Origin of the sequence: Kitasatospora sp. NPDC001547, assembly GCF_042894165.1 — a bacterium.
Taxonomy (GTDB): Bacteria; Actinomycetota; Actinomycetes; order Streptomycetales; family Streptomycetaceae; genus Kitasatospora.
The window spans coordinates 57,672-112,035 of record NZ_JBIAVL010000012.1; the positions used below are offsets into that span (position 1 = coordinate 57,672).

Here is a 54,364-nt window from a genome sequence, read left to right on the forward strand (position 1 = left end):
GCGCTTCGCGGCCACCGCCGACCCCTCGCCGGAGGCCTTCGGCAAGGCCGCCCGGGCCGAGCTGGAGCGGCTGCTGGCCGAGGTGGACGGCACCGTGGCGATCGTGGTGCCGATGGACCGCCGGGACGAGGCGGCCGGCTGGGCCGAGGGCCTGGGCGAGCGCGTGGTGGCGCTGGGCAGCCTGGAGGCCAAGGGCCTGGAGTACGACGCGACCGTGGTCGCCGACCCGACCGGCATCGCCGGCGAGTCGGAGGCGGGCCTGCGGGTGCTGTACGTGGCGCTGACCCGCGCGACCCAGCGGCTGACGGTGCTCTCCGGCCCGGACGACCTGCCGGACGCGGACGGCGTGCCCGCGCTGCTGCACGGCTGACGGTCCGTACGGAAGAAGGCCCCCCACCGGATGGTGAGGGGCCTTCAGACGTTGACGACACCGACCCGCCATGCTCGCCTCGCGGCAAGTGGTCCCTCGAAGGGACGAAGGTTGGGCCCGGGGGCTTGGATCGAGCCGGTGTCCCGTCCAATGTAACGCATCGGCCGGGAGAGGCAAGGAGTGAGCGTCGGGGACCGGTGCCGTCGGGCGGGTTTGTCGGGTCCGCACACTCAATGAACGTTATTTCTGGCTTGCCCTTGGAAGGTGCGACGATCGAGGTCTAGCATGCGCAGGCGATGCCTTCAACAAAATGTTGAGCCTGCGGGACAGACGGAAGAAGGAAGCGTCGATGGCGACGGTGCCCAGTGTCTCCAACTCGATCACGGTGCGGCTGGAGGTCCCGGCCCAAAGCAACGCCGTCAGTGCGATCACCACGGCCGTGGAGTCCTCCGGCGGGTCGGTGACCGGCCTCGACGTCACCGCCTCCGGCCTGGAGGCCCTGCGGATCGACGTCACGGTGGCGGCCTCCTCGGTCGCGCACGGCGAGGAGATCGTCGAGAAGCTGCGCGCGATCGACGGCGTGTCGATCGGCAAGGTCTCGGACCGCACCTTCCTGATGCACCTCGGCGGCAAGATCGAGATGTCGTCCAAGCTGCCGATCCGCAACCGTGACGACCTCAGCATGATCTACACCCCGGGTGTCGCCCGGGTCTGCATGGCGATCGCGGAGAACCCCGAGGACGCCCGCCGCCTGACCATCAAGCGCAACAGCGTCGCCGTGGTCACCGACGGCTCGGCGGTGCTGGGCCTGGGCAACATCGGCCCGGAGGCCGCGCTGCCGGTCATGGAGGGCAAGGCCGCCCTGTTCAAGCGCTTCGCGGGGATCGACGCCTGGCCGATCTGCCTGGACACCCAGGACACCGACGAGATCGTCGCCATCGTCAAGGCGATCGCCCCGGGCTTCGCCGGGATCAACCTGGAGGACATCTCCGCGCCGCGCTGCTTCGAGATCGAGGCCCGGCTGCGCGAGGCCCTGGACATCCCGGTCTTCCACGACGACCAGCACGGCACCGCGATCGTGGTTCTGGCCGCCCTCACCAACGCGCTGAAGGTGGTCGGCAAGCGGATCGGCGACATCCGCGTGGTGATGTCGGGCGCCGGCGCCGCCGGCACCGCGATCCTCAAGCTGCTGATGGCGGCCGGTGTCGAGCACGCCACCGTGGCGGACGTCCGCGGCGTGGTCCACCTGGGCCGCGAGGACCTCAACGACAGCCTGCGCTGGATCGCCGAGCACACCAACCGCTCGGGCCGCACCGGCACCCTCAAGGAGGCCGTGGCGGGCGCCGACGTCTTCATCGGCGTCTCGGCCCCGAACGTCCTGGACGGCGACGACCTGGCCACCATGGCCGAGGACTCGATCGTCTTCGCGCTGGCCAACCCGGACCCGGAGGTCGACCCGGCCATCGCCCGGCAGACCGCCGCCGTGGTCGCCACCGGCCGCAGCGACTTCCCAAACCAGATCAACAACGTGCTGGTCTTCCCGGGCGTCTTCCGCGGTCTGCTGGACGCCCAGAGCCGCACCGTCAACACCGAGATGATGATCGCCGCCGCCCGGGCGCTGGCCACCACCGTGGCCGACGACGAGCTGAACGCGAACTACATCATCCCGAGCGTGTTCCACAAGGACGTCGCCAAGACCGTCGCCTCCGCGGTGCGCGAGGCGGCCCTGGCGGGCGCCCAGGACGACCGCGCGCCGTCCCGTCCGACCCCGGGCATCGTCGGCACCCTCGACACCGCCGCGTTCCCCACCGTCAAGCTCTGACGGCCGGATCGGGCGACGTGTCGCAGATCGCTCAAACGTACGAATAGTGGTCATACCCTCCAAGCCCGCCCCGAACCCTTGCGACACAAGGGCGAGGGGCGTGTTTGGGCTTGTCAGTCCTAGGGCGTACCGTAGCTCTGCACGGGGCAGGCGTGTCCGACAAGTACGGAACGTCCCCCTGGTCTTCCGGCGTGTCGTCCCGACCGCCGCCCGCTCCCGGTCCGCCGGAGCCGACGGGGCGTCACACCTCCGACGGGCGGGCGATGTTCGGGTGGCTCAGCCGGGGCCCGATTGGCTTTCTCGGGGCCGGTCGGGGCAGGATTCGTATCCAGGCGGGCGGGTGGGCCTTCGACGGCCCGGGCGCGCGGCATCGGGTACGGACCCGGCCCGCGACCACGCATTGCCTGCATGAGCACAGTGTGCGGACCTGCGGCCTATCCGGGTGCCCCCCGGTGGGAGCACCGATGGGCCCCCGCGCACCGCAAGCGAACAGACCACAGGAGTACACATGAACCGCAGTGAGCTGGTGGCCGCGCTGTCCGAGCGCGCCGAGGTGACCCGCAAGGACGCCGACGCCGTTCTGGCCGCCTTCGCCGAGATCGTCGGCGAGGTCGTCGCCAAGGGCGACGAGAAGGTCACCATCCCCGGTTTCCTGACCTTCGAGCGCACCCACCGCGCTGCCCGCACCGCCCGCAACCCGCAGACCGGCGAGCCGATCCAGATCGCCGCGGGCTACAGCGCCAAGGTGAGCGCCGGCTCCAAGCTGAAGGAAGCCGCCAAGGGCGCTGCCTGAGCCACCCCTTGAACGCCCGAGAGGCCGGGCTCCCCGCTGGGGAGCCCGGCCTCTCGCCGTCGTGCCGGACCGTCAGGCGTCGACGAGCTGCTCCTCCGGCAGCTCGACGTGGGCGCCGAGGTCGCGCAGCTTCTCCATGAAGTTCTCGTAGCCGCGGTTGATCAGGTCGATGCCGTGCACGGTCGAGGTGCCCTCGGCCGCCAGCGCCGCGATCAGGTACGAGAAGCCGCCGCGCAGGTCCGGGATGACCAGCTCGGAGCCGATCAGCTTGGACGGGCCGGAGACGACCGCGGAGTGCAGGAAGTTGCGGGCGCCGAAGCGGCACGGGGTGCCGCCCAGGCACTCGCGGTAGAGCTGGATGTGCGCACCCATCTGGTTCAGCGCGCCGGTGAAGCCGAGCCGCGACTCGTACACCGTCTCGTGGACGATGGACAGGCCGGTGGCCTGGGTCAGCGCGACCACCAGCGGCTGCTGCCAGTCGGTCTGGAAGCCCGGGTGCACGTCGGTCTCCAGGGCGATCGCCTTGAGCTCGCCGCCCGGGTGCCAGAAGCGGATGCCCTCGTCGTCCACCTCGAAGGCGCCGCCGACCTTCCGGAAGGTGTTCAGGAAGGTCATCATCTCCAGCTGGCGGGCGCCGCGGACGTAGATGTCGCCCTTGGTGGCCAGCGCCGCGCAGGCCCAGGAGGCGGCCTCCAGCCGGTCCGGGATCGCGCGGTGGTTGTAGCCGTTCAGCTCGTCCACGCCGGTGATCAGGATCGTCCGGTCGGTGCCCAGGGTGATGATCGCGCCCATCTTCTGCAGCACGCAGATCAGGTCGACGATCTCCGGCTCGATGGCCGCGTTGCGCAGCTCGGTGACGCCCTCGGCGAGGACGGCGGTGAGCAGCACCTGCTCGGTCGCGCCGACCGAGGGGTACGGCAGCTCGATCTTGGTGCCGCGCAGCCGCTGCGGGGCGACCAGGTAGGTGCCCTGCGGGTGCTTCTCGATGGTGGCGCCGAACTGGCGCAGCACCTCGAAGTGGAAGTCGACCGGGCGGCCGCCGATGTCGCAGCCGCCGAGGCCGGGGATGAAGGCGTGGCCGAGGCGGTGCAGCAGCGGGCCGCAGAACAGGATCGGGATCCGCGAGGAGCCGGCGTGCGCGTCGATGTCGGCGACGTTGGCGCTCTCGACGTGCGAGGGGTCGAGGATCAGCTCGCCGTCCTCGTCACCGGTGCGCACGGTCACGCCGTGCAGCTGCAGCAGGCCGCGGACCACCTTGACGTCGCGGATGTCCGGGACGTTGCGCAGTCTGCTGGGGCCCTGCCCGAGGAGGGCGGCGACCATGGCCTTGGGCACCAGGTTCTTCGCTCCGCGGACGCGGATCTCGCCTTCGAGCGGGTTTCCGCCGTGGACCAGCAGGACGTCGTCGGTCATCGTTCTCGCAATCCGGGGTGCCAGAGGAGTCGGGGGGAAGGGGGCTCCGGGAGAGAGCCGGTGGTGGACCGGTCGTCTACGGGCGCGTTCGGGCCCCCGGCGAAACCGAGCCGGCACCGTACGAAGGCGTCCACCAGACGTAGATGGTAGTGGGCGTGCCGATGGTTCCCGTGAGCCTCTCCCGTGATGGTGCTCTCTCCGGGCCCGCGCCCGCCCTCCGGTGCGGCCGTACGGGTGTTCGTCCGGCGTGGCGGGTTTCGGCATGTTGCGGTGTCCGAGCGGGGCCGTTCTGCGGGATCATGTGGGCATGACGGCGGCCCATTCGCACGGAGGCCGGTCCCAGACCGGCCGTCTGCTCGTCGCGACGCCCCTGCTCACCGACCCGAACTTCGCGCGGGCGGTGGTGCTGCTCCTCGACCACGACGCCGAGGGGGCGCTCGGCGTGGTCCTCAACCGGCCGACGCCGGTCGAGGTGGGCAGTGTGCTGGACGGCTGGAACAGACTCGTCGGACAGCCGGCCGTGGTGTTCCAGGGCGGCCCGGTGGCGCTGGACTCGGCGCTCGGCCTCGCGGTGGCGCCGGGGGAGCCGGGCACCGGGGAGCCGCTCGGCTGGCGGCGGGTGCACGGCGCGATCGGCCTGGTGGACCTGGAGGCGCCGCCCGAGGTGATGGCCGGCGAGCTGGGCAGCCTGCGGATCTTCGCCGGGTACGCCGGCTGGTCGCCGGGGCAGCTGGAGGCGGAGCTGGAGACCGGCGCCTGGTACCTGGTGGACTGCGAGCCCGGGGACGTCTCCAGCCCCGAGCCGGAGCGGCTGTGGCGCGCGGTGCTGCGCCGCCAGCGCGGGCCGGTCGCCCTGCTGGCGACCTACCCGGACGACCCGACGATGAACTGAGCCGACCGGCCGGGCGCCGCGACACTGGCCCGGTTTCCGCAGGCCCCCATAGACTTGGCACCCATGAGCACTCTTGAGCCCGAGCGCGGCCTCGGCACCGGCACCCTGGTCGAGCCCGTCCCGCAGGTGTCCAACGGGGACGGCGACCACGAGCGCTTCGCGCACTACGTCCAGAAGGACAAGATCATGGAGAGCGCGCTCTCCGGGTCCCCCGTGGTGGCGCTCTGCGGCAAGGTGTGGGTGCCCGGGCGCGACCCGAAGAAGTACCCGGTCTGCCCGATGTGCAAGGAGATCTACGACGGCATCGGCAAGCCGCAGGGCGGCGACGGCGACAACAAGTAGTCCGGGGCGTCCGCCGGGAGTCCGTGGCGTTCCGCACAACGCCGTTTTGCATAGCACCCGGTTTCCCGGGTGGTCTATGCCAATCGTCCGGGGCGTGGGCAGGATGTCGGAATGGACCTCATTCCCGCACCTTCGAGTGCCGCCCGCCGCCCGGACGAGGACTATCCGCTCGACGCCGCCACCACGCTGACCGCACCCCCCGCGCTGGCCGACGCCGAGCGCTGGCTGCGGGCCACCCTGTCCGCCGCCACCGGGCTGCCGCTCGGCCCTGGCCGGCCGGGTGCGGGCATCGAACTGGTCCAGGACGGAACGCTCGCCGCCGAGGCGTACCGGATCACGGTGCGCCCCGGCCACGCGCTGGTCGCCGCGGGCGGCCCGGCCGGCGCGCTGTGGGGCGCGCAGACCCTGCGGCAGCTGCTCGGACCGGACGCCTACCGCCGCTCGCCGCTGCGCCGCGAGGGCTGGGTGCTGCCCGGCGCCGACATCGCGGACGCCCCCCGGTTCGGCTGGCGCGGCGCGCTGCTCGACGTCGCCCGGCACTTCCTGCCCAAGTCGGACGTGCTGCGCTTCGTCGACCTGCTGGCCGCGCACAAGCTGAACGTGCTGCACCTGCACCTGACCGACGACCAGGGCTGGCGGGTCGAGATCAAGCGCTACCCGAGGCTGACCGAGCGCGGCGCCTGGCGGGAGCGCTCGATGGTCGGCTACCGGACCGGTCAGCGCCGCGACGACCGCCCGCACGGCGGCTACTACACCCAGGACGACCTGCGCGAGATCGTCGCCTACGCGGCCGCCCGCGGGGTCACCGTCGTCCCGGAGGTCGACCTGCCCGGCCACACCCAGGCCGCCGTCGCCGCCTACCCCGAGCTGGGCAACACCGACGTGGTGGACACCGGTGCGCTCGGGGTCTGGACCGACTGGGGGGTGAGCCACAACGTGCTCAACGCCTCCGAGGAGACCCTGCGCTTCTTCGAGGGCGTGCTGGAGGAGGTCCTGGAGCTCTTCCCGTCCGAGTTCATCCACCTCGGCGGCGACGAGTGCCCCAAGGAGCAGTGGAAGGACAGCGCCGCCGCCCAGGCCCGGATCCGCGAACTGGGCCTGGCCAACGAGGACGAGCTGCAGAGCCACCTCATCCGGCACTTCGACCGCTGGCTGGCCGAGCGCGGGCGCCGGCTGATCGGCTGGGACGAGATCCTGGAGGGCGGGCTCGCCCCGGGCGCCGCGGTCTCCTCCTGGCGCGGCTTCGGCGGCGGGATCGCCGCCGCGAAGGCCGGGCACGACGTGGTGATGTGCCCCGAGCAGCACGTCTACTTCGACCACCGGCAGGCGGACGGGCCGGACGAGCCGATCCCGGTCGGCTTCGTGCGCACGCTGGAGGACGTCTACCGGTTCGAGCCGGTCCCGAAGCAGCTGGACGAGGCCGCCGCCCGGCGCGTGATCGGCACCCAGGCCAACCTGTGGAGCGAGTTCATGGACAGCGCCCGGGACCTCGACTACCGGGCCTTCCCCCGATTGGTCGCCTTCGCCGAGGTCGCCTGGTCCGAACTGCCCGCCGAGCCGGCCGAGCGGGACTTCGCCGGCTTCGAGCGGCGGCTCACGACGCACCTGCGGGCGCTGGACGCGCTCGGCGTCGAGTACCGCCCGGCCGACGGGCCGCACCCGTGGCAGCGCCGGCCCGGGGTGGCCGGCCGGCCGATCGAGGGCCCGCCGCCGGTGCGCTAGACACGCCCCGGTGCTCCTCACCGGGAACTTCTGAACGGTCGTCCGACGTCAAGAACTGATGAACATCTGCCCTGACCCGGAGCGGGTCGGGGCAGATACCGCCCGGTATCAGTCCCAATCGGGCAGCCCCGTTCACCGGCCCAGAAGTGATCATCGAGCATTGTGTGCCAGAGTTGCCCAACCCGGCCCGATCGCCCGTACCCTACGGGCCAGGCCGGGCTGCTGACGCAGGACAGCACGGCCGAAGGCCGGCGGGCGGCAGGCGATCGATGAGCAAGTGGAGCACGGTGGGACCCAGGTGAACCGGACGATCATGCTGCCGGCCTCCCTCGACGAGGCCGTCGACGCGCTGGCCGCCGCCCCGGCCGCGGTACCGGTGGCCGGAGCCACCGACCTGATGGAGGCCGTCAACGCCGGCCGACTGCGCCCCGCCGCCCTGGTCGGCCTCGGCCGGATCACCGAACTGCGCGGCTGGCGCTACGAGGACGGCGGCACCGCCGTGCTCGGCGCCGGACTCACCCACGCCCGGATGGACCGCCCCGACTTCGCCGCGCTCATCCCCGCGCTCGCCGACGCGGCCCGCACCGCCGGCCCGCCGCAGGTCCGCAACGTCGGCACCCTCGGCGGGAACATCGTCACCGCCGCCCCGGCCGGCGACACCCTCCCGGTGCTCACCGCGCTGGAGGCCAGCGTCACCCTGGCCCGGGCGGGGGGCACCCGCGAGGTGCCGGTCAGTCACCTGCTCACCGGGCTCGACCCGGTGCGCCCCGGCGAACTGCTCACCTGGGTGCGCGTCCCGCTGCTGCACGCCCCGCAGGTCTTCCTCAAGGCCACCGGCCGCAGCGGCCCGGCCCGCGCCACCGCCTCCGTCGCCCTCGTCCTCGACCCGGCCCGGCGCTCGGTGCGCTGCGCCGTCGGAGCCGTCGCGCCGGTCCCGCTGCGCCCGCTGGAGGCCGAGGCCTGGGTGGCCGGCTGCATCGACTGGGACGGCAGCCGGGAGATCGACCCGGCCGCGACCGCCGCCTTCGGCGAGTACGTGGCCTCCGCCTGCGTCCCCGACGACTACGGCGCCGAGGGCGCCTGGGAGGCCGTGACCGAGGGGCCGACCGCGGCCGCCGTCCGGTTGCGGCGTACCGTATCGGTGCTGGCCCGACGGGCACTGGGAAGGGCGCTGAAGTGACCACAGACCCCATCGAGACCCTGGACGCCGACCTGCTCGGCCTCTCCCCGCAGGTCAGCCGCGAGCTGCGCCCGTGCGCCTCGTACACGTTGCGGGTCAACGGTTTCGAACGGCCCGTCACCGACGCCTGGATCGGCGAGAGCCTGCTCTACGTGCTGCGCGAGCGGCTCGGCCTGGCCGGCGCCAAGGACGGCTGCGAGCAGGGCGAGTGCGGAGCCTGCTCGGTGCAGGTGGACGGCCAGCTGGTGGCCGGCTGCCTGGTCCCGGCCGCGCTGGCCGCCGACAGCGAGATCAACACCGTCGAGGGCCTGTCGGCCGCCGGCGGCGCGAGCGACGTCCAGCAGGCGCTGGCCGCCTCCGGCGCCGTCCAGTGCGGCTACTGCACCCCCGGCATGGCGATGGCCGTGCACGACCTGCTCCAGCGCAACCACCGGCCCACCGAGGTGGAGGCCCGTCAGGCCCTGTGCGGCAACCTCTGCCGCTGCACCGGCTACCGGGGCGTGCTGGCCGCCGTCCAGACCGTCGCGGACGCCCGCGCGCTGGAGGCCGAGGAGGCGGAGGAGGCGGCGGTGCCCGCCGGGGCCGCCGCCGAGCCTCCGGCGGAGGCGCCCGCGGAGCCCGGGCGGGCGGCCGAGGCGCCCGGGGAGCCGCCCGTGGAGCCCGGGCAGGCCGTCGAGCCGCCGGTCTACACCGACGCCGAGGCCTGGATCGAGCACGTCCCGCAGCAGCCCGTCCAGCCCCACCCGGCGGCCCACCCGCTCGACAACCCCGCGGAGCAGCGGCACGCCGCCGGGCCGTCGGGCGTCGAGCAGGCCCCGGCCGGGCTGCCGTACGGCGACCCCCACGGCTACGACAGCGGCGTGTACGACACCACCGTGCTGGCCCCGATCCGGGACGCCGTCCCCGCGCAGGCCGCCGACGACCAGGTGTACTACCCGCCCCAGGGCTACCCCGAGCAGCCGTACCAGGCCACGCCCGAGCAGCCGTACCAGGCCACCCCCGCGCACGGCACCTACGTGCCCTACCCGGACGGCCACCCGCAGCAGAACGGCTATGACACCGGGTACGACGTCCCGGTCTACGAACCGACCCCCGCGCACGGAACCCCGCTGCCCGGCGCCGCCTACGACGGCACGCCGCCGCACGGCACCCCGTACGCCGCCCCGCACCCGCACGGTGCCCCGGCCGAGGGCGGCGCCCCGGCCGGTGTCCCGTACGGCGCCACCCCCGCCCACGGCATCCGGCTCCCCGAGGACGACCACGCATCATGACGTCGCCTACCGACATCGGCGCAGCACTCCAGCAGGACGGCGGCGAGGGCGGCGCACCGGAGCCGATCGGCCTGGGCAGCTCCCCGCTGCGCAGCGACGCGCTGCCCAAGGCGCTCGGCATCTACCCGTACGCGGCCGACCTGTGGGCCGAGGGCCTGCTGTGGGGCGCCGTGCTGCGCTCGCCGCACCCGCACGCCCGGATCCTCGGCATCGACACCTCGGCCGCGCTGGCGCTGCCCGGGGTGCACGCCGTGGTCACCGCCGCGGACCTGCCGCCCGGCCCGGACGGCACCGCCGACGGCGCCCCGGCCGGGCCGATCGTCGCCGACCGGCCGGTGCTGGCCTCCGGCGTGGTGCGCCACCACGGCGAGCCGATCGCCGCGGTCGCCGCCGACCACCCGGACACCGCCCGGCTGGCGGTCGGTCTGATCACGGTCGACTACGAGCCGCTGGAGGCCGTCACCGACCCCGAGCAGGCCTTCACCGCGCCGCCGCTGCACCCGGACGGCAACCTGTTCCGCCACCTGCCGCTGCGCACCGGGGACCCGGACGCGGTCGGCGAGGTCGTCGTCGAGGGCCTCTACCAGGTCGGCCGGCAGGACCCGGCCCCGCTCGGCGCCGAGGCCGGGCTGGCCGTGCCGCGCCCGGACGGCGGCGTCGAGCTGCACCTGTCCTCCACCGACCCGCACGGGGACCGCGACCGCACCGCCGCCTGCCTCGGCCTGGAGCCGGACCGGGTCCGGCTGGTGGTCACCGGCGTGCCCGGCGCGACCACCGACCGCGAGGACATCTCGTTCCAGGTCACCCTGGCCCTGCTGGCGCTGCGCACCGGCCGTCCGGTGAAGATGACACTCACCCGCGAGGAGTCCTTCCACACCCACACCTCGCGCCACCCCGCGCTCCTGCGCTACCGCCACCACGCGGACGCCGAGGGCACCCTGGTGAAGGTCGAGGCACAGATCCTGCTGGACGGCGGCGCCTACGCGGACGTCTCCGCCGAGGCGCTGGCCGCCGCGACGGCCTTCTCGGCCGGCCCGTACGTCTGCCCGAACGTCTTCGTGGACGCCTGGGCGGTGCGCACCAACAACCCGCCGGCCGGCCGGATGCGCGGCGAGGGCGCCCTGCAGGCCTGCTTCGCCTACGAGTCGCAGCTGGACCAGCTGGCCGCCCGGATCGGCGTGGACCCGGTGGAGATCCGGCGCCGCAACGCGATGTCCACCGGCGACCCGCTGCCCACCGGACAGGCCGTCACCTGCCCGGCGCCGGTGCGCGCCCTGCTGGACGCGGTCGCCGCGGAGCCGCTGCCGGCCCTGCCGGTGGACGACCCGGACGCCGAGTGGCTGCTGCCCGGCGGGCCCGGCGGCGCGGGCGACCCGGCGGCGGTGCGGCGCGGCATCGGCTACGCCGTCGGCATGGTGCACATGCTGGGCGCCGAGGGCGAGGACGAGGTCTCCACCGCGACCGTGCGGGTCAGCGGCGACCACGCCACGGTGATCTGCGCGGCGGTCGACGCCGGGCAGGGCTTCGCGACGCTGGCCCGGCAGATCGTGCAGACCGTGCTGGGGGTCAGCGAGGTCTACATCGCGCCGGCCGACAGCGACCAGTCGATCGCCGGGCCGTCCGCCCGCGGCCGGCACACCTGGGTCTCCGGCGGCGCCGTCGAGCGGGCCGCGCTGATGGTCCGCCACCAGCTGCTGCAGCCGATCGCGGCGAACTTCGGGATGTCGGCGGAGCTGCTCCAGATCTCCGACGGCAAGATCACCTCGTACGACGGGGTGCTCGGCATGCCGGTCGCCGAGGCGCTGGAGGGCAAGGAGCTGTGGGCCACCGCGCAGTGCCGCCCGCACCCCACCGAGCCGCTGGACGACGCCGGTCAGGGCGACGCCTTCGTCTCCATCTCGTTCTGCGCCATGCGCGCGGTGGTGGACGTGGACATCGAGCTGGGCTCGGTGCGGGTGGTCGAGATGACGGTCGCCCAGGACGTCGGCCGGGCGCTGAACCCGCGCCAGATCGAGGACCGGATCGAGGCGGGGGTGGCCCAGGGCGTGGGCCTGGCGCTGCTGGAGGACCTGCGGACGGAGGGCGGGGTGCTGCAGAACCCGTCGCTCACCGGCTACCGGCTGCCCACCGCGCTGGACACCCCGGAGGTGCGGATCGCCGCGCTGCTGGAGGAGCGCGACGTGGTGGCCCCGTTCGGTGCCAAGGCGGTCGGCGCCGTCCCCGCGGTGGTCGCCCCGGCGGCCGTCGCCGCGGCGGTGCGCGCCGCCACCGGCCTGCCGGTCGGTCGGCTGCCCATCCGGGCGGAGGACGCCGTCACGGCCTGACCGGATGATCTCCCGGGAGAATCCGGAAAAGCGAAAGGGAATTGCCGGCCGACTTCTCGGAGTCGACCGGCAATTCCCTTTCCGGGGAGGCCATGGCGGGAATCGAACCCGCGTGTACCGCTTTGCAGACGGTTCCCTAAGCCACTCGGGCACACGGCCAGTGAATTCATAGTGGCCGGTCCGGGGGAGCGGGGTCAATGCTCCTTTGTAAATTCTGCGTGGCAGTGTGCTACCGTCGGAGACAGGTGGCGTGCTTTTCCGCCACCCCGGACGAGCGCGTCGTACCCGGTGACGACAAGACGGCGCAGTTCAGCGGCAATCCGGCCGCTGCGGACTGCGGAGGTAGCACCGTCATGGCCTGGCTCGTTCTGATCGTCTCGGGTTTCCTGGAGACCGTGTGGGCGGTCGCCCTGGAATCGTCCAAGGGCTTCACCCGGCTCGTTCCCAGCCTCGTCTTCGGCGTCGCACTGCTGTTCAGCATGGGCGGTCTGGCGTACGCGATGCGCACCATTCCGATCGGCACCGGCTACGCCGTCTGGGTGGGTATCGGCGCGGTCGGCACCGCGGTCTACGGGATGGCCGTCCTGGGGGACGCGGTGACCGCGGCCCGGGTCGCCTGCCTGCTGCTGATCGTCTCCGGAGTGGTGGGTCTCAAGGTGCTGCACTGAGCCCCGAGGGGCGTCCGGGACCCCTGGTCCTACGTCCACGGACCCAGTCGATCAGCGACCGGGGTCAGGGGTCACCGAGGCGGACGGCTCTTACGATGTTACGTATGACCACAGCCTCCTCCACCACGGTCGACTCCGTACCGATACCCCTCGACGACGACCCCGGTGGCGGGGTGCTCGGCGGCCGCTACCGCGCCCTGACGCTGGGGATCGTCTCGGTGGTCCTGGTGATCGCCTTCGAGGCGACGGCCGTCAACACCGCGATGCCGACCGCGGCCCGCCAGCTGGACGGCCTCGGGCTGTACGCCTTCGCCTTCTCCGGCTACTTCACCAGCACGCTGTTCGCCCTGGTCGTCTCCGGCCAGTGGTGCGACCGGCGCGGCCCGCTGCAGCCGCTGTTCACCGGCATCGCGGTGTTCGGCGTCGGCCTGGTGGTGGCCGGGACGGCGCCCGGGATGTGGGTGTTCGTGGCCGGGCGGTCGATCCAGGGCCTCGGCGGCGGGCTGGTGATCGTCGCGCTGTACGTGGTGGTCGGACGGGCCTATCCGGAGCGGCTGCGGCCGTCGGTGTTCGCGGCCTTCTCCTCGGCCTGGGTGCTGCCCTCGATCGTCGGCCCGCTGGTCGCCGGGGCCGTCACCCAGCACCTGGGCTGGCGCTGGGTGTTCCTGGCGGTACCGGCGCTGATCCTGCTGCCGCTGGCCGTGATGGGCCCGGCGCTGGCCCGCTCCGAGCGCGAGCACCCGCTGCCCAAGGGCGCCGCCTTCGACCGCCGGCGCACCCTGCTGGCCGCGATGGCGGCGCTCGGCGCCGGCCTGCTGCAGTACGCGGGCCAGCGCCTCGACCTGCCCGGCCTGCTCCCCGGGATCGCCGGGGCGGCGCTGCTGGTGCCGGCCGTCCTCGGGCTGCTGCCGAAGCGGACCCTGCGGGCCGGGCGCGGGCTGCCGACGGTGATCCTGCTGCGCGGCGTCGCGGCCGGGGCGTTCTTCGCGGCCGAGGCCTTCATCCCGCTGATGATGACCACCCAGCGCGGCCTGTCGCCGACGCTGGCCGGGCTCACCCTGACCAGCGGCGGGCTCTCGTGGGCCCTGGGTTCCTGGCTGCAGGGCCGGCCGGGGGCGGAGCGCTACCGCGCGGCCATGATCCGGGGCGGCTTCCTGCTGACCGCGCTGGCGATCGCGGGCGCCGCGCTGGTGCTGGTTCCGGCGGTGCCGGCCTGGGCGGCCTCGGTGGCCTGGGGGTTCGGCGGCGTCGGGATGGGGCTGTCCATCGCGAGCGTCAGCGTGCTGATGATGAAGCTCTCCGCGCCGGAGGACGCCGGGGCCAACTCGGCCGCGCTGCAGATGAGCGACGCGCTGGGCAACGTGCTGCTCACGGGACTGGCCGGGGTGCTGTTCGCGGCCCTGGGCGGCGGCTCCCCGGCAGCGGCCGGCCACGGAGCGGCCGAAGGCGCCGGTTCGCCCGGCGCCTTCGCGGTGATCCTGCTGGTGATGGCCGGGGTGTCGCTGCTGGGAGCGCTGCTCGCCGGCCGGGTGCGCCCCCGGACCTGACGGTCAGCCGACGGCCCCGGCGGGGGCCGCCGCCCCCGCCGGGGCGCCGAGGAAGGCCTCCCAGCCGCCGGCCGGGGACTGGCCCGGGGCGAGGGTCTGGAGCTTGCGCAGCACCGCCGGGTCCTGGGCGTCCAGCCAGTCGACCAGCTGCCGGAAGGAGACCAGCCGGACCTCCGGCCTGCCCGCGATGGCCTTGAGGGCGTCCTCGACGGCGTTCATGTAGATGCCGCCGTTCCACTCCTCGAAGTGGTTGCCGATCACGTACGGCGCCCGGTTGCCGTTGTAGGCGCGGTCGAAGCCCATCAGGTAGGCGTCGCGGGCCTGGGCCTGGAAGCCGGGGTGGAGCGCCGGGTCGGCCTTGGTGTTGGGGCCGCACTGGTTGTACATGATGTTGTAGTCCATCGAGAGCACCTGGAAGGTGTGCCCGGGGAACGGGATGGACTGCAGCGGGAGGTCCCACAGCGCGCCGCCCTGGATCTTCTGCGGCCACACCTGGGTGCCGTTGCCGCTGCTGTCGTAGCGCCAGCCGCGCTTCACCGCGGTGGGCAGCAGGTTGCGCTGGCCCTCCAGGCAGGGGGTGCGGCTGCCGATCAGCTCCTTGCGGTAGTCGAAGGGCAGTGCCGGCAGGTCGGTGAAGCCGGTGTTGGTGCGCCAGTTCGTGACGAAGTCCATCGCCTGCTGGATCTCGCTGTCCCACTCCTCCGGGGACCACTTGCCGACGCCGGTGGAGCCGCAGAAGTGGCCGTTGAAGTGGGTCCCGATCTCGTGGCCCTCCAGCCAGGCCGCGTGCACGTTCTCCAGGGTGTCGCGGATGTGCTGGTCGCTGAGGTAGCCGATGTCGGAGGCGCCGACCTTGTGCTGCGGCGGGCGGTAGAGGTCCTTCCTGGACTCGGGCAGCAGGTAGAGGCCGCTGAGGAAGAAGGTCATCTTCGCGTCGTGCTCCTGGGCCAGCCGGCGGAAGCGCGCGAACAGGCCGTTGTCGAGCTCCCCGGCGCCGTCCCAGGAGAAGACCACGAACTGCGGCGGGCGCCGACCGGGCTCCAGCCTCTCGGGGACGGGCTGGTGCGGCTGGGCGCCGGTGTCCGAGGTGGAGCCGTCGCCGATCAGCACGGCCTGCGGCTTGGGCGCCGGGGCCGGGGTGGGGGTGGCGAGCTGCTCGTCGACCGTGCCCGTGGCCGGGACGGCGGTGCCCGTCGCCCGCTCCCCGCCGGTGGCGTGGTTGCTGCCGCAGCCGGCCGCCAGGGCGGCGGCGGTGGCGGCGCCGGCCGTCAGCAGGGTTCGGCGGGAGAGGGCTTCCATGGTCACTCCGTTCGTGGGGCGGTGGCGGCGTGCGGGAGTGCGGAGTCCGGTCGGGCGCGGGGATGACGGAACCCGTAACCGGGTCAGCATGGCACGGAGGCGGAGCCGGTCGGAGAGGCACAGCGCGCGGTCGGGAGTGATCGCTCGAACGACGCAACCGATCGGGTCCGTTGAACCGTCGGTAGGTCGTGTCGGGTGTGCACCCGCGGCGATCGTATGCGGGAGGCCGCCGTCGCGCTCAGCGACCGGACGCCCACGGCGTGCAGGGAAGAGGCCATCAGCCCTGCCGATCGGCGGGTGCCGGTACGACCGTCGTGTGGACGTGCCCTACAGTCCGTTCCGGTTGAATTGTTCCCAGGAAACTCCCAGGAAGCGGGATTCCGTCGGCAGAGGGGAGCGCCCGTGGGCGTCCAGCAGGGCAGGGGTCCGTGGCCGGGCACCCTGGCGGCCGGAGCCGCGCTGGTGCTCGGCGCCTGGCTGCTGCACGACGGGGGCCGGTCGCTGCCGCCCGCCCCGCAGGCCGGCCAGGCCCAGGCCGGGATCGCGCCGGTCTCGGTGGTCCCGCCGCTGGGTCCGTCCGCGCCGACCCGGATCCGCATCCCGGCGGTGCGGCTGGACGCCCCGGTGACCGCGCTGGGGCTCGACGCCGACGGCCGTCTCCAGACCCCGCCGGAGGCGGACCGCAACCTCGCGGGCTGGTACCGCGGCGGGGCGAGCCCCGGTCAGCGCGGCACCGCGATCCTCGCGGGGCACGTCGACAACAAGGCCGGCCCCGCGGTCTTCTATCATCTGGGCGCGCTCCGTCGGGGGGATCGGATCGAGATCGCCCGGGCGGACGGCGCCACCGCCGTCTACCAGCTCTACGCCATCGAAGTGCACGACCGAAAGGACTTCCCGGACGACCGGGTCTACCGCCAGGCCGCTGACGCACAGCTGCGGGTGATCACCTGCGGCGGTTCGTACAGCGCGGAACACGGCTACGACGGCAACGTCGTCGCCTACGGCTTCCTGGCCGACACCACCCCGCCGGGCAAAGCCGCATGAGCACGCTGACCCTTGCCACCCGCTGGAACCCGATCGACTGGCCGCTCACCGAGGGCCTGATCCCGCACGCCGTGCTCGCGGCCGGCTGGGCGGCGCTGTTCGCCCTCGCCGTCGGCCGCGGCCGGAGCTGGTGGCGGGTCCGCCTGCCCGCCGCCCTGCTGACGGCGGCGGCGCTCAGCTGGCTGCTGGACGCCGTGGTCGACGGGTGGTGGCACCCCTTCCCGGAGGGCACGCCCCGGTACGTCACCCGGTGGATAACCATCGCCCTGCTGGGCTTCTGCCTGGCGGGCTACCGGATGCGCCGGCTCACCTGGCGGCGGCGGGGGATCGCACTGGGCCTGACCGGCCTGGTGGTGCTGATGGCCTCCTCCGAGGTCAACATCGGCTTCGGCCAGTTCCCCAGCGGGCGGGTGATGCTGGCGCCGTGGCTGACCAAGACCGACGGGCTGGTCGCCACCAAGGCCGGCCAGGTCGTGGCCGCCCCGCCGGGCAAGTCGCTGGAGGAGGTCTGGAAGCCCCCGGCGGACCTGCCCGAGAAGGGCACCGTCTCGGTGGTGCCGATACCCGGCACCAAGTCGGGCTTCAAGGCCCGCGACGCGTACGTCTACCTGCCGCCCGCCTACCAGGCCACCCCGCGGCCGCTGCTGCCGGTGGTGGTGATGATCACCGGTCAGCCCGGCATCCCGGGGGACTGGGTGCTCTCCGCGCAGATCAACGAGGCCCTCGACGCCTACGCCGCGGAGCACAACGGCCTCGCGCCGATCGTGGTGATGCCCGATCAGCTCGGCTCCACCTGGGCCAACACGCTCTGCCTCGACTCCCGGATCGCCAAGACCCAGACCTACCTGGCCGCGGACGTCCCCGACTGGGTCCACCAGAACCTCCAGGCCGCGACCGGCCGGAACGCCTGGGCGATCGGCGGCGCCTCGATGGGTGGAACCTGCGCGCTCCAGCTCGGCGTCAACGCTCCCGAGGTGTACGGCACCGTCCTCGACATGTCCGGGCAGGAGGAACCGACCCTGGGCAGCCGGGAACAGACCGTCAAGGCCGCGTTCGGCGGCGACGAGAAGAAGTTCGACGCGGTCGATCCGCTGCAGGTGATGGCCCGCAAGAAGTTCCCGGACACCAACGTCGCGTTGGTCGTCGGCGAGACCGACGAGGAGTTCAGACCGCAGATGGAGAAGGTCTACCAGGCCGCGCAGGCGGCCGGAATGAAGGCCAAGTTCGACCTGATGCCGGGCGGCCACGGCTGGGTCGTCTTCCGCCCCGGCATAGCCGAGCAGCTCCCGTGGCTCGCCCAGCAGACCGGGCTGACCCGGTGACCGGCGCGGGGACCGCGCTGGCCACCGTCGGGGAGCGGCGCGGGCCCGGGCCGGACGCGGAGCGCGCGGCCGAGCGCGGCGCCGACCGGGCCCCGGTCACCCGCACCGCGGAGCCGCGCCCGCAGCGGGTCCGGCGGGCGGCCCGGGTGCTCGGCTCCCGGCTGCGCTCGGCGCCGCTGACGCTGGCCCTGCTGGCCGGGCTCTGGCTGCTCGGCGCGGCCACCGGCAGCCTGGGCCACGGCCCGTCCGACCGGCTGCTGGAACGGGCCGGGGTCGGCCCGTCCACGCTGGCCGAGGGCCACTGGTGGACGCCGGTCACCTCGATGTTCTGGTGCTCGGGCAGCGGCTCGTACGTGTTCACCAGCCTGCTGCTGCTCCTGGTCGGCCCGGCCGCCGAGCACCGGCTCGGGCGGCCGCGCACCCTCGCGGTGCTGGTCGGCGGGCAGGTGGTCGGCACCCTGCTGGGCACCGCGCTGGTCGCGTTCGGCTCCAGGGTGGGGGAGCCGTGGACCGTCTCGGTGGCCGATCAGATCGCGGTCGGACCCGGCGTCGGCGTGTTCGCGCTGGCCGGGGTGCTCGGGTACCGGCTCACCGTGCTCTGGCGCCGCCGGCTGCACCTGCTGGTGCTGCTCGTCCCGCTGGTGATGACGCTGTACGTGGGCCACCTGCAGAGCGTCCAGCGCTGCGCCGCCGCGCTGGCCGGGCTCGGCCTGGGCGCGCTGCTCAGCGGGGGCCGCCCGCACCTGCGCACGCACCGCTCCTCGCACTCCGAGACCCGGGTGCTGGTCGCGCTCTGCCTGGTCGCCGCCGCCTTCGGGCCGCTGCTCGCCTCGCTGTACGACAACGCCAGCGGGCCGTTCAACACCTTCTCCGAGCTGTACCTCTCGCACCGGCTCAGCCCGGAGGAGGTGGCCGACTTCTGCGCGGTGTCGGCGCACGACTGCGCCCGGGCGCACGCCGTCGTCCGGATCTTCGACACCCCGGGCCGGCTGATGGCCGCGCTGTTCCCGGCGCTGCTGCTGGTGCTGGCCGAGGGGCTGCGCCGGGGGCTGCGGTTCGCCTGGCTGGTCACCGTGGCCACCGAGCTGCTCTGGGCGGCGCTGCTGTGCTGGCTGTACCTGGAGGCCGGGCCGGTCGGCCGGGACGTGGTGCAGTACTTCGTCGAGGCGCTGCTGCTGCCGCTGCTGACCACCGTCCTGCTGCTGGCCACCCGCAAGCGGTTCCCGCTGCGGCTGTCCGGCCGCTCGATGCGCCGGCTGGCCCTGGTGCTCGGCGGTGCGGCGCTGGCCTCCGCGGCCGTCTACGTGGGGGTCGGGCGGCTGGTGGCCGGGGAGTTCGAGCCGGGGGCGACCGCCCGCCGACTGGTGGCCGGGCTGCCGGCGCAGTTCCTGCCGCCCGCGTACAACGACCTGCTGCCGGACTACCCGGTCGCGGTCGGGCCGGTGGCGCGCCTGCTGGAGACGTACTGCGGGCTGGTGTTCTGGGTGGTCGCGCTGGCCGTGCTGCTGTCCGTCTTCCGCCGCCCGGTGCTGCACACCGACGCGGCGGCGGCCGCCCGGGCGCGGGCGCTGCTGACCGAGCACGGCGGCGGGACGCTCTCGTTCATCGCCACCTGGGACGGCAACCACTACTGGTTCGACGAGGGCGGCCGGGCGGCCGTCGCCTACCGGGTGGTGGGCACCGTCGCGCTGACCACCGGCGACCCGTTCGGCGCGCCGGAGGACCGGGCCCGGGCGGTGGCCGGCTTCGCCCGGTACTGCGACGCGCGCGGCTGGACGCCGTGCTTCTACAGCGTCTGCGGCGAGACCAGGGCCGCCGCCGCGCGGCTCGGCTGGCGCTCGGTGCAGGTCGCCGAGGACACCGTGGTTCCGCTGCCCGAACTGGCCTTCACCGGCCGCAAGTGGCAGGACATCCGCACCGCCCTCAACAAGGCCGGCAAGCAGGGCATCTCCGCGGAGTGGTGGGCGTACCACGAGGCGCCGCTCGCGCTGCGCGAGCAGATCCGGGCGATCTCCGAGGAGTGGGTCTCCGAGAAGGGCCTGCCGGAGATGGGCTTCACGCTCGGCGGGCTGGAGGAACTGGACGACCCGGACGTGCGGGTGCTGATCGCGGTGGACGAGCAGCGGGTGGTGCACGGGCTGACCAGCTGGATGCCGGTCTACGAGGACGGCGTGCCGGTCGGCTGGACGCTGGACTTCATGCGCCGGCGCTCGGACGGCTTCCGCGGCGTCAGCGAGTTCCTGATCGCCTCGGCCGCGCTCGGCTTCAAGGAGGAGGGCGCGCGCTTCCTGTCGCTGTCGGGCGCGCCGCTGGCCCGCACCGGGCAGGACGAGGAGCCCACCGGGCTGCAGCGGATGCTGGACTGGATGGGCAAGGTGCTGGAGCCGGTGTACGGCTTCCGCTCGCTGCTGGCGTTCAAGGCGAAGTTCCAGCCGGAGTACCGGCCGATGTACATGGCGTACCCCGACCCGGCCGCGCTGCCCGGCATCACCAGGGCGATCGGCAAGGCGTACCTGCCGCACCTGACGGCGGCCCAGGGCGTCCGGCTGATGCGCAGGCTGTCGGGCTGATCCGCCCGGGGGCGGACGGCCGTACGGGCTTCCCGGGCCCCGGACCCGGGTTGCCGGCGGCGGACGTCGCGTTCCCCGGCGCCGGGGCCCGTCAGCCGAACAGCTGGGCGAGCGCGCGGTCGGCGTCCAGGTGCAGGTGCTCCTCGCCCTCGGGGACGACCAGCCGGCTGCGCCACAGGAAGCGGCGCAGGTCGGCGGTGTCGAACCGGAGCAGCGCGGTGCCCTCGGGGGCCCGCAGCTCGACCATGGTGCGCCGGCCGGCCGCGGGCCGGACGTGCACGTCGCCGACGCCGGCGGGCACCTCGACGCCGGCCGAGAGCAGCTGGCGGGCGAAGATCCAGACGATGTCGGCGCTGTCCCGGCGCTCGGCGGGGTCGTCCAGGGAGAACTCGGAGGGGAAGGCCATCCGCACGGCCAGCGGGTCCTCCGGCCGGTAGGCGAGCACCACCCGCAGCCGGACGGACCGGTGGGTGGACAGGATCAGGCGGGCCTGGACGGTCTCTTCGACGGTGCACACGGACGGGTCCCTTCGGTCGGGTGCGGGGCCGCGCTAGGGCAGTGGGGTTGGTGCGGCCTCACCATGGTGAGAGTCCCGGGACCCGTGGTGCTTACCCGGTTCCACGAGGTATTCGACGTGATCCGGGTCACATCGATTTCCGGCCGCCCGGGCCCGGCGCGGAGCCTCGCCTGGAGGCCCGAACGGCGCCGGGCCGGTACGCTGGGCGGGTTGTCCGATTGCCTCCCGACCGCGGGGCGAGGCCGCAAAACCGCCTCTGACCTGCGATGATCCCCCCTCGGAGACCGTGAGTACTGCCGCCGCCTCCTCGATGCCGCTGTTCTCCGACGTACCGGAGGCGCAGGCGCCCCCCCGGCCCGTCGGCCATGCCGCGCCCGCCGGTTCGCACCACCTCTCGCCGGCCTTCCCCGGCCGCGCCCCCTGGGGCACCGCGGGCAAGCTGCGGGCCTGGCAGCAGGGTGCGCTGGACAAGTACATCGAGACGCAGCCGCGCGACTTCCTCGCGGTCGCGACCCCGGGCGCGGGCAAGACCACCTTCGCGCTCACCCTGGCCTCGTACCTGCTGCACAACCACCTGGTGCAGCAGGTGACCGTGGTCGCGCCGACCGAGCACCTGAAGAAGCAGTGGGCCGAGGCCGCCGCGCGGATAGGCATCAAGCTCGACCCGGCGTACTCCTCCGGGCCGCTGTCCCGGGAGTACCACGGCATCGTGGTCACCTACGCGGGCGTCGGCGTGAACCCGATGCTGCACCGCAACCGGACCGAGGCCCGCAAGACCCTCGTGATCATGGACGAGATCCACCACGCCGGTGACTCCAAGTCCTGGGGCGAGGCCTGCTTCGAGGCCTTCGAGCCGGCCACCCGCCGGCTGGCGCTGACCGGTACGCCGTTCCGCTCCGACACCAACCCGATCCCCTTCGTGGCGTACGAGGCCGGCGGCGACGGCATCCGCAAGTCCGTCGCCGACTACACCTACGGCTACGGGCACGCCCTGGCCGACCACGTCGTCCGCCCGGTGATCTTCCTCAGCTACAGCGGCAACATGCGCTGGCGCACCAAGTCCGGCGACGAGCTGGAGGCGCGGCTCGGCGAGCCGATGACCAAGGACCTGATCGCCCAGGCCTGGCGCACCGCGCTGTCCCCGCAGGGCGAGTGGATCCCGGCCGTCCTCCAGGCCGCCGACCGGCGCCTCACCGAGGTCCGCAAGGCCATCCCGGACGCCGGGGGCCTGGTCATCGCCACCGACCAGAACGTGGCCCGCGCCTACGCCAAGATGCTGCGCGAGATCAGCGGCGAGAAGGTCACCCTGGTGCTCTCGGACGAGGCCGAGGCGTCCAAGCGGATCTCCGACTACGCGGAGGGCACCTCGCGCTGGATGGTCGCGGTCCGCATGGTGTCCGAGGGCGTCGACGTCCCCCGGCTCTGCGTCGGCGTGTACGCGACCTCGATCTCCACCCCGCTGTTCTTCGCCCAGGCCGTCGGCCGCTTCGTGCGCGCCCGCAAGCGCGGCGAGACCGCCTCGGTGTTCCTGCCGACCATCCCGCTGCTGCTGGGCTTCGCCAACGAGATGGAGCTCCAGCGCGACCACGTGCTGGACCGCCCGAAGAAGGAGGGCGAGGGCCTCTTCGACGAGGAGGACCGGCTGCTCGCCGAGGCCGAGCGGGCCAACGACGGGCCGGACGGCGCGGGCGGCGAGGAGTTCTCCTACGAGGCGCTGGGCTCCGACGCGGTCTTCGACCGGGTGCTGTACAACGCCATGGAGTTCGGCATGCAGGCCCACCCGGGGAGCGAGGAGGAGGAGGACTACCTCGGCATCCCGGGCCTGCTGGAGCCGGACCAGGTGCAGATGCTGCTGCAGAAGCGCCAGCACCGGCAGATCCAGCGCAGCAGGACCAAGCCCGCCGAGGAGGCCGACCTGCTGGAGCTGCCGGCCGAGCAGCGGCCGGTGGTCACCCACCAGGAGCTGCGGGAGCTGCGCAAGGAGCTGAACGCGCTGGTGGCCGCCTGGCACCACCGCACCAGCCAGCCGCACGGCACCATCCACAACGAGCTGCGCCGGCAGTGCGGCGGACCGCTCACCGCGCAGGCCACCGCGAACCAGCTCAGGGCGCGGATCGCGAAGATCCGGGAGTGGGCCAAGTAGCGGAGCCGGAAGCGGGCGGAGGAACGGTCCGGCGGGCGGACCGAAGACTCCGCCGGCCGGCGCGCCCCGGCCGGGGCCGGGCGCCCCGGCCGCCCCGGCGCGTCCGGACATCGGACCGGGGGCGCGTCCGCACCCCGACGCACCCGGCGAATCGCGGGGGTTCGTCCTGATTTCGACGCGGTGTTGAAGTTGATCACGCCCGAATTTTGGACAACCACTTCCGCCGCGTCATTTCCTTCACTACCTTTCCCCCACGCTCTTCCGCCGGGCAACCCGCGCGGGACGGCGCCGCGGGGCCGTGCGCGTCAAGGACGACGCCGTGCGGTCCGAGCGCGGCCACCCCCACCTGCGCGCGACACCGGTCTTGGAACGGCGCCGCCGCCCCGCGAGCGCCGCGGAAAGGATTGCCCGCCGTGACTGCCGAGACCTCCCAGACCCTGGACCGCGGCGTCCGGGTCCTCAAGCTCCTCGCCGACTCCGAACGAGGGCTGACCGTGACCGAGCTGGCCGCCCGGCTGGCCGTCAACCGGACCGTGGTCTACCGGCTGCTGGCCACCCTGGAACAGCACGGCCTGGTCCGCCGGGACATCGGCGGACGCGCCCGGGTGGGCCTCGGCGTGCTGCGCCTCGCGCACCGGGTCCACCCGCTGCTGCGCGAGGCCGCCCTCCCGGCCCTGCGCAGCCTCGCCGAGGACCTCGGCGCCACCGCCCACCTCACCCTGGTGGACGGCAACGAGGCGCTGGCCGTCGCCGTGGTCGAACCCAGCTGGACCGACTTCCACGTCGCCTACCGGACCGGCCTGCGCCACCCGCTCACCGAGAGCGCGGCCGGCCGGGCGATCCTGGAGGCGCGCACCTTCCCCAGCCAGCGCCGGCCCGAACAGGGCTTCGTCATCACCCGCGCGGAGGAGCAGTCCGGCGCGAGCGGGGCGGCCGCCGCGCTGGTCGGCCTGAGCGGCATCGAGGGCAGCGTCGGCGTGGTGATGCTGAACGGCCTGGTGCCCGAGCGGGTCGGCCCCCGGGTGGTGGAGGCGGCGACCGAGGTGGCCGACGCCCTGAGGTAGCGCCCGCGCACCGGGTCGGGTGTGTTTGGATTCCCCTTGTGTCCGACACCAAGCTCTCCAAGGCCCTCACCTCCCCGCGGACCCGCGCGCTCACGCTGTGCGGGGTGCTGGTCGCCGCGCTGTTCGGCGTGGCCGCCTTCGTCCCGCTGCCGTACACCATCACCTGGCCGGGCCTGACCGCGGACACCCTGGGCTCGTACCAGGACAGGCCGGTACTCACCATCACCGGGGCGCCGCTGCGCACCACCGAGGGCGAGCTGCGGATGGTCACCATCACCGCGACCAACGCCGGGCAGCGCAACACCTTCTGGCGCTCGATGCAGGCCTGGTTCGACCCGCGGGAGGCGGTCCGCCCGACCGAGACGGTCTACCCGGAGACCGACCCGGTGAAGGCCGACGAGGCGACCGCCCAGCAGATGGCCGAGTCGCAGGACGCGGCCACCGCGGCCGCGCTGAACCACCTCCACCTGTCGCCGGACCAGGTGAAGGTCAAGATCGACCTGGGCGCGGTCGGCGGCCCGAGCGCCGGCCAGATGCTGGCGCTGGGCATCGTCGACAAGCTGGCCGGCGACGGCAGGGGCGGCGACCTCACCGGCGGGCTCACCATCGCCGGCACCGGCACCATCGACAAGGACGGCACCGTCGGCCCGGTCGGCGGCGTCCCCCTGAAGACGCAGGCGGCCGCCCGGGACGGCGCGACGGTGTTCCTGCTGCCCAAGGACGAGTGCGCGGACGCCAGGGTGAACACCCCGAAGTCGCTGCGCCTGGTGCCGGTCGGCACCCTCGACGAGGCGGTCTCCGCGCTCCAGGCGCTGAGGAGCGGCGGCGCCGTCCCCTCCTGCTGACCGGGCGTCGCCCCGCCCGCACGTGGGTCGGCCCGGTCCCGGAGGGCTCGGGCCCCGTCCGGGAGGGCTCGGGCTCCGTCCGGGAGGGCTCGGGCTCAGATCCCGAAGGCCACCGCGGCGAAGTCGTCGCCCAGCCGGGTGTGCAGCCGGGCGGCGATCCCGGCCAGCCGGTGGGCCTGGGCCATCGGCAGGGAGACCGAGATCGCGCCGATGCCGTTGCCCGCGACGATCGGTACGGCCGCACCCGCCACGTCGATCGCGTACTCCTGGAACTGGGTGATCGGGACGACCCGCCGCGGGCCCTGGCGCGGCAGCAGCGGCAGGCAGGCCGGGTCCCGCAGGGTGTACGGGGTGAACGCCACCATCGGGTGGCGGGCCAGGTGGTCCCGGCGCTCGTCGGCGGTCATCAGGGCCAGCACCGTCTTGCCGGCCGCGGTGGCGTGCGCGCCCGTCCGGAAGCAGGCCCGGTCGACCAGCGGCGCGCCGGGGGCCTCGGCGGCTTCGACCAGCTCCACCTCGCCGTGCCGGTACCAGGTGAAGTAGACGGCGGCGGAGAGCTCGTCGGCGAGCATGCCCAGCAGCGCCCTGAGCCGGGCCCGCCCGGTGGCCGGACCGTCGTACCGGATCAGCCCGGCGACCGCGGGGCCGGTCAGGTAGACGCCGCTGCGGCGTTCCAGGTAGTGGTCGTGCACCAGGGTGCGGAGCAGGTGGTAGGCGGTGCCCAGGGCGAGGTCGGTGTCCCGGGCGAGCTGCTTGGCGGTGGCGCCCTTGGGGTAGCGGGCGACCGCCTCCAGCAGGCGCAGGGCGCGCTGGGCGGAGGCGATGAGGGTGGGGGCGGTACCGTCGGCCGCGACGGCGTTCGTCATGCCGGGGCCGGCCCGGGCAGGGACCCGGCTGCCGCGGGTGTCAGCGGGCCGCGGGGCGACACGAGGGACAGTAGAACGTTCATATGTGAATCTTGAGGCCATCGGTGCCGCCTGCCTATGCCGGATCGGCGCGTCGCATCGCCCGGACCCTCCTACTCGGCGGCGGCCTGGTCCACCAGCGGCAGGATCCGGTACGGCACCGGGTTCTCCAGCACGATCGCGGTGGACGAGCGGACGATCCCGTCGAAGCCCAGCACCCGGTCGATCACCCGCTGCAGATCGGCGTTGGACCGGGCCACGATCCGCACCAGCATGTCCCCGATCCCGGTGATGGTGTGCAGCTCCAGCACCTCCGGAACGCTCGCCAGGTGCGCCCGCACGTCCGCGCCCTGGCCCTGGGAGATCTCCAGGGTGGCGAAGGCCGTCACCGGGTAGCCGATCGCCGCCGGGTCCACCTCCGGGCCGAAGCCGCCGATCACGCCCTTGGCCTGGAGCCGGTCCAGCCGGGCCTGCACGGTGCCCCGGGCGACCTGCAGCCGGCGCGAGCACTCCAGCACCCCGATCCGGGGCTCCTCGGCGAGCAGCCGGATCAGCCGGCCGTCCAGGGTGTCGATGGTGTCGTTCGTGCTGGCCGCCGGTGCGGCGGAAACGCCGTGCGGGGAGGCGGAGTTGGGCGAGCCGGGCGAGCTCGGGGCGTGGGCGGGGGGCATCGCGGCACCGTCCTGTGGTGGGCATTCTGTACAGCGGCGCGGTCGATTCTCCCGCTCCGGGGCACAGCTTGACCAGGAGGAAACGGAACAGTTGCGCGCAGGTCGCCCCGGCGCCACCCTCCAGCCACACCCCCGTGCGCAGGGCCCCACCCCCGGTGCCGGGGGGCGGCCAGGATGGTCCGTACGCCTACCGGGAGGGCAGTCATGACCGACACCACCGCCGAACCCGCCCTGTTCGGGGCGGGCCTCGTACCGGACCCGGCGGAGGCGGGGCCGCTGCCGGCGGGCCGCGCCGACGCGGTGGTCTTCGCGGTCGCCGACGCCGAGCGGGCGGCCCGCCGCTACTGCGCCGCGCTCGGGCTGCGCTGCACCGCGTACGCCGGGCCGGAGACCGGCGAGCCGGAGACGCTCTCGTACGTGCTGACCGCGCCGGGCACGCGGATCGTGCTCTCCTCGCCGGTGCGGACCACCGGCCCGCGCGGCCGGGAGCTGGCCGCGTACCTGGACCGGTACGGGGACGGGGTGCTGGACCTCGCGGTGAGCGTGCCGGACGTCCCCTACGCCTACGACTACGCGGTGGACCGCGGCGCGCTGTCGCTGGCCGAGCCGTACGAGGCGCGGGACGACTACGGCGCGGTGGTGCTGGCCACCATCGGGGTGCCGGGCGGGACCAGGCACACGCTGGTCGACCGGGCGGGCTACGTGGGGCCGTACCTGCCGGGGTACGTGCCGTGCGACGGCTTCTGACGGAGCGCCCGGCGGCAATCGTCGGACACGTCCTAGCGGATCGCGGTCTCCACGATCGGCGGGTGGCCGTTCCAGGAGGCGAAGACCGAGTTGGCCTCGTCGCCCCGGGTGAAGTCGACCCGCAGCCACTGGCCGTTGGTCCACACCTGCATCTGCCAGCCCGGGTCCGGGGTGGCGGAGACCAGGGTGGCCCGGTCCGGCTTCAGGTCCAGCGCGACCTTGCCGCCCGGGATCGGGTAGCTCCTCACCGTGGACGTCGCGGTGGCGGCGGGGGCGGGCCTGCGGGTGGGCGGCGCGGCGGCGGTGGCGGTCGCGGCGGGGGCCGGGCCGTGCGGCGCGGTGGTGGCGGCGGTGGTGGCGGTCCGGGAGGCCGCCGGGGAAGGGGCCGTGGACTGGGCGGCGGAGCGCGGCTGGTCCGGGCTGGCGGGCGCGGAGTGCGGCGTGCCGCCGGCCTTCGGGGAGGGCAGCGGCAGCGCCGTCGGCTGCTCGAACGCGGCGCCGGTCAGCACCGCGTGCACGCCCAGCCAGGAGAGCGCCACCGCCGCCCCGGTGGCCGCCGCCCAGGCGCCGAGTTGTACCAGTCCGTTCCGCATCGTTCGCACATCCTGCCGTATTTCCAAACGGATGGAGACCGGCACCCCCGGTATTCAGCAGGGCAGTTGCACAATGTTCGGACCGGCACCCGAGGTACAGACCACTGACCGGCGATGGCGTACCGTGCAGGGCCATGGCAACAGTGCTCGTGGTCGAGGACGACCCCTTCGTACGTTCCGCCCTCATCCGCCACCTGACCGACACCGGTCACGCGGTCCGCAGCGTGGGCACGGCTCTGGAGGCGCTGCGGGAGGTCGCCCAGATCGGCTGTGACCTGGTGATCCTCGACCTGGGCCTGCCCGACCTGGACGGCAGCGAGGCGCTCAAGATGATCCGGGGCCTGACCGACGTGCCGGTGATCATCTCCACCGCCCGGGACGACGAGGCCGAGATCATCCGACTGCTCAACGACGGCGCCGACGACTACTTGGTGAAACCTTTCTCCGGGGAGCACCTCAGCGCCCGGATGACCGCCGTACTGCGCCGGTTCGGCAGCGGCGCGGCCCCCGTCGCCCAGGTGCTGCGGGTCGGCGGACTGGCCATCGACCTCCAGCGGCGGGAGGCCGCGCTGGACGGACGGCCGCTCGACCTGACCCGCCGTGAGTTCGACCTGCTGGCCTTCCTGGCCGCCCGGCCGGGTGTGGTGGTGCCGCGCAAGGAGATCCTCGCCGAGGTCTGGCAGCAGACCTACGGCGGCGACCAGACCATCGACGTCCACCTCTCCTGGCTGCGCCGCAAGCTCGGCGAGACCGCCTCCAACCCCCGCTACCTGCACACCGTCCGGGGCGTCGGGGTCCGGCTGGAGGCCGCCGGGGGCCTCGCGGAGCACCGGACGTGAGGCGGTTCGGGCGCTCGCTGCGCTGGGCCCTGATCAAGGCCGCCGTGGCCGGGACCACCATGGTCGCGCTGGCCTTCCTGATCCCGCTCGGGATGATGGTCCAGCAGACCGCCCGGGACCGGGCCTTCACCGCCGCCGAGCGGCAGGCCGCGGCGCTCGGGCCGGCCCTGGCGATCACCACCGACGAGGACGCGGTCAACCGGGCGCTGGCCAGCACGGACGCCGGCGGTCAGGGGCGGATGGCGGTGCACCTTCCGGCGGCCGGGCAGCCCGCCGGGGCGGGGGCAGCCGGGGTGGGGGGCGGCGAGGCGGGTGCGGCCGGGCCGGGGGTCGGCGAGGCGGGGGTCGGCGAGGCGGGGGGCGGTGAGGCGGTTCGCGGTGGCGGGGGCGGCGAGCCCGGGGGCCCGGTGCTGGGGGAGGGGCGCGCCACCACGGCCGACGTGGCCACCGCCGGCGGGCAGGGCCGCTCCTTCACCGTGAAGGTGCCCGGCGGGTACGCCCTGCTCCAGCCGGTCGCGGTGGACACCGGGCGGACCGCGGTGGTCGAGGTGTTCGTGGCCGAGAGCGACCTCACCGGCGGCGTCGCCACGGCCTGGCAGGTGCTCTCCGCCGTGGCGCTCGGCCTGGTCGCCGTCTCGGTGCTGGTCGCCGACCGGATGGGCGGCCGCATCGTCGCCTCCGCGCGCAGCCTCGCCGGCGCCGCCCGCTCGCTCGGCGCCGGGAACCTCTCGGTGCGGGTCCCGGTGGAGGGCAAGCAGGTCGAGGGCAGCCCCGAGGAACTGCGCGAGGCCGGGCAGGCGTTCAACACCATGGCCGACCGGGTGGTCCAACTCCTCGCCGCCGAACGGGAACTGGCCGCCGACCTGTCGCACCGGCTGCGCACCCCGCTGACCGTGCTGCGGCTCAACGCCGCCTCGCTCGGCGAGGGCGACGCGGCCGACGCCACCCGGCACGCGGTCGCCCAACTGGAGCGCGAGGTCGACCAGATCATCCGCTCGGCCCGCCGCGCCCCCGAGGACGCGCCCGCCGTCGCGGTCGGCTGCGACGCCGCCGAGGTGATCCGGGAGCGGGTCGGCTTCTGGTCGGCGCTGGCCGAGGACGAGGGGCGCCGGTGGCAGCTGGCCGGAGCCGAGCGGTCGGCGCCGGTGCCCGTCCAGCGCGGGGACCTCGCGGCCGCCGTCGACGCGCTGCTCGGCAACGTCTTCCGGCACACCGCCGTCGGCACCGCCTTCTCGGTGGACGTGCTGGCCACCGATAGCTCGGTGATCGTCCTGGTCGGCGACGCCGGACCGGGGTACAGCGACCCGGCCGCCGCCCTCAGACGCGGCGAGGGCCACGGCGGCGAGGGCTCCACCGGCCTCGGCCTGGACATCGTCCGCAAGCTCGCCGAGTCCACCGGCGGGGACCTCGCGCTCGGCCGCTCCGCGGTGCTCGGCGGCGCCGAGACCCGGCTGCGGCTGCGCACCCGGCCGGCGGCGGCGGAGCCCGCCCGGGGCGGACGGCGGCGGACCCGGGGCGCGCTGTTCCAGAAGTGACGGCCGCCCGGGCCGGCGCGCCGCGGGCGACCGGCGACGGCCTCCGGGACTCCTTCGACGGCGCCGTGCTCCGCCCGCGAGGAAGGAGGGCCGGTCAGAGCCGCTTTGTCACGCTTCGTGGTCGATCGTGTCCGATTCCACCCGGGCGGCATCCGGTATCGTCGCTGGTTGGCCGAGCCGTGGACGGAGTGGACAGTGACAGCGGTGCAAGACGAGCGCAGCCCGGTGCGGACCGCACCCGACCCCTCGCCCGCCCCCCTGTCGGACCGGCTGCGCCGGGCCCTCGGCGCCCCCGTCCGGGCGCTGCGCGAGGCCCCCCGCCGTCCGCTGCTGGCCGCCTCCGCCGTGGCGCTGCTGTCCCTGATGGTGTACGCGGTGGTCCGCCACTTCGTCCACACCTCGATGGTGGACATGATCGTCTACCGGGCCGAGGGCGCCGCCGTGGCCAACGGCACCGACCTGTACGAGCTGCGCGTCACCGAGTGGAACCTGCCCGCGACCTATCCGCCGTTCGCGGCGATGCTGTTCGTCCCGACCACCTGGTTCCCGGTCCCCTTCCTCCGGGTGGCGATCACTCTCGGCAACCTCGGGCTGCTCGCCCTGCTGACCCATCTGTCGTTCAAGCTGGTCGGCTGGCCGCGCCGCGAGCTGCGGCCGATCGGCGTGGTCCTGGTGACCGGCCTCGGGGTCTGGCTCGAACCGGTCTTCACCACGCTCCGCTACGGCCAGATCAACCTCGCGCTGGCCTGCCTGGTCCTCTGGGACCTCACCCGCGCGGACGGGCGGCGGAGCAAGGGCATGGCGATCGGCATCGCCGCCGGCATCAAGCTCACCCCCGGCCTGTTCGCGGTCTACCTGCTGATCACCGGCCGGGTCCGGGCCGCCTTCGTGGCGGGCCTCACCTTCCTCGGCACCTTCCTGCTCGGCGCCGTGGTCCTGCCCGACGCCACCTGGGGCTTCTGGACCAAGTACCTCTACGACTCCTCCCGGGTCGGCAAGACCTGGATCGTCGACAACCAGTCGATGCGCGGCGCCTTCGCCCGCCTGCTGCACGCCGCCGACCCCGGCACCGTCGCCACCCTCGGGGCGGGCCTGGTCGCGCTGGCCGGCCTCGCCGTCGCCGCCTGGGCCGCCCGCAGCGGCCGCTGGCTGCCCCGGGCCGAGGCCTGGGGCGTCTGCTGCGCGGCCGTCACCGCCGTGCTGATCTCGCCGATCAGCTGGACCCACCACTGGGTCTGGTGCGTGCCGGTGCTCGTCCTGCTCGCCGCCGAGGCCTCGGTCGAGCACGCCCGTCCGGCCGGTGTCCGCCGGCTGCGCTGGCGGGCCGTCTTCTGGGGCACCCTGGTCGCCTTCCTGTCCTTCGCGATGTGGGCCGCGAAGCCGGTCGGCCTGGCCGTCCTCGACATGTCACCGTGGCGCCAGCTGCCGACCTCGGTCTATCCGTGGGTCGGACTCTGCTTCCTGCTCGCCGCCGCCGTCCGGATAAGGGCCCGACGGCGTTCGGCCGGCGCGCCGCTGGTCCGGCTGCCCGGGCAGCGGGACGTCGGCGGCCCGGACGCCGCCCGCGGCCGTCAGCAGGCCCCCGCAGCCCGCTGAACCGGCGGGGGTGCCGCTGCCGCGCCCCTGCTTCCGGGCCTTGCGGTCCTTCCGGTCCTCGCGTTCCCGGTCCTTGTGGTCCTCGCGGTCCCGGTCCTTCCCTTCGTTCGCTTGCTTCCGCTTCCGCCGCCGAGCCCGCTGCTCGTCCGCGGGATCCCGCGGGTGCTCGTACTCGTGCTGCTGTACGTGCCAGTGCACGCTGCGGCGCATGCCTAGGCGAGCAGTTCGGCGAGCGAGCCGTCCATGTCCAGCGCGGCCAGCTCGCTGCCCGGCGGGACCAGTCGGTGTGCCCGCTCCAGCCAGGCCGCGACGGCCGGCAGCGGGGCCTCCAGCAGCGCGTCGCCGGCGGGCGAGCTGAGCGCCAGGCAGAGCACGCTGCGGCGGCCCGAACGGGTCGGCCAGATCCGCACGTCGCCCTGGCCGCACGGGCGGAAGGTGCCCTCGACCAGCAGCTCGCGGGCGAACACCCAGGTCACCGGGGAACCGGTGTCCAGGTGGAAGGTGATGTACACCGCGTACGGGTCGTGGCTGCCGTACGACAGTCGGGCCGGGACCGGGACGCTGTGCTCGGGCGAGAGCACCAGGTTGAGCTCCAGCTCGTGCTCGACGACGCTGACGGGACGCTCCATGATCGTCTTCCTCTCTGCCTTCGGGCGGTGCCCGGTTCCGGGCCCCTGTGACCTTTGAGAGGGCGGTCCGCAGCGGCTCTTACACACGTTTCCGGGATTTCTTCGGGAAGTTCGGTGAGGGGTGGTGAACGGCGGGTGGCGCGGCGCGCGAGCAAATGTCGTGCGCTGGGTTCCCTACCTTGAGCGACCCCCCGCTGTCCGGGGAATCGCGAACTTCCCGTCCTGGCTTCGCCGAGGTACTACCCTTTGTGACTGCCCGGCGACTGTCCGCCCATCGGTGGTGCCCCCACGCGCGCCGAGCGCCGGGCGTGCGCCGGATCGTGCGCGCGGGTGGACGCGTCTGCGGTGGTCGGGCCCGGTCGGCCGCACCGTCCTCGTCAGGCCCTGCCAGGAAAGAAGACGCCCATGACGGACCGCCCCTTCGCCGGCGCCGGCGACCCGGCCGTCGCGCCCGGGCCCGGCTACTACCCCGACCCCTCCGTCCCCGGCTTCGTCCGGTACTGGGGCGGCTCGGCCTGGGTGCCGGGCACCAGTCGGCCCGCTCCCGCCGTCGGCGAGGTGCTGGCCCCGCCCCGGTATGCGACCCGGCGGCCCGCCCCGGAGGGGGTGCCGGCGCGGGCGGTGCCGCCGCCGGTGGTGCCGGAGGCGGTCGCGCCCGAGGTGGCGGTCGTGCGGGCGGCGGCTCCGCAGCAGGTGGCTGCGGAGGGGCTGGTCCCGGACGCGCTGGTTCCGGACGTGCTGGTCCCGGAGCCGGGCGGGCCGGCGCAGGTCGGGACGCCGGCGGGCGGCGGCGACACCGGGCCGGTGTACTTCGACCAGACGTCCGGCGGGGCGTCCTTCGTGCTCGGGCCACGGCTGGCGGAGGTGATCGGCGGGCCGGTGTTCCGGACGGTCGACGGGCCGGGGACGCCGCCCGGGATGCCGTCGTCGGGGCCGGCGTCGTCGGAGCCGGCATCGTCGGGCTTCGGCGGTGCCGGACGGCCGCGGGGCGTGGAGGAGGCCGACGGCGTCGGTGCGGTGCCCGAGGCGGTCCCGGCGTCCGGTCCGTCCCCGGCCCCGGTTGCCGGGGAGTCCGGCTGGCAGGCCGATCCGCGGGCGCAGCGGGGCCTGATGGAGACGGGCGGCGCACAGCACTGGGTCTCCTGGGGGGTGCTTTCGGAGGCGCCCGATGCGGACGAGGGGCGCGCGGAGCAGGAGCGCGCTCCGGCTGCCGTGGAACTGGCCGCCGCCGGCGCTCCTGTCGGCGCTCCCACCGGCGCTCCCACCGGCGCTCCCGTCGGGGCGAAGGCGGTGCGGGAGGTGCCGGTGCCGGCCGTCCTGGCGTCGGGCCCGGTGCCGGTGGTCGGCGACGCGGCGCTCGCGGCCCCGGCCTCGGTGGCGGTCGCCGCGAAGACCGTGGCCGCGACCGCCGCCACCGCCGTCGCTCCCGCCGCCCCGCAGCCCACCGTACGGACGGTCCGCGAGACCGCCGTCCAGCCCCGGCCGGCCGCCACCCCCACCGCCCCCGCGTCTCCCCGGGCCGCCCGGGCCGCCCGGACCACCAGGGTCGTCCGTCCGGCCGGCCTCGGCCGCCGACTGGCGGCACGGACGGTGGACACCGCCGTCCTGCTGGTGGTCGCGGTCGCCGCCGGCATCCCGCTCGCCCGCTCGGTGACCGACCACCTCCGGCTGAAGGTCGACCAGGCCCGGATGGCCAGCGCCCTCGCCCGCCGACAGGTCCAGGTCTGGCTGGTGGACGACGTGGTGCTGGGCAAGATCGCCGTACTGATCGGCATCCTGCTGTTCGTCAGCCTGCTCTACGAGGTGCTGCCGGTCGCCCGCACCGGCCAGACCTTCGGCAAGCGACTGGCCCGGATCCGGGTGGTGGACGCCGCCGCCCCGGCCGCCCGGACCAGACTGGGGCTCGGCCGCTCGCTGCTCCGGTGGGCCGTGCGGCAACTGGGTACCGTGCTGCTGCTCGGCCTGGTCTGGCCGGTGTTCGACCGGGTGGCGCGGCGGGGCTGGCAGGACCGCGCGGCCCGTACCCGGGTGGTGCGGGGCTGAGGCCCGCGGGGGCCCGGAGCAAAACGGACAAAATATACCGAACATCAAGAATCCGCGATGTTCTACTCGGGGACATGAGCACCCACGACCCCTCAGGCCCCCAGCCGGAGGGGGGCGGCAAGCCCTCCTTCGACAAGCAGCCCCCGCAGCCGGGCGGCGGCACGCCGGAAAGCGAGCCGTCGGGCCCGACCCCGTCCCCGTCGACCGACCCGTCCCACGGCCCGTCCAGCGGCCCCGGCGCCTACCAGGGCACGTACGGCGGGAGCCCGTACGGCGAGCCGACCCCCGGTCAGAACCCGTACGGCGACGACCCGTACGGTCAGCCGCCCCCCGGCTACGGCACCGGCTACGGCCCCGGCGCGTACGGCACCCCCGGCGCCGGCCCCGTCCCCGGCATGCCGCCGATCGGCAGCTGGCCCAAGCGGATCCTCGCCCGGCTGATCGACTACGTCCTGATGCAGGTCATCGGCGTGATCGTGGTGGGGCCCTTCAGCGACCTCAGCACGCGCAACGGCTCCACCGAGGCGTTCTGGCTCGGCTGCGCCCTCTACCTCGTCTACGAGGCCCTGATGCTCAGCCGGGACGGCCAGACCCTCGGCAGGAAGGCGATGAGGATCCGCGTCGCCATGCTGATCGACGGGAGCACGCCCACCCCGTCCGCCGCCTGGACCCGCACCGCCGTCTTCATCCTCCCGGCCGTGGTCTGCTGCGCCGCGCTCTGGTGGATCGTCGACGGGACCTTCGGCGTCTTCGACAAGCCGTACCGGCAGTGCCTGCACGACAAGGCCGCGAAGACCGTGGTGGTCACCACGGAGGTCTGAGCGGCGGAGCGGGACGCGTCCGCGCCCGGCGGCGGATCAGCGCTGCCGGGCGTACGCCTGCCCGGCCGGGGCGGCGGCAGCGGCCGCAGCGGGGCGGGACGCCGCCGGGTCCGCGGGGCCCGCGGGCGCGGTGGCGGCCCTGGCGGCGACCACGGACATCCGGAGCACCGTCACCACGGTGCCGAGCGCCAGCGCGAACCCCACCAGCACCGAGACCGCGAGGACGCCCGAAGCGCCCGAAACGGCCAGCAGTGCCACCGTGGTGGCGGCGACGGTGAACGAGCCGAGGCAGGCCTGGGCGACGGAGGGGCGCGGCATGGCGGAGGTCCTTCGCACGTCGGGGGGAACGGGCGGAAACGGAGCCGGTTCCCGGGGTCCTACCCCGCAGGGGAGACGGGTACGTCCAGGCTAGCCCCCGAGCCCGGGGGCACGGGGGGCGCACGGGCTCACCCTGGGGTCGTCCGAACCGGTCGGTACGGTGAACCGCGACCTGTCGACCGCGCACCACCGTCTATCGCACCGCACCGCACTCCACATCACGCACCACCGCACCCGGGGGAACCGACCATGCCCATCCCCGCCGACTGGCCCACCACCGAGGCCGAGGCTCTCGCCGAACAGGAGCGGCTGCGCCCGCTCGTCCAGGCCCACGACGACCCCGGCCGTGACGACCCCGGCCGGGACGAACTGGTCGCCGGCGTCGACGTCGCCTACGACGACGACCGCGACCTCGTCGCCGCCGCGGCCGTCCTGCTCCACCGGGACACCCTCGAAGTCGTGGAACAGGCCACCGCCGTCGGCCGGATCGCCTTCCCCTACGTCCCCGGACTGCTCGCCTTCCGCGAACTCCCCGCCGTCCTCGACGCGTTGGCCGCCCTCACCCGCACCCCCGACACCGTCGTCTGCGACGGCTACGGCCTCGCCCACCCCCGCCGCCTCGGCCTCGCCAGCCACCTCGGCGTCCTCACCGGCCTGCGCACCCTCGGCGTCGCCAAGTCCCCCTTCACCTTCGACCACCACGAACCCGGCGCGCCCCGCGGCTCCTGGACCCCGCTCACCGACCCCGCCACCGGCGAGGAGGTCGGCCGCGCCGTCCGCACCAGGGCCGGCGTGAAACCCGTCTTCGTCTCCATCGGCCACCGGACCGGCCTCGACACCGCCGTCCGCACCACCCTCGACCTCGCCCGCCACTACCGCCTCCCCGAAACCACCCGGCACGCCGACTCGCTCTGCCGACGCGCCCTCGCCGACGCCCAGCGGACCGGGACGAGCGCGAACTGACCGTGCCCCGGGCGGGATTCGGGCCCGGTGTGTTAGACATGTGACACCGGGGCCCGGCCCCGACCGCCAGGGACGGACGCACGGGGGAGGCGCCGAAAATGGGAGCAGGAACCACCGGTACCGGTTCTACCGGCGGAGCCGGACAGGGCTACCGCGTCGAGGTCGAACAGCTCCGCGCCTTCGCCGGCCAAGTCCGGCTGCTGCTCGCCGACTTCCAGAAGCACGCCGACGGCACCGACGCCCACGGCCGCAGCGCCATCGGCAAGAACGCCTTCGGGACCTTCGCCGAGGCCACCGAGATCCACGGCCGCTACGGCACCATGCGGGACGCGCTGCGCGACGTCCTCAACCAGCTCCAGGAAGCCGTGAACGAGGCCCAGCGGAAGGCCGACCTCACCGCCACCAACTACGAGGAGCAGGACCACCACACCGCCGCGAAGCTCAAGCTCGGCGACGACGGCTGGTCCGTCGCGCACCCCTCCGCGAGCAGCCGGGCCGCGGCCGAGCAGAACCGCACCCCGTCCACCCGCGGCAACGCCACCGTCTGACCGCCGCCCGCCCGGACCGAACGGAGGCCGACCGCCCGTGGTCTACACCGACTTCACCAAGTACAGCCACGCCCAGCTCCGCACCATGGCCCAGGCCCTCGACCCCGGCGCGGTGATGGCCGCCGGCGACCCCTGGCGCAGGGCCGCCGACACCCTCAAGCAGATCCGCCTGACCCTCACCAGGGCCAGCACCGAAGCCGCCACCTCCTGGGAAGGCACCACCAGCGACGCCTTCCACACCCGCATGCTCACCCTGGCCGCCAGCATCAACAACGCCGCCGCCTACGCCAACGACGCGGCCAACATCCTCCACAACACCTCCGAGGCCATGGCCAAGGCCAAGCGCGACATGCCCGAGGAACCCGGCAACTGGGACAAGGTCAAGGACACCGTCGGCGACGCCCTCTTCGGCGACGAGGACGAACACATCCCCCTCGCCGACCGCAAGAAGGCCGAAGCTGCCGCCATCATGCAAACCCTCGCCATGCACTACCGCATCGCCACCCCGGCCCTGAAGCCCCCGCCGTCGTACGACCCGAAGAAGCCGCCGGTGAACCCCGGGGGACGGGACGACTTCTCCGACCAGACTGCCAGTGATCAGAGTGCGTTCGTCGCGGCGGGCGGAGTGATGACCGGAATGGGCGCCGGCAACCTGCAATCGGCCGGGAGTCCCTACGGCAAGACCGCAGATGCCCCGCCGACGCCCCGGAGCCGTAGCGTGAGCAGCGGCGGTGTCGCTCCCAAGTCGTCGACAGCCTCCGGAGGCGCACCGATTCCGTCCGAACCCGGGATCAAGGGCGGAACAGCCAAGGCCTCGGGAAAGCCCGTGGTGGTGGCCAACAGCGGTGCGGGAACCGTAGTCGACGGCGTGAACACTGTTTCGAAGCCCACGGTGCCCGGGCCGTCGCCTGTCGGTGTCACGGGTACTCCGGCTCCCACCACGCCTGGACCGCAGACCGGTCCTGGGCCCTCGTGGCTCGGCTCCGGCAAGGGAGAACCGACACCCGGACCGTTCTCCGGCGGACGGGAGAAGCAGGCACTCGTCGAGCGGGGGACGACTGGCCGGAATGACCAGCGGGGAGGGCCGGGCGAAGTTCGCGGCGGCCCTGCACGGAGTGCCGAGGGTATCCACGGAGGCAGCCCCGGTCCGGTCGGCCCAGGAGCGGGCCGAACAGGCGGCACCGTGGTGGGCGACGGTCGGCGACCGGCACCTGGCGGCAAGGCGCCTGCGGGTGAAGCGACCCCCGGCGGCAGGCGGCCCTTCACGGAGGGCGGTTCCGGTCTGGGGCAGCGCAACCGGCCTCGGGCGGAGGCGTCCGGCGCCGCTGGAACGTCCTCGGGGACGGCAGTCCCGTTCGGCGGGACTCACGGCCGTACCAAGGACAAGGAGAAGGCTCGCAAGCGGCCGGATTATCTGGTCGAGGACGAGGAGACCTGGGCGTCGGGGGAGTCCGCCAATTCGAACGTGGTGAAATGACCCTGGTCCTTCTGGAGACCGGGTGATTCGATCGGGGCCCTCGTGGTTCGTGGACCACAGGAGCTACCGCTGTGCTGAGTGGGGTGACCAGCCTTGGGACACTGGCGGCTTCGGCGAGGGGCGGCTGCGCTGACGGTTGGCGGCCTGGTCGCTGCGCTGGGGGCGGGGCCGGTCTCTGCGGACGGTATCCGTGACGCGCAGTGGGTGCTGGTCGGCTACCAGGCCGACAGCGCGCTGTGGCCGGTGTCGCAGGGCAGCGGCGTCACCGTCGCGGTCATCGACAGCGGAGTGATGAAGGACCATCAGGACCTGGTCGGCCAGATCCTGCCGGGCGCCGATTTCACCGGCGAGGGTAGCGACGGCACGGTCGACAAGGATGGCCACGGAACCGGGATGGCCAGCCTCATCGCAGGCCACGGACACGGTGGCAACGCGGGGATCATGGGCCTGGCGCCCAAGGCGAAGATCCTTCCGGTGCGGGTGAGTTGGACCTCCGCGGACACCGTGGCGCAGAGCGGCCTGGCGAAGGGGATCCAGTTCGCAGTGGACCACGGCGCCAAAGTGATCAACATGTCGATCGGCGGCTACTCGGGGACCGATCAGGAGACCAGGTCAGCCGTCAAGTACGCCGTCGACCATGATGTGGTCCTCGTCGCGTCCAACGGGAACAGCGGACAGCCGGCCGTGCCGGTGGAGTACCCGGCTGCGTTCCCGGGTGTGGTGGCGGTCGGCGCGGTGGACCGGCAGGGACACCTGTGGGAGAAGTCGACGTACGGACCGGAGACCACGCTGACAGCGCCCGGAGCGGAGGTCTACCGGGCGAGCGCGAAGTCCTCGGCAGGGTACGGGGTTGCCAACGGCACCTCGGACTCCGCCGCCTACGTGTCCGCCACTGCGGCGTTGATCAGGGCGAAGTACCCGAGCCTGTCGGCCGGGCAGGTGGTCAATCGGATGATCAAGACGGCCACTCCTCCGGCTGACGGGTCTGCGGTGCCCAGTGACCGGTACGGATACGGGGTTCTGGCGCCGGCGAAGGCGTTGGAGGCGAATCCGGCCGTGGACGGTGGGCCTCGGGAGAATCCGTTGGTGGGGCGGAAGGAGTCGCAGGGGGCGCCGCCGGTGGACGGGCCGACGGACGGGGCGTCGGAGGAGGCTGTCGCCCCGGGGGCCGAGGGCGGCGGCAGCCGCGGGAACGGGGTGGGGGGCATCATCGGGGCGGCGGCCGGGGGTGTGGTGCTGGTGGTCGGGCTCGTCGTGGGGCTCGTGGTGCGGGGGCGGCGGAGGCGGGGGGACGGGCGGCCGCCGTACGGGGCGCCGTATCAGTGAGTGGCGAGCCATTCGTCGCGTAGGGCGGCCATCTGGAGGACGTCCCAGTAGCGGCCGTCCCAGTGGTGGGCCTGGCGGGAGCGGCCTTCGAGGGTGAAGCCGGACTTGCGGTAGGAGTGGGCGGCGCGTTCGTTGTACTCGAAGACTTCGAGGTGGACGCGGTGGAGGCGGAGGGTCTCGAAGGCGTGGCGCAGGACCAGGAGGGTGGTCTCGGTGCCGATGCCGCGGCCGGTGCTGTCGGGGGTGAGGGCGATCCGGAAGCCGGCGGAGGAGTTGTCGGGGTCGACGTCGGTGAGGGCGGTCTCGCCGAGGAAGCGGCCGGTGGCGGGGTCCTCGACGGCGAGGTCGAGGCGGTCGGGCTGCTCGGCGCGGGTGGTGCACCACCGGTGGATCTGGTCGCGGGTGAAGGCGGTGCGGGTGCCGGTGAGCCGGTTGGTCGCCTCGTCGGTGCAGAGTTTCCACATCGGGTCGGTGTGGCGTCCGTCGAGGGGGACGAGCCGGACGGTGGGGCCGTGCAGGGTGGGCTTCACGGCGAGGGCGGCAAGATCGGCGGGATCGGCGGCGTCGGCGGTCATGGTCCTCAGGATGGACGGTCGGGTTCGGTTCGTCCACGTGTTTTGTCCGGGCGGCGGGTGCGCACCGGGCTGGAGCGCGCGGGGGGAAGGGGGCGGGCGGCGGGGGAACGCGCCGGATGAGTGCGCCGGGGGTGGCAGCATTTCGGCGACCGCTGGCGTCATTGCCGCTGGTGGAGGCACACCGGTGGCGGGGATGCTGGGCGCATGAGTACTCCTGAGAGCACGCCGATCGCCGTGGACGCCGCCGACGACGGGATCGTCCCGGATACCAAGGACTGGACCTGGGTGCTGGAACGCCCCTGCGCCGACTGCGGGTTGGACACCCCGCGGGTGGTCCGGGAGGACGTCGCCGGGATGGTCCGGGCCAATGCGCAGGGCTGGCTGACGGTGCTGGCGGGGGACGTGGACGGACTGCGCCGGCGGCCGGCCCCGGGGGTGTGGTCGGACCTGGAGTACGCGTGCCACGTCCGGGACGTCTTCCGGCTGTTCGACGTCCGGCTGAACCTGATGCTGGACCAGGACGGTCCGCTGTTCCCCAACTGGGACCAGGACGAGACGGCCGTGGCCGAGCGCTACGGGGAGCAGGACCCGCGGGTGGTGGCCGGAGAGTTGGCGGCGGCCGCGGAGACGCTGGCGGCGGCCTTCGAGCGGGTGGCCGGCGAGCAGTGGGAGCGGACCGGGAGCCGCAGTGACGGGGCGCGGTTCACGGTCGAGTCGTTCTCCCGGTACCTGATCCACGACCCGGTGCACCATCTGTTCGACGTGACGGGCGAGCGGGTCTGAGGCCGGTCCGGGGACGTCCGGTCCGGAGGCGTCCGGGCCGGGCCCGGCGGGGGCGCGGGGTCACCAGCCGGAGGCCTCGCGCAGCATGGTGCGGCGCAGCCGTCCGGCCACGCTGGCGGCGTCGGTGCCGATGACGTCGGCGATCTCGGGGGCGGCGAGGCCGACGACGTAGTGCAGGATCGCCAGGTCGTCGTCGGCCGGGTGCCGGTCCGGGTCGGGGGTCGCCTGGCGGGTGTGGTGCGCGACGGTGCCGCGCAGGATCTCCCAGGCGTGCGCGGTCGGGTTGGAGCTGCCCATCAACTCCCGCCAGCAGGCCGCGATTTCCGCGAATGCCTGCTGGACGGCGGTGGCCGCGGCACTGTGCTCGGTCAGCCACACGCGCGCGTAGCTGAGGTACCGGGGGCGGTGGAGTTCGCAGAACGCGGTGAACTCCAGTGGTACGTCCGCCGGCTCGCCGGGCCCCGGGGGAGGTTCGGCGGAACTCTCATGACGGTTGGTCATCTCGGCTTCTCGAAAAGGGAGATGGACTTCTGACGGTCGATCATCTGTGCTCACTCTACGGTAGGCCCTCGGTGCGCTGGGTGACCAATCCGATGGAATGCCCGGAACCCGCCGCCGCCAGGCCGGTTCCGGTGGCGACCGGGTGCGGTGTGGCGGCGGGACGGCTGGGCTGGAGGCCGGCGACGGTCGGCCGGGCAGTACTGCGCAGTGGCGTGGGGATCGTAGGTGCGAGCGTGTCGAAGCTGGTCAGAGGGTGTAGGACGGCTGTGACTGCTGGGCAGTTGATGTGCCACCGTAGGCCCTGAGGCGGCTGGCGTCCACGCTCAGGGCGCGAACCTGCGGTCGCACAACCACCCGCACAACCGCACTCACGATCATTGCGAAGATCACCACGGACGGAGGCACGGTCGTCACCGCGATGACGCCCGTACGCGTGGCGGTCGGCGGGCGGGGGAGGCGGGCCCGGAAGGCGCGCGGGAGGGGCGTGCGTGAAGGCGTGCGCGAGGGAGCGCGCCGCAGGTGCCGTCGGTGTGGTGCGTCGACCGCGCCCCGGCGGTCTGGACGGGACCGGCCGGGGCGGGAGGGCGGGCGGAGCGGCCGCCGCCCGTTCAGGAGGTCGTCCGGGCCTCCCGGGGGGAGATCCGGTCGGCGGCGGTGTCCCGCTCGATCTGGGTCGGGAAGGCCTCGACGGCCCGTCGCCGGGCCGCCTGCGCGGCTGCGGCGGCAGCGGCAGCGGCAGCGGCAGCCGCGGCCGCAGCCGCCGTGGCTGCTCCGGCGGCGGCCTCCTCGTGGTCGCACCGGTGCGCCGCGCCCGCGGCCTGCCCGCCACCGGAGGGCCCGCCACCGGAGGGCCCGCCACCGGCAAGGGCGCCGGAGGCGTGACCGCCCCCGGTGAGCGCCCCGCCCGCGAGGGCTCCGGCGGGGTGCCCCCCGGCGGGCTGTTCCGGGTCGCGTCGCCGGCGGCCGAGCGCGGCCCGGGCGGCGTGGTCCTCGGCGGCCTGTCTAGCGGCCAGGTAGGCCTGTACGGCGGCCATGCCGTAGACGGGTTGGATGAGCTGGTGGCCCTTGAAGAAGGGCCTGGCCGGGGCGAACCCGGCGGCGACCACGAGGTCGCGGATCTCTGCTATCTCGGCCTCACTGCGGGCGGTGAAGCGGACCTCCCAGCCCTTCTTGTACGTATGGCCCTTCTCGCCGCTGCGACGGGCGGGGTCCGGGCGGCGGACGTATCCGGGCAGACGGCCGAGGCGGAGCTGGGCCGCGCGGAGGCCGGCGGTCTCGTCACGTGACATGACGTAAGCCTAGGCAATCCCCGGGGCGGGATTGACGCCTCGGGGGTCCCTCGCCGTATGCCCTTGGTCACGCTGGGTCAGACGACCAGGTCGGCGATCGTTTTCGATCACATATGACAACCTGATGAGCGTCAATTACTCCAAATGAGTGAGGGTATGAGGACTTTAGTGCGAGCTGATCCCGGTTTCGCGACGGTTGGGTAACAGTGCGTCAGGCGGCCGGTCGCGGGTCCGAACGGTTGGGGATGGTGTCGGCATGAGCTACCGGATTCCGACGCCGCCGCCGTCCCTGGAGGAGCTGGCGAAGCGTCAGCAGAACGTCGTCACCGCGAGCCAGTTGCGCGCCCGGGGCGTGCCGGCCCGGATCATCACCGAGCACTGCCGCCGGGGCGGCCCCTGGCAGCGGATGCTGCCCCGGGTCTACCTGTTGCAGGCCGCCGGTCCCACCCCGGAGCAGCGGATGTGGGCCGCGCTGCTGTACGCCGCGCAGAACGGCCGCGAGGAGGGCCGCCGGGAGGGCGCGGTGATCACCGGCGCGGCGGCGCTGGCGCTGTACGGCTTCGCCGTCGCGCCCCGGCTGCCCGCGGTGACCGGGGTGGACGTCCTGGTGCCCCGGCAGCGCCGGCTGAAGGACGTCGGCGAGGTGCGGATCCGGCGCACCGAACGGGAGTTGGAGGCCCGCTCGGTGCACGGCCTGGCCTGCGCGCCGGTGGCCCGGGCGGTGGCCGACGCGCTGGTGGAGTGGACCGCGGAGCCGGGTGACTCGGCGCCGGTGCGCGAGGTGCTGCGGGAGGCCGTCGCCCGGCCCGCGAACGGCTGCACGGCACGGGAGTTGGTGGTCGAGCTGGCCGACGCCGGGCTGACCGACGAGCCCCGGGTACGCGCGGCGCTGGACGAACTCCTGGCCACCGAGCGGGACTTGGCGCTGGAGCGGCTCGGCCGCCTGGCGGCCGAGTGGCTGCTGCCGACCCCGCTGAACGCCCCCGAGCTGCGGATGCGCGGCGGCACGTACATCGCCGTGCCGGACCTCTACTGGCCGGAGCGGGGCGTCGCGGTGGAGGTGGACTCGGAGCTGCGCTGCGTGAGCGAGGGGGAGGCCGCCTGGGTGCGCGGCGGCCAGCACCGGATGGAGTACCTGGGCATCCGCGTGGTGTACGTCTCCGGGGCCCGGTTGGCGGCCGACCCGGACGCGGTCGGCGGCGAACTGCGCGAGGCGTACCGGGTCGGCGGGACGGACGTGGTGCAACTGCTGGTGGTCTGAGCGGCCGACGTGCGGCCACCCGAACCCACGTCATCCGGCATCCGCTACGAACGGACCACCGGGGTGCCGACCAGCTCGACCCCGGCCGCCCGCAGCTCCTCCAGCGCGGCGGCGGTGGTCTCCGGGGCGACCCCGGCGGTGAGGTCCAGCAGCACGCGGGTGGTGAAGCCGGCCCGGGCCGCGTCCAGCGCGGTCGCCCGGACGCAGTGGTCGGTGGCGATGCCGACCACGTCGACCTCGTCGACCTGCCGCTCGCTCAGCCACTCCACCGGACCGCGGTTGTTCTCGTCCAGCCCCTCGAAGCCGCTGTACGCCGCCGAGTAGGCGCCCTTGTCGAAGACCGCCTCGACCGCGCCGGAGATGACGGCCGGTGCGAAGTTGGGGTGGAAGCCCACGCCCTCGGTGCCGGCCACGCAGTGCGGCGGCCAGCTGTCGACGTAGTCCGGCTCGGCGGAGAAGTGGTCGCCCGGGTCGATGTGGTGGTCGCGGGTGGCGAGGATGTGCTGGTAGCCGGGGGTGGCCTCGGCGATCAGGTCGGTGATGGCGGCGGCCACCTCGGCGCCGCCGGCGACGGCCAGGCTGCCGCCCTCGCAGAAGTCGTTCTGCACGTCGACGACGATCAGTGCCCGGTGCATGGCTCGCATCCTCGGATCTCGGGGGCCCGCGGGAGGCGGCGCCCCGGTGGGGGAGCCCTCGGGAGTACGCGGCCCGGCCGTGCCGGGCGCGGGGGGTTCTCGGGGAGCTCCGGGGGAACTCGGGAACTCTACGGCTGACTCTAGGCAGTGGTGCGCGGGGGCGGAAGCCCCGCGGCCGTCTTCGGACCCGCGTCCGCGGGGCGAACGACGGGAGCGCGAAGACGGGCCCCTGGGGCCGGTCCGGCGGACCGGCCCCAGGCTCCGGTCAGAGGGCCGGCCCGGCGGGCAGGACCAGTTCGGTCGGCAGCACCGGGTCGCCCTTGGACAGCTGGGTGGCCGACAGCGGCAGCGCGGCGCGGGCGCGCACGTGCCGGTCGCGGGCGGCGCTCAGCGGCTCCCGGCCGACGGTCTCGCCGCCCCGCACCAGCGGCACCTGCACCAGGTGCGGCCGCAGCTCGTCCGGGACGGGCCCGGTGCCGACCACCTCGGCCTCGGCCACGCCGTCGGCGTCGGGCCGGCGGGCCGCCCACTTGCGGCCGCCGATGCTGGTCTTGCCGCCGGCCGCGCGCTTGGCCACCGGCACCATCGGCCCGCCGTCGGTCTCGGCCCGGGCGACGAGCTTGTAGACCATCGCGCAGGTCGGGTGCCCGCTGCCGGTGACCAGGCTGGTCCCGACGCCGTAGCCGTCCACCGGGGCGGCGGCCAGGGCGGCGATCGCGTACTCGTCCAGGTCCGAGGTGACGATGATCCTGGTCCGGTCGGCGCCGAGCTCGTCCAGTTGGCGGCGGACCCGGTGGGCCAGCAGGGTGAGGTCGCCGGAGTCGATCCGGACCGCGCCCAGTTCGGGGCCGGCCACCTCGACCGCGGTGCGCACGGCCTCGCGCAGGTCGAAGGTGTCGACCAGCAGCGTGGTGCCCTTCCCCATGGAGGCGATCTGCGCCTTGAAGGCGTCCCGCTCGCTGTCGTGCACCAGGGTGAAGGCGTGGGCGGCGGTGCCGGTGGTCGGGATGCCGTGGGTGAAGCCGGCCTCCAGGTCGGAGGTGGCGGCGAAGCCGGCCACGTAGGCCGCCCGGGCGGCGGCGACGGCGGCCTGCTCGTGGGCCCGTCGGGCGCCCATCTCGATCACCGGGCGGCCACCGGCGGCGGCGGTCATCCGGGAGGCGGCGGCCGCGATGGCCGAGTCGTGGTTGAGGATCGAGAGGATCACCGTCTCCAGGATCACCGCCTCGGCGAAGCTGCCCTCGACGGTGAGCAGCGGCGAGCCGGGGAAATAGACCTCGCCCTCGGGGTAGCCGTGGATGTCGCCGCGGAAGCGGTAGTCGGCGAGGAACCGCAGGGTGTCCTCGTCGACGACGTCCTGGTCGGCCAGCCAGTCCAGCTGGGCGGTGCCGAAGCGGAAGTCCTCGACGGCGTCCAGCACCCGGCCGGTGCCGGCCATGACGCCGTAGCGGCGGCCGCTCGGCAGGCGGCGGGTGAACACCTCGAAGACGGAGCGGCGGTGCGCGGCCCCGCTGCGCAGGGCGGCCTGCAGCATGGTGAGCTCGTAGCGGTCGGTGAGCAGCGCGGTCGAGCCGGCCGCTCGCACGGAAGTGGCGTCCATACGGATGATGCTACTACCACTTAGCGTCAGATTGACGATTTCTCCTCGAGCGCGCCGGGTCGGAATCGCCCGGGTGTCCCCCGGATGGCAGCATGGGGCATGAGGGGTTACGGACGACTGTGCAGCGAGGAGGACCGGGGTGAGCGTCGCGCCCGTGGAGATCGAGCGCCCGGAGGTCGAGGGGGTGCCGGTGACCGAGCCGGACACGCCCTGGGTGACCATCGTGCACAACGACCCGGTCAACCTGATGAGCTACGTCCAGTACGTCTTCCAGGCCTACTTCGGCTACCCGAAGGACAAGGCCCGGAAGCTGATGATGGATGTCCACACCAAGGGCCGGGCGGTGGTCTCCAGCGGTTCCCGCGAGGAGATGGAACGCGACGTCCAGGCGATGCACGGCTACGGCCTCTGGGCGACGCTGCAGCACGACTGACGCCGGGCCGACCGGCGCCGGCGGGACGGGAGCCGACCCGACCGGTGCGGTGGCGGCCGGCTCCGGCGCGACCGGTGCCGGACCTCCGGCCGTACGACCGACGACGACGAAGACGGGCTGACCGATACAGATGGCTGGGTTGTTCGAGAGCACCGGCGGTGGTGGCGCGGCGATCGCGCTGGACGAGTGGGAGGCCTCCATCCTGCGCTCGCTGGAAGTGCAGTTGCTGGAGCTGATCGGCCCCGGCCCCGGCGCGGAGGGCGACGACCCGCTGGCCGCGCTGTTCGCCGAGGGCCCGACCGAGGCACCCGCCGACCCGGTGCTGGCCCGGTTCTTCCCGGACGCCTACGGCGACCCGGAGAAGCCGGAGGACGAGGAGGCCAGGGTCGCGTCGGGCGAGTTCCGCCGCTTCACCGAGCTGGACCTGAGGGCCCGCAAGCGGGACGACGCGCTGTTCGTCGTCCGGGCGCTGGACGGCCTCGGCGACGGCGGGGTGCTCAAGCTGGCGGCGCCCGACTGCCGGCGCTGGCTGGGCGCGCTGAACGACCTGCGGCTGGCGGTCGGTGTCCGGCTGGAGGTCACCGAGGACGACGAGGACGGCCTCTACGACCTGCCGGACGGCGACGAGCGCAAGCCGCTGGTGATGGCGTACCTGTGGCTGGGCGCCCTGCAGGAGTCGCTGCTGGAGGCGATGGCGGACTGACCTCGGGGGAGTGATCCTGCCCGATTCCGGGCAAGCCCCGGCCGTTTCGTCCAGAATGTGGACGATTGGCCGGGGCATTTCTTATGAAAATCGGACAAACCATACCAGGTTATGCTCAAATAACGCTCAGATGGACACCGCTATCCGAACTTCGCGTGGTACGACTTCTCCACCCCCGAGACCGACCAGGACGGTGCGCATTGGCCGAGAAGTTGTACGACGAAATGGTCGACAGCCCAGAGAACGCGGAGGGCTACGAGCGCGGGCTCGGCAGCCGCCAGATCCAGATGATCGCGATCGGCGGCGCGATCGGCACCGGCCTGTTCCTCGGCGCGGGCACGGCGATCTCCCGCTCCGGCCCCAGCCTGATCCTCTCCTACGCCGTCGCCGGCCTGGTGATCTTCGTGATCATGCGGGCGCTCGGCGAGCTGCTCACCTACCGCGCGGTCTCCGGCAGCTTCGCCGAGTACGCCCGGGAGTTCCTCGGCCCCTTCGCCGGTTACGTGACCGGCTGGACGTACTGGCTGTTCTGGGTCGTCACCGGCATGGCGGAGACCACCGCCGCCGCCGTCTACGTGCGGTTCTGGGCGCCCGACATACCGCAGTGGATCAGCGCGCTGACCTTCCTGCTCCTGCTCTACGCGGCCAACCTGATCTCGGTGAAGCTGTTCGGCGAGATCGAGTTCTGGTTCTCCATGGTCAAGGTCACCGCCATCATCGGCATGATCCTGATCGGCGTCGGAGTGCTGACCCTCGGCTTCAGCAAGGCCGGTGACACCGCGTCGCTCGGCCACCTCTGGCAGGACGGCGGATTCTTCCCGCAGGGCATCGGCTCCACCGTGATGACCCTTCAGATCGTCATGTTCGCCTACCTGGGCGTCGAACTCGTCGGCGTCACCGCGGGCGAGAGCGAGAACCCCGAGAAGACCCTGCCGCGCGCCATCAACACCCTGCCCTGGCGGATCGCGCTGTTCTACATCGGCGCCCTGGTGGTCATCCTCTCGCTCGTGCCGTGGACCGAGTTCCAGCCCGGCGTCAGCCCGTTCGTCGCCGCCTTCGGCAAGATCGGCATCCCGGCGGCAGCCGGCATCATCAACTTCGTGGTGCTCACCGCGGCGCTCTCCTCCTGCAACTCCGGGATGTACTCCACCGGCCGCATGCTGCGCGACCTCGCGCTGAGCGGCCAGGCCCCGGGCCGGCTCACCCGGCTCAACGCCCGCCGCACCCCGGCCTTCGCGATCACCGTCTCCAGCCTGCTGATGGGCGTCGGCGTGGTGCTCAACTACCTCGTCCCGGCGCGGGCGTTCGAGTACATCACCTCGGTCGCGACGGTCTGCGGCCTGTGGACCTGGGCGATGATCCTGATCTCCCAGATCCGCTACCGCCGGGCCTGGCGGGCCGGCCGCCTGCCGGCGCCCACCTTCAAGGCGCCCGGCGGCTCCTGGGTCAGCTGGGCCGCGCTCGCCTTCCTCGCCCTGGTCGTGGTGCTGATCGGCCTGGACCGGGACAACCGGATCTCGCTGTTCGTCTTCCCGGGCTGGGCCCTGCTGCTGGTGGTCGGCTACCAGGTGCTCAAGCGCCGCGCCCCGCAGGCCGTCCACGGCGCCGCCGTGGCCCCGGTGCCCGCCGGCGACGGGAACGTGGACACCCGCTGACCGCGCCTCGGACGCCCCGGCGGACCCGCGCCGGGGCGTGGCTATCCTGGCCCGCATGCTGACCATCACCCGAGAACTCCGCGACCGGATCGTGGCCCACGCCCGCGCCGACCACCCGGACGAGGCCTGCGGCGTGGTCGCCGGACCGGCCGGCAGCGGACGGCCCGAGCGGTTCATCCCGATGCTCAACGCCGCCCGCTCGCCCACCTTCTACGAGTTCGACTCGGGCGACCTGCTCAAGCTCTACCGCGAGATGGACGACCGGGACGAGGAGCCGATGATCGTCTACCACTCGCACACCGCCACCGAGGCCTACCCCTCGCGCACCGACGTGAGCTACGCCTCCGAGCCGTTCGCCCACTACGTCCTGGTCTCCACCGCCGACGGCAACGGCGAGGAGGACCCGTACCAGTTCCGCTCGTTCCGCATCGTGGACGGCGAGATCACGGAGGAAGACGTGCAGGTCGTCGAGGCCTACCCGGCCTGACCGGCACACCCGCCGAAGCGGCCCGCCGGCCCCCTGCGAGGGGCCGGCGGGCCGCCGTCGTCTCAACCCGGGAAACACGAACATCCGGATCCCGAGACGGGCATGTCTAAGCGGGGCCGGGAATCTATACGATGAGTCCATGCGTTCCGTCGATGTGAGCAACCAGGCCCCGGGCACCCGCCTCGTGGCGCGCCTGCACATCGACCTGTGCCGGCACGCCGGCGCGATCTGTCCCGGCACGCCCGCGCGCTCGCGCTGAGAGCCGCGTCACCACCTCACCCGGGCCCGCCGCCCCCGGCGACGCCGATCCCCGGGGCGCCCGCCCTGCCGCGTCCGCTGCGGCCCACCCACTTCACGACTCGCACAGGAGCGCACTCATGGCCATCGAGGTCCGCATCCCGACCATCCTCCGCACCTACACCGACGGCGCCAAGGCCGTCGAGGGCAACGGCAGCAACCTCGGGGAGCTCTTCACCGACCTCGACGCCCGGCACCCGGGCATCGCCGCCCGCCTGGTCGAGGGCGGCGAGCTGCGCCGCTTCGTCAACGTCTACCTGAACGACGAGGACGTCCGCTTCCTGGAGGGCATCTCCACCGCCCTGGCCGACGGCGACAGCGTGACCATCCTGCCCGCCGTGGCCGGCGGCGCCCGCTGACCTCCCGGCTCCCCCCGCCACCGCAGCGGCGGGGGGGAGCCGCCCCCTCCACCCCCACCGCCCCGGCCGGAGGCCCCCTTGCGTTACGACAGCCCGCTCGAAGCCGTCGGCAACACCCCGCTGGTCCGCCTGCCGCGGCTGTCCGCCGCCGTCCCCGGCAACGCCGAGGGCCTGGTGAGCCTCTGGGCCAAGCTGGAGGACCGCAACCCCACCGGCTCGATCAAGGACCGCCCGGCCCTGCACATGATCGAGCGCGCCGAGGCCGCCGGCCGGCTCACCCCCGGCTGCACCATCCTGGAGCCCACCAGCGGCAACACCGGCATCTCGCTGGCCATGGCCGCCAAGCTCAAGGGCTACCGGATGGTCTGCGTGATGCCCGAGAACACCAGCGAGGAGCGGCGCGAGCTGCTCCGCATGTGGGGCGCCGAGATCATCCCCTCCCCGGCCGCCGGCGGCTCCAACACCGCCGTCCGGATGGCCAAGGAGATCGCCGCCGAGCACCCCGACTGGGTGATGCTCTACCAGTACGGCAACCCCGACAACGCGGGCGCCCACTACACCGGCACCGGCCCCGAGATCCTCGCCGACCTGCCGACCGTCACCCACTTCGTGGCCGGCCTCGGCACCACCGGCACCCTGATGGGCGTCGGCCGCTACCTGCGCGAGAAGGTCCCCGGCGTGAAGATCGTCGCCGCCGAACCGCGCTACGACGACCTGGTGTACGGGCTGCGCAACCTGGACGAGGGCTTCGTCCCCGAGCTGTACGACGCCGAGGTGCTCACCACCCGCTTCTCGGTCGGCTCCGCGGACGCCGTCCGACGCACCCGCGAACTCCTCCGGCACGAGGGCATCTTCGCGGGCGTCTCGACCGGCGCCATCCTGCACGCGGCGATCGGCGTCGGCCGCAAGGCGGCGGCCGCGGGGGAGCGCGCGGACATCGTCTTCGTAGTCGCCGACGGCGGCTGGAAGTACCTGTCCACCGGCATCTACACCGCCGAGTCCACCGAGGCCGCGGTCGAGGCGCTGCAGGGCCAGCTCTGGGCGTGACGCCCGTCAGCGCCGCGGGGACGGCTCCGCGCTGACGCCCGTCAGCGCTGCATCGCCCGCCGGGCCCGGGCCCAGACCTGCCCGTCCACCGTGCCGGACCGGCGGCGGAACGCCGACAGCGGCACCTCGCGCAGCTCGTCCGTCTCCAGCCAGCTGGTCCGGCCCTGCCGGTCGCCCACCGACCCGGGCGGCAGCGGCAGCACGCCAGGACGCTCGGCGCGGTGCCTGCTGGTGATCTTCGCGACGGTGGCCGTCCGGCCGTGCACCCGCAGCACCAGGCACGGGCGGTCCTTGGAGCCGGGCCCGTCCTCGAACGGCACCTCCGCCCACCAGATCTCCCGCGGCTGCGGGGCGCCCCCGGTCCGCGGACCGGTCGGCCCGGCCGGGCGCGGGGCCGGGCGCGGGGCCGGACGGGTGCGCCGGACCAGCGCCGCCGCGGCGGCGGCCAGCAGCGCGACGCCCAGCAGCGCCAGGACGAGCCAGGTGGCGGTCATGCCGTTCATGCGGCGAACCGTACCGGGCCGGGGGCGAAGGCCACCAGCGGGCCGACCGGACCGGAGGCGAACGCCACCAGCGCGCAGACCGCGCCGGCCGGTCCTTTGTCCGCGCGTTGCTCCCGGTTCGTCACGGAACTGCCACACCGCCCGTTCCGCGCCCGGAGGCCCGGCCGTTCCCGGCGAGGCTGCGTCACGAACGTCCGCCCCCGTCCCCCCGGAGGTGCCCCCGTGACCCCTGGCCCCGAGCTGTGGTCCTACGCCGAGATCGCCCGCCACCTCAACGTCCGGCGCGAGACCGTCCGCAGCTACCGCAGGCACCGGCTGCTGCCCGACCCGGACGTCGTCGACGGCAGCGGACACCCGCGCTGGTACCCGTTCACCATCCGCACCTGGGCCCGCAACCGCCCCCGGCGCCGCTGATCCCCGGCCCGTCAACCGCCCGCGCCCCCGCCCCGGGCGTTCTGGTGATTCCGCCCACAGCCCGGCACGGGGACGGGGGCAAAGTGCCGCTCCGCCCTTACCCTCGACACACCAACGCAGTGCCACCGGCCGGTCCACCGGGCCCGGCCTGCCGTTTTCCATGCTGTTTTCCACCGGTGCCGGTGGAGGACGGCGATGCCGTTTTCCAGCAGCAGCCAGGATGTTTCGGGGCGGAGGGGCTCGGATGAAACTGACCGTGGTGGGGTGCTCGGGGAGCTTCCCGTCCGCCGACTCGCCCTGCTCCAGCTACCTGGTCGAGGCCGACGGCTACCGCGTCGTCCTCGACCTCGGCAACGGGGCCCTCGGCGCCCTCCAGAACTACACCGGCCTCTACGACGTCGACGCCGTCCTGCTCAGCCACCTGCACGCCGACCACTGCGTCGACCTGTGCGCCTACTGGGTGGCCCGCAACTACCGCGCCGAGGGCTGCCCCGAACTGCTGCCCGTGTACGGCCCGGCCGGCACCGCCGAGCGGCTCGCCCGCGCCTACGACATGCCGGAGAACCCCGGGATGAAGGAGGTGTTCGAGTTCCGCGCCCTCACCCCCGGCAGCTTCGAGCTCGGCCCGTTCCGGATCGGCGTCGCCCAGGTCAACCACCCCGTCGACGCCTTCGCCTTCCGGCTGGAGCACGACGGCCGCTCGCTGGTCTACAGCGGGGACACCGGCGAGAGCGCCGAACTCGTCGAACTCGCCCGCGACACCGACCTCTTCCTCTGCGAGGCCGCCTACATCGACGGCCGCGACACCTACCGGGCCGTCCACCTCAACGGCCGCGAGGCGGGCGAGCACGCCGCTGCGGCCGGCGCCCGCCGCCTCGTCCTCACCCACATCCCGCCGTGGACCGACGCCGAGCACAACCGCCGGGACGCCGCGGCCGCCTACCCCGGGCCGGTCGAGATCGCCCGGGCCGGCGCGGTGTACGAGATCTGAGCACCCCCGCGGGGCCCGGGCGCCGGTGCGACCGGGCGGATCGCGCACCGGTCACCCCACCGGCGTCAGCCAGTGCCGGTAGCGCGGATCGGCGCCGGACACGGCCGCCCGGTAGGCCTCCCGCAGCCGCCCGGTCACCGGGCCGGGCGATTCGGGCAGGGCACGGTCGTCCAGCGCGCGGACCGGGATGACACCGGCCGCCGTGCCGCAGACGAACAGCTCGTCCGCCGCGTAGAGGTCCGAGCGCAGCAGGCCCTCCACCCGCACCTCGACACCCAGGTCGCGGGCCAGGGTGAGCAGGGTGTCCTGGGTGATGCCCTCCAGGGCGCCCGCGCTCGACGGGGGAGTGCGCAGCACCCCGTCCCGGACGGCGAACACGTTCTCCCCGGTGCACTCGCTCACCGCGCCGTCCGGCCCGAGCAGCAACGCCTCGTCGTAGCCCGCGTCGTTGGCCTCCCGGCGGGCGAGCACCGAGTTCAGGTACGGGCCGGTGGCCTTCGCGGCGGGCGGCACCGCGTTCGGGTCGTTCCGCCGCCAGCTGCTCGTCTTCAGCGTGATCCCGCCCTCCCCCTGCGGGAGTTGGCCCCGCCACTCCCAGCTCGCGATCGACACGTCGACCGGCGAGTGGCGCATGTCGATGCCCATCGTGCCGTAGCCGAGGAAGGCGAAGTG

54 protein-coding genes, 1 tRNA gene and 1 riboswitch (2 of these 56 only partly in view) are annotated in these 54,364 nt (G+C 73.9%); of the genes, 38 read left to right on the plus strand and 17 right to left on the minus strand.

The window, feature by feature from the left end; translation table 11 throughout:
- The 3 genes from ACFY0X_RS22075 to ACFY0X_RS22085 form a co-directional block, all read left to right on the plus strand.
- Positions 1–370, plus strand: partial view of a HelD family protein gene (locus ACFY0X_RS22075; RefSeq protein WP_387756871.1) — the 3' portion only. The gene continues 1,934 nt to the left of window position 1, outside the view; only the last 370 of its 2,304 coding nucleotides appear in the window; its start codon lies beyond the left edge, outside the window; the stop codon is at positions 368–370.
- A gap of 349 nt (positions 371–719) precedes the next feature.
- Positions 720–2,192, plus strand: coding sequence for an NAD-dependent malic enzyme (locus tag ACFY0X_RS22080; RefSeq protein ID WP_387756872.1), 1,473 nt, complete (start codon positions 720–722; stop codon positions 2,190–2,192).
- Between the two features lie 508 nt (positions 2,193–2,700).
- A complete protein-coding gene (locus ACFY0X_RS22085) occupies positions 2,701–2,985 on the plus strand; it encodes an HU family DNA-binding protein (RefSeq protein WP_030242980.1) in 285 nt (94 codons plus the stop codon).
- Positions 2,986–3,057: 72 nt separating this feature from the next.
- Here the strand turns inward: ACFY0X_RS22085 and murA are convergent, their stop codons facing one another.
- On the minus strand, positions 3,058–4,398 hold the full coding sequence (gene murA / locus ACFY0X_RS22090; RefSeq protein ID WP_387756873.1) for a UDP-N-acetylglucosamine 1-carboxyvinyltransferase: 1,341 nt from the start codon (positions 4,396–4,398) through the stop codon (positions 3,058–3,060).
- A gap of 307 nt (positions 4,399–4,705) precedes the next feature.
- Between murA and ACFY0X_RS22095 the strand changes: the two genes are divergently transcribed.
- The 6 genes from ACFY0X_RS22095 to ACFY0X_RS22120 all read left to right on the plus strand — a co-directional run bounded on the left by ACFY0X_RS22095 (position 4,706) and on the right by ACFY0X_RS22120 (position 12,129).
- Positions 4,706–5,290 (plus strand): YqgE/AlgH family protein, encoded by a 585-nt coding sequence (locus tag ACFY0X_RS22095; protein WP_387756874.1) that lies wholly within the window; start codon positions 4,706–4,708, stop codon positions 5,288–5,290.
- A gap of 63 nt (positions 5,291–5,353) precedes the next feature.
- Positions 5,354–5,632, plus strand: coding sequence for a DUF3039 domain-containing protein (locus tag ACFY0X_RS22100; RefSeq protein ID WP_224282582.1), 279 nt, complete (start codon positions 5,354–5,356; stop codon positions 5,630–5,632).
- 111 nt (positions 5,633–5,743) lie between these two features.
- The gene (locus ACFY0X_RS22105; protein ID WP_387756875.1) at positions 5,744–7,354 is read left to right on the plus strand and encodes a beta-N-acetylhexosaminidase; all 1,611 of its coding nucleotides are present in this window, start codon (positions 5,744–5,746) and stop codon (positions 7,352–7,354) included.
- 313 nt (positions 7,355–7,667) lie between these two features.
- The gene (locus tag ACFY0X_RS22110; protein ID WP_387757053.1) at positions 7,668–8,534 is read left to right on the plus strand and encodes an FAD binding domain-containing protein; all 867 of its coding nucleotides are present in this window, start codon (positions 7,668–7,670) and stop codon (positions 8,532–8,534) included.
- Positions 8,531–9,805, plus strand: coding sequence for a 2Fe-2S iron-sulfur cluster-binding protein (locus tag ACFY0X_RS22115; protein WP_387756876.1), 1,275 nt, complete (start codon positions 8,531–8,533; stop codon positions 9,803–9,805). Before ACFY0X_RS22110 ends, ACFY0X_RS22115 begins: the two co-directional genes overlap by 4 nt.
- The gene (locus ACFY0X_RS22120; RefSeq protein ID WP_387756877.1) at positions 9,802–12,129 is read left to right on the plus strand and encodes a xanthine dehydrogenase family protein molybdopterin-binding subunit; all 2,328 of its coding nucleotides are present in this window, start codon (positions 9,802–9,804) and stop codon (positions 12,127–12,129) included. The genes ACFY0X_RS22115 and ACFY0X_RS22120 overlap by 4 nt, the downstream gene beginning before the upstream one ends.
- 87 nt (positions 12,130–12,216) lie before the next feature.
- On the opposite strand, the gene ACFY0X_RS22125 is transcribed toward ACFY0X_RS22120, so the two are convergent.
- Positions 12,217–12,288, minus strand: a tRNA-Cys gene (locus ACFY0X_RS22125).
- A gap of 83 nt (positions 12,289–12,371) precedes the next feature.
- Positions 12,372–12,438, plus strand: a riboswitch (guanidine-III (ykkC-III) riboswitch).
- 44 nt (positions 12,439–12,482) lie between these two features.
- On the opposite strand from ACFY0X_RS22125, the gene ACFY0X_RS22130 reads away from it, so the two are divergent.
- A complete protein-coding gene (locus tag ACFY0X_RS22130) occupies positions 12,483–12,797 on the plus strand; it encodes a DMT family transporter (RefSeq protein WP_387756878.1) in 315 nt (104 codons plus the stop codon).
- Positions 12,798–12,901: 104 nt separating this feature from the next.
- Positions 12,902–14,344 carry an MFS transporter gene (locus ACFY0X_RS22135; protein WP_387756879.1) on the plus strand — a complete coding sequence of 481 codons (1,443 nt, stop codon included), beginning with the start codon at positions 12,902–12,904 and terminating at the stop codon, positions 14,342–14,344.
- 3 nt (positions 14,345–14,347) lie between these two features.
- On the opposite strand, the gene ACFY0X_RS22140 is transcribed toward ACFY0X_RS22135, so the two are convergent.
- On the minus strand, positions 14,348–15,643 hold the full coding sequence (locus ACFY0X_RS22140) for a hypothetical protein (RefSeq protein ID WP_387756880.1): 1,296 nt from the start codon (positions 15,641–15,643) through the stop codon (positions 14,348–14,350).
- Positions 15,644–16,045: 402 nt separating this feature from the next.
- Here ACFY0X_RS22140 and ACFY0X_RS22145 point away from each other — a divergent pair, with 402 nt between their 5' ends.
- The 3 genes from ACFY0X_RS22145 to ACFY0X_RS22155 are packed head-to-tail and all read left to right on the plus strand — an operon-like array spanning position 16,046 to position 20,579.
- On the plus strand, positions 16,046–16,687 hold the full coding sequence (locus tag ACFY0X_RS22145; protein WP_387756881.1) for a class F sortase: 642 nt from the start codon (positions 16,046–16,048) through the stop codon (positions 16,685–16,687).
- On the plus strand, positions 16,684–18,009 hold the full coding sequence (locus ACFY0X_RS22150) for an alpha/beta hydrolase (protein WP_387756882.1): 1,326 nt from the start codon (positions 16,684–16,686) through the stop codon (positions 18,007–18,009). The genes ACFY0X_RS22145 and ACFY0X_RS22150 overlap by 4 nt, the downstream gene beginning before the upstream one ends.
- Positions 17,976–20,579 carry a rhomboid family intramembrane serine protease gene (locus ACFY0X_RS22155; RefSeq protein ID WP_387756883.1) on the plus strand — a complete coding sequence of 868 codons (2,604 nt, stop codon included), beginning with the start codon at positions 17,976–17,978 and terminating at the stop codon, positions 20,577–20,579. Before ACFY0X_RS22150 ends, ACFY0X_RS22155 begins: the two co-directional genes overlap by 34 nt.
- A 91-nt stretch (positions 20,580–20,670) precedes the next feature.
- On the opposite strand, the gene ACFY0X_RS22160 is transcribed toward ACFY0X_RS22155, so the two are convergent.
- Complete coding sequence (locus tag ACFY0X_RS22160) at positions 20,671–21,096, minus strand: SsgA family sporulation/cell division regulator (RefSeq protein ID WP_387756884.1); 426 nt, start codon at positions 21,094–21,096, stop codon at positions 20,671–20,673.
- A 310-nt stretch (positions 21,097–21,406) separates the two neighbouring features.
- Between ACFY0X_RS22160 and ACFY0X_RS22165 the strand changes: the two genes are divergently transcribed.
- From ACFY0X_RS22165 to ACFY0X_RS22175, 3 genes are all read left to right on the plus strand, one after another.
- Complete coding sequence (locus tag ACFY0X_RS22165) at positions 21,407–23,239, plus strand: DEAD/DEAH box helicase (protein ID WP_387757054.1); 1,833 nt, start codon at positions 21,407–21,409, stop codon at positions 23,237–23,239.
- A gap of 413 nt (positions 23,240–23,652) precedes the next feature.
- The gene (locus ACFY0X_RS22170) at positions 23,653–24,303 is read left to right on the plus strand and encodes an IclR family transcriptional regulator (RefSeq protein WP_387756885.1); all 651 of its coding nucleotides are present in this window, start codon (positions 23,653–23,655) and stop codon (positions 24,301–24,303) included.
- A 38-nt stretch (positions 24,304–24,341) separates the two neighbouring features.
- Positions 24,342–25,148, plus strand: coding sequence for a S16 family serine protease (locus ACFY0X_RS22175; RefSeq protein WP_387756886.1), 807 nt, complete (start codon positions 24,342–24,344; stop codon positions 25,146–25,148).
- A 95-nt stretch (positions 25,149–25,243) separates the two neighbouring features.
- Here ACFY0X_RS22175 and ACFY0X_RS22180 read toward each other — a convergent pair whose 3' ends face one another.
- Both ACFY0X_RS22180 and ACFY0X_RS22185 read right to left on the minus strand, forming a co-directional pair.
- On the minus strand, positions 25,244–26,014 hold the full coding sequence (locus tag ACFY0X_RS22180; protein ID WP_387756887.1) for an IclR family transcriptional regulator: 771 nt from the start codon (positions 26,012–26,014) through the stop codon (positions 25,244–25,246).
- Positions 26,015–26,166: 152 nt separating this feature from the next.
- Positions 26,167–26,724: an Lrp/AsnC family transcriptional regulator gene (locus ACFY0X_RS22185; RefSeq protein WP_387756888.1), complete on the minus strand. Its 558-nt coding sequence runs from the start codon at positions 26,722–26,724 to the stop codon at positions 26,167–26,169.
- A 204-nt stretch (positions 26,725–26,928) separates the two neighbouring features.
- Between ACFY0X_RS22185 and ACFY0X_RS22190 the strand changes: the two genes are divergently transcribed.
- Entirely contained in the window at positions 26,929–27,471 is a 543-nt protein-coding gene (locus ACFY0X_RS22190) for a VOC family protein (RefSeq protein ID WP_387756889.1), read from the plus strand.
- Between the two features lie 32 nt (positions 27,472–27,503).
- On the opposite strand, the gene ACFY0X_RS22195 is transcribed toward ACFY0X_RS22190, so the two are convergent.
- Entirely contained in the window at positions 27,504–28,064 is a 561-nt protein-coding gene (locus ACFY0X_RS22195; protein WP_387756890.1) for a hypothetical protein, read from the minus strand.
- Between the two features lie 134 nt (positions 28,065–28,198).
- Here ACFY0X_RS22195 and ACFY0X_RS22200 point away from each other — a divergent pair, with 134 nt between their 5' ends.
- From ACFY0X_RS22200 to ACFY0X_RS22210, 3 genes are all read left to right on the plus strand, one after another.
- Positions 28,199–28,903, plus strand: a complete 705-nt coding sequence (locus ACFY0X_RS22200; RefSeq protein WP_387756891.1) for a response regulator transcription factor — start codon at positions 28,199–28,201, stop codon at positions 28,901–28,903.
- A 17-nt stretch (positions 28,904–28,920) separates the two neighbouring features.
- Complete coding sequence (locus tag ACFY0X_RS22205) at positions 28,921–30,438, plus strand: sensor histidine kinase (protein WP_387757056.1); 1,518 nt, start codon at positions 28,921–28,923, stop codon at positions 30,436–30,438.
- Positions 30,439–30,633: 195 nt separating this feature from the next.
- Entirely contained in the window at positions 30,634–32,034 is a 1,401-nt protein-coding gene (locus tag ACFY0X_RS22210; protein WP_387756892.1) for a glycosyltransferase 87 family protein, read from the plus strand.
- Between the two features lie 212 nt (positions 32,035–32,246).
- Here ACFY0X_RS22210 and ACFY0X_RS22215 read toward each other — a convergent pair whose 3' ends face one another.
- Entirely contained in the window at positions 32,247–32,663 is a 417-nt protein-coding gene (locus ACFY0X_RS22215) for an SsgA family sporulation/cell division regulator (protein WP_097237712.1), read from the minus strand.
- Positions 32,664–33,068: 405 nt separating this feature from the next.
- Here ACFY0X_RS22215 and ACFY0X_RS22220 point away from each other — a divergent pair, with 405 nt between their 5' ends.
- Together ACFY0X_RS22220 and ACFY0X_RS22225 are read left to right on the plus strand one after the other, a co-directional pair.
- Positions 33,069–34,706, plus strand: coding sequence for an RDD family protein (locus tag ACFY0X_RS22220; protein ID WP_387756893.1), 1,638 nt, complete (start codon positions 33,069–33,071; stop codon positions 34,704–34,706).
- 74 nt (positions 34,707–34,780) lie between these two features.
- A complete protein-coding gene (locus ACFY0X_RS22225; protein ID WP_387756894.1) occupies positions 34,781–35,527 on the plus strand; it encodes an RDD family protein in 747 nt (248 codons plus the stop codon).
- Positions 35,528–35,563: 36 nt separating this feature from the next.
- Here the strand turns inward: ACFY0X_RS22225 and ACFY0X_RS22230 are convergent, their stop codons facing one another.
- Positions 35,564–35,845 carry a hypothetical protein gene (locus ACFY0X_RS22230; RefSeq protein WP_387756895.1) on the minus strand — a complete coding sequence of 94 codons (282 nt, stop codon included), beginning with the start codon at positions 35,843–35,845 and terminating at the stop codon, positions 35,564–35,566.
- Positions 35,846–36,094: 249 nt separating this feature from the next.
- Here ACFY0X_RS22230 and ACFY0X_RS22235 point away from each other — a divergent pair, with 249 nt between their 5' ends.
- From ACFY0X_RS22235 to mycP, 4 genes are all read left to right on the plus strand, one after another.
- Positions 36,095–36,808: an endonuclease V gene (locus tag ACFY0X_RS22235; protein ID WP_387756896.1), complete on the plus strand. Its 714-nt coding sequence runs from the start codon at positions 36,095–36,097 to the stop codon at positions 36,806–36,808.
- Positions 36,809–36,906: 98 nt separating this feature from the next.
- Positions 36,907–37,356, plus strand: a complete 450-nt coding sequence (locus ACFY0X_RS22240) for a hypothetical protein (protein ID WP_387756897.1) — start codon at positions 36,907–36,909, stop codon at positions 37,354–37,356.
- 37 nt (positions 37,357–37,393) lie between these two features.
- Entirely contained in the window at positions 37,394–38,833 is a 1,440-nt protein-coding gene (locus tag ACFY0X_RS22245; protein WP_387756898.1) for a hypothetical protein, read from the plus strand.
- A 204-nt stretch (positions 38,834–39,037) separates the two neighbouring features.
- Positions 39,038–40,159, plus strand: a complete 1,122-nt coding sequence (gene mycP, locus ACFY0X_RS22250) for a type VII secretion-associated serine protease mycosin (RefSeq protein WP_387756899.1) — start codon at positions 39,038–39,040, stop codon at positions 40,157–40,159.
- Here the strand turns inward: mycP and ACFY0X_RS22255 are convergent.
- Positions 40,153–40,734, minus strand: a complete 582-nt coding sequence (locus ACFY0X_RS22255) for a GNAT family N-acetyltransferase (protein ID WP_387756900.1) — start codon at positions 40,732–40,734, stop codon at positions 40,153–40,155. The two genes, mycP and ACFY0X_RS22255, sit on opposite strands and share 7 nt — an antisense overlap.
- Positions 40,735–40,938: 204 nt before the next feature.
- Between ACFY0X_RS22255 and ACFY0X_RS22260 the strand changes: the two genes are divergently transcribed.
- Positions 40,939–41,517, plus strand: a complete 579-nt coding sequence (locus ACFY0X_RS22260; RefSeq protein ID WP_387756901.1) for a DinB family protein — start codon at positions 40,939–40,941, stop codon at positions 41,515–41,517.
- A 60-nt stretch (positions 41,518–41,577) separates the two neighbouring features.
- Here ACFY0X_RS22260 and ACFY0X_RS22265 read toward each other — a convergent pair whose 3' ends face one another.
- The gene (locus ACFY0X_RS22265; protein WP_387756902.1) at positions 41,578–42,018 is read right to left on the minus strand and encodes a hypothetical protein; all 441 of its coding nucleotides are present in this window, start codon (positions 42,016–42,018) and stop codon (positions 41,578–41,580) included.
- Between the two features lie 608 nt (positions 42,019–42,626).
- A complete protein-coding gene (locus ACFY0X_RS22270) occupies positions 42,627–43,307 on the minus strand; it encodes a hypothetical protein (RefSeq protein ID WP_387756903.1) in 681 nt (226 codons plus the stop codon).
- Positions 43,308–43,563: 256 nt separating this feature from the next.
- Between ACFY0X_RS22270 and ACFY0X_RS22275 the strand changes: the two genes are divergently transcribed.
- Positions 43,564–44,568, plus strand: coding sequence for a hypothetical protein (locus ACFY0X_RS22275; RefSeq protein WP_387756904.1), 1,005 nt, complete (start codon positions 43,564–43,566; stop codon positions 44,566–44,568).
- A gap of 44 nt (positions 44,569–44,612) precedes the next feature.
- On the opposite strand, the gene ACFY0X_RS22280 is transcribed toward ACFY0X_RS22275, so the two are convergent.
- Both ACFY0X_RS22280 and ACFY0X_RS22285 read right to left on the minus strand, forming a co-directional pair.
- Positions 44,613–45,203, minus strand: a complete 591-nt coding sequence (locus ACFY0X_RS22280; protein WP_387756905.1) for an isochorismatase family protein — start codon at positions 45,201–45,203, stop codon at positions 44,613–44,615.
- Positions 45,204–45,468: 265 nt separating this feature from the next.
- Entirely contained in the window at positions 45,469–46,803 is a 1,335-nt protein-coding gene (locus tag ACFY0X_RS22285; protein ID WP_387756906.1) for a nicotinate phosphoribosyltransferase, read from the minus strand.
- A gap of 139 nt (positions 46,804–46,942) precedes the next feature.
- On the opposite strand from ACFY0X_RS22285, the gene clpS reads away from it, so the two are divergent.
- The 7 genes from clpS (at position 46,943) to ACFY0X_RS22320 (ending at position 51,784) form a co-directional block, all read left to right on the plus strand.
- On the plus strand, positions 46,943–47,236 hold the full coding sequence (clpS, locus tag ACFY0X_RS22290; RefSeq protein WP_049654313.1) for an ATP-dependent Clp protease adapter ClpS: 294 nt from the start codon (positions 46,943–46,945) through the stop codon (positions 47,234–47,236).
- A 130-nt stretch (positions 47,237–47,366) separates the two neighbouring features.
- Positions 47,367–47,939, plus strand: a complete 573-nt coding sequence (locus ACFY0X_RS22295; protein WP_387756907.1) for a DUF2017 domain-containing protein — start codon at positions 47,367–47,369, stop codon at positions 47,937–47,939.
- Positions 47,940–48,163: 224 nt separating this feature from the next.
- Positions 48,164–49,594 (plus strand): amino acid permease, encoded by a 1,431-nt coding sequence (locus ACFY0X_RS22300; RefSeq protein WP_387756908.1) that lies wholly within the window; start codon positions 48,164–48,166, stop codon positions 49,592–49,594.
- Between the two features lie 55 nt (positions 49,595–49,649).
- Positions 49,650–50,081: a Mov34/MPN/PAD-1 family protein gene (locus ACFY0X_RS22305; protein WP_387756909.1), complete on the plus strand. Its 432-nt coding sequence runs from the start codon at positions 49,650–49,652 to the stop codon at positions 50,079–50,081.
- Positions 50,082–50,220: 139 nt separating this feature from the next.
- Complete coding sequence (locus tag ACFY0X_RS22310) at positions 50,221–50,340, plus strand: putative leader peptide (RefSeq protein ID WP_317621128.1); 120 nt, start codon at positions 50,221–50,223, stop codon at positions 50,338–50,340.
- 118 nt (positions 50,341–50,458) lie between these two features.
- Entirely contained in the window at positions 50,459–50,737 is a 279-nt protein-coding gene (locus tag ACFY0X_RS22315; RefSeq protein WP_030242903.1) for a MoaD/ThiS family protein, read from the plus strand.
- 78 nt (positions 50,738–50,815) lie between these two features.
- Complete coding sequence (locus tag ACFY0X_RS22320) at positions 50,816–51,784, plus strand: PLP-dependent cysteine synthase family protein (protein ID WP_387756910.1); 969 nt, start codon at positions 50,816–50,818, stop codon at positions 51,782–51,784.
- A 41-nt stretch (positions 51,785–51,825) separates the two neighbouring features.
- On the opposite strand, the gene ACFY0X_RS22325 is transcribed toward ACFY0X_RS22320, so the two are convergent.
- On the minus strand, positions 51,826–52,287 hold the full coding sequence (locus ACFY0X_RS22325) for a type II toxin-antitoxin system PemK/MazF family toxin (protein ID WP_387756911.1): 462 nt from the start codon (positions 52,285–52,287) through the stop codon (positions 51,826–51,828).
- A complete protein-coding gene (locus ACFY0X_RS22330) occupies positions 52,284–52,412 on the minus strand; it encodes a hypothetical protein (protein ID WP_387756912.1) in 129 nt (42 codons plus the stop codon). Before ACFY0X_RS22330 ends, ACFY0X_RS22325 begins: the two co-directional genes overlap by 4 nt.
- 97 nt (positions 52,413–52,509) lie before the next feature.
- On the opposite strand from ACFY0X_RS22330, the gene ACFY0X_RS22335 reads away from it, so the two are divergent.
- Both ACFY0X_RS22335 and ACFY0X_RS22340 read left to right on the plus strand, forming a co-directional pair.
- Positions 52,510–52,701, plus strand: a complete 192-nt coding sequence (locus ACFY0X_RS22335; RefSeq protein WP_387756913.1) for a MarR family transcriptional regulator — start codon at positions 52,510–52,512, stop codon at positions 52,699–52,701.
- 244 nt (positions 52,702–52,945) lie between these two features.
- Positions 52,946–53,692 (plus strand): MBL fold metallo-hydrolase, encoded by a 747-nt coding sequence (locus ACFY0X_RS22340; protein WP_387756914.1) that lies wholly within the window; start codon positions 52,946–52,948, stop codon positions 53,690–53,692.
- Between the two features lie 51 nt (positions 53,693–53,743).
- On the opposite strand, the gene ACFY0X_RS22345 is transcribed toward ACFY0X_RS22340, so the two are convergent.
- A protein-coding gene (locus ACFY0X_RS22345; RefSeq protein WP_387756915.1) for a branched-chain amino acid transaminase crosses the window boundary here: on the minus strand, positions 53,744–54,364 show its 3' portion. It continues 294 nt past the right edge of the window; only the last 621 of its 915 coding nucleotides appear in the window; its start codon lies off the right edge, out of view — the gene reads right to left on this strand; its stop codon occupies positions 53,744–53,746.

What these genes read in the sequence shown, in the direction of transcription:
- ACFY0X_RS22080 (WP_387756872.1), top strand. Translation starts at nt 720, where the DNA reads ATGGCGACGGTGCCCAGTGTCTCCAACTCGATCACGGTGCGGCTGGAG.
- ACFY0X_RS22085 (WP_030242980.1), top strand. Translation starts at nt 2,701, where the DNA reads ATGAACCGCAGTGAGCTGGTGGCCGCGCTGTCCGAGCGCGCCGAGGTG.
- murA (WP_387756873.1), bottom strand. Translation starts at nt 4,398, where the DNA reads ATGACCGACGACGTCCTGCTGGTCCACGGCGGAAACCCGCTCGAAGGC.
- ACFY0X_RS22095 (WP_387756874.1), top strand. Translation starts at nt 4,706, where the DNA reads ATGACGGCGGCCCATTCGCACGGAGGCCGGTCCCAGACCGGCCGTCTG.
- ACFY0X_RS22100 (WP_224282582.1), top strand. Translation starts at nt 5,354, where the DNA reads ATGAGCACTCTTGAGCCCGAGCGCGGCCTCGGCACCGGCACCCTGGTC.
- ACFY0X_RS22105 (WP_387756875.1), top strand. Translation starts at nt 5,744, where the DNA reads ATGGACCTCATTCCCGCACCTTCGAGTGCCGCCCGCCGCCCGGACGAG.
- ACFY0X_RS22110 (WP_387757053.1), top strand. Translation starts at nt 7,668, where the DNA reads ATGCTGCCGGCCTCCCTCGACGAGGCCGTCGACGCGCTGGCCGCCGCC.
- ACFY0X_RS22120 (WP_387756877.1), top strand. Translation starts at nt 9,802, where the DNA reads ATGACGTCGCCTACCGACATCGGCGCAGCACTCCAGCAGGACGGCGGC.
- ACFY0X_RS22130 (WP_387756878.1), top strand. Translation starts at nt 12,483, where the DNA reads ATGGCCTGGCTCGTTCTGATCGTCTCGGGTTTCCTGGAGACCGTGTGG.
- ACFY0X_RS22135 (WP_387756879.1), top strand. Translation starts at nt 12,902, where the DNA reads ATGACCACAGCCTCCTCCACCACGGTCGACTCCGTACCGATACCCCTC.
- ACFY0X_RS22140 (WP_387756880.1), bottom strand. Translation starts at nt 15,643, where the DNA reads ATGGAAGCCCTCTCCCGCCGAACCCTGCTGACGGCCGGCGCCGCCACC.
- ACFY0X_RS22150 (WP_387756882.1), top strand. Translation starts at nt 16,684, where the DNA reads ATGAGCACGCTGACCCTTGCCACCCGCTGGAACCCGATCGACTGGCCG.
- ACFY0X_RS22165 (WP_387757054.1), top strand. Translation starts at nt 21,407, where the DNA reads ATGCCGCTGTTCTCCGACGTACCGGAGGCGCAGGCGCCCCCCCGGCCC.
- ACFY0X_RS22180 (WP_387756887.1), bottom strand. Translation starts at nt 26,014, where the DNA reads ATGACGAACGCCGTCGCGGCCGACGGTACCGCCCCCACCCTCATCGCC.
- ACFY0X_RS22185 (WP_387756888.1), bottom strand. Translation starts at nt 26,724, where the DNA reads ATGCCCCCCGCCCACGCCCCGAGCTCGCCCGGCTCGCCCAACTCCGCC.
- ACFY0X_RS22190 (WP_387756889.1), top strand. Translation starts at nt 26,929, where the DNA reads ATGACCGACACCACCGCCGAACCCGCCCTGTTCGGGGCGGGCCTCGTA.
- ACFY0X_RS22195 (WP_387756890.1), bottom strand. Translation starts at nt 28,064, where the DNA reads ATGCGGAACGGACTGGTACAACTCGGCGCCTGGGCGGCGGCCACCGGG.
- ACFY0X_RS22200 (WP_387756891.1), top strand. Translation starts at nt 28,199, where the DNA reads ATGGCAACAGTGCTCGTGGTCGAGGACGACCCCTTCGTACGTTCCGCC.
- ACFY0X_RS22215 (WP_097237712.1), bottom strand. Translation starts at nt 32,663, where the DNA reads ATGGAGCGTCCCGTCAGCGTCGTCGAGCACGAGCTGGAGCTCAACCTG.
- ACFY0X_RS22220 (WP_387756893.1), top strand. Translation starts at nt 33,069, where the DNA reads ATGACGGACCGCCCCTTCGCCGGCGCCGGCGACCCGGCCGTCGCGCCC.
- ACFY0X_RS22225 (WP_387756894.1), top strand. Translation starts at nt 34,781, where the DNA reads ATGAGCACCCACGACCCCTCAGGCCCCCAGCCGGAGGGGGGCGGCAAG.
- ACFY0X_RS22230 (WP_387756895.1), bottom strand. Translation starts at nt 35,845, where the DNA reads ATGCCGCGCCCCTCCGTCGCCCAGGCCTGCCTCGGCTCGTTCACCGTC.
- ACFY0X_RS22235 (WP_387756896.1), top strand. Translation starts at nt 36,095, where the DNA reads ATGCCCATCCCCGCCGACTGGCCCACCACCGAGGCCGAGGCTCTCGCC.
- ACFY0X_RS22240 (WP_387756897.1), top strand. Translation starts at nt 36,907, where the DNA reads ATGGGAGCAGGAACCACCGGTACCGGTTCTACCGGCGGAGCCGGACAG.
- ACFY0X_RS22255 (WP_387756900.1), bottom strand. Translation starts at nt 40,734, where the DNA reads ATGACCGCCGACGCCGCCGATCCCGCCGATCTTGCCGCCCTCGCCGTG.
- ACFY0X_RS22260 (WP_387756901.1), top strand. Translation starts at nt 40,939, where the DNA reads ATGAGTACTCCTGAGAGCACGCCGATCGCCGTGGACGCCGCCGACGAC.
- ACFY0X_RS22265 (WP_387756902.1), bottom strand. Translation starts at nt 42,018, where the DNA reads ATGACCAACCGTCATGAGAGTTCCGCCGAACCTCCCCCGGGGCCCGGC.
- ACFY0X_RS22270 (WP_387756903.1), bottom strand. Translation starts at nt 43,307, where the DNA reads ATGTCACGTGACGAGACCGCCGGCCTCCGCGCGGCCCAGCTCCGCCTC.
- ACFY0X_RS22275 (WP_387756904.1), top strand. Translation starts at nt 43,564, where the DNA reads ATGAGCTACCGGATTCCGACGCCGCCGCCGTCCCTGGAGGAGCTGGCG.
- ACFY0X_RS22280 (WP_387756905.1), bottom strand. Translation starts at nt 45,203, where the DNA reads ATGCACCGGGCACTGATCGTCGTCGACGTGCAGAACGACTTCTGCGAG.
- ACFY0X_RS22285 (WP_387756906.1), bottom strand. Translation starts at nt 46,803, where the DNA reads ATGGACGCCACTTCCGTGCGAGCGGCCGGCTCGACCGCGCTGCTCACC.
- ACFY0X_RS22295 (WP_387756907.1), top strand. Translation starts at nt 47,367, where the DNA reads ATGGCTGGGTTGTTCGAGAGCACCGGCGGTGGTGGCGCGGCGATCGCG.
- ACFY0X_RS22300 (WP_387756908.1), top strand. Translation starts at nt 48,164, where the DNA reads ATGGTCGACAGCCCAGAGAACGCGGAGGGCTACGAGCGCGGGCTCGGC.
- ACFY0X_RS22305 (WP_387756909.1), top strand. Translation starts at nt 49,650, where the DNA reads ATGCTGACCATCACCCGAGAACTCCGCGACCGGATCGTGGCCCACGCC.
- ACFY0X_RS22310 (WP_317621128.1), top strand. Translation starts at nt 50,221, where the DNA reads ATGCGTTCCGTCGATGTGAGCAACCAGGCCCCGGGCACCCGCCTCGTG.
- ACFY0X_RS22315 (WP_030242903.1), top strand. Translation starts at nt 50,459, where the DNA reads ATGGCCATCGAGGTCCGCATCCCGACCATCCTCCGCACCTACACCGAC.
- ACFY0X_RS22325 (WP_387756911.1), bottom strand. Translation starts at nt 52,287, where the DNA reads ATGAACGGCATGACCGCCACCTGGCTCGTCCTGGCGCTGCTGGGCGTC.
- ACFY0X_RS22340 (WP_387756914.1), top strand. Translation starts at nt 52,946, where the DNA reads ATGAAACTGACCGTGGTGGGGTGCTCGGGGAGCTTCCCGTCCGCCGAC.